General features: G+C 72.0%; 58 protein-coding genes, 1 tRNA gene and 1 riboswitch (2 of these 60 cut by a window edge). Of the genes, 25 read left to right on the top strand and 34 right to left on the bottom strand.

All coding sequences use genetic code 11. The annotated features are described in order from the left end of the window. Window positions 1-1013 carry the 3' portion of an amidophosphoribosyltransferase gene (gene purF, locus FHY05_RS07565; protein WP_183943768.1) on the top strand. The gene continues 445 nt to the left of window position 1, outside the view, so only the last 1013 of its 1458 coding nucleotides appear in the window; the start codon falls outside the window, past its left edge; the stop codon is at window positions 1011-1013. Window positions 1014-1018: 5 nt separating this feature from the next. After that, a complete protein-coding gene (locus tag FHY05_RS07560; protein WP_183943767.1) occupies window positions 1019-1726 on the top strand; it encodes an SDR family NAD(P)-dependent oxidoreductase in 708 nt (235 codons plus the stop codon). A gap of 147 nt (window positions 1727-1873) precedes the next feature. On the opposite strand, the gene FHY05_RS07555 is transcribed toward FHY05_RS07560, so the two are convergent. Both FHY05_RS07555 and FHY05_RS07550 read right to left on the bottom strand, forming a co-directional pair. Further along, window positions 1874-3085, bottom strand: a complete 1212-nt coding sequence (locus FHY05_RS07555; protein ID WP_183943766.1) for a cyclopropane-fatty-acyl-phospholipid synthase family protein — start codon at window positions 3083-3085, stop codon at window positions 1874-1876. A 10-nt stretch (window positions 3086-3095) separates the two neighbouring features. Continuing rightward, complete coding sequence (locus FHY05_RS07550) at window positions 3096-4436, bottom strand: deoxyribodipyrimidine photo-lyase (protein WP_183943765.1); 1341 nt, start codon at window positions 4434-4436, stop codon at window positions 3096-3098. Between the two features lie 447 nt (window positions 4437-4883). On the opposite strand from FHY05_RS07550, the gene hisI reads away from it, so the two are divergent. From hisI to FHY05_RS07530, 4 genes are read left to right on the top strand one after another with little or no spacing between them, the layout of a single operon-like run. Beyond that, on the top strand, window positions 4884-5264 hold the full coding sequence (hisI, locus tag FHY05_RS07545) for a phosphoribosyl-AMP cyclohydrolase (protein ID WP_183943764.1): 381 nt from the start codon (window positions 4884-4886) through the stop codon (window positions 5262-5264). Then, window positions 5261-5764, top strand: coding sequence for a hypothetical protein (locus FHY05_RS07540; RefSeq protein ID WP_183943763.1), 504 nt, complete (start codon window positions 5261-5263; stop codon window positions 5762-5764). Before hisI ends, FHY05_RS07540 begins: the two co-directional genes overlap by 4 nt. Window positions 5765-5814: 50 nt before the next feature. Further along, the gene (locus tag FHY05_RS07535) at window positions 5815-6246 is read left to right on the top strand and encodes a MerR family DNA-binding transcriptional regulator (protein WP_183943762.1); all 432 of its coding nucleotides are present in this window, start codon (window positions 5815-5817) and stop codon (window positions 6244-6246) included. 4 nt (window positions 6247-6250) lie between these two features. Further along, window positions 6251-8053 (top strand): acyl-CoA dehydrogenase C-terminal domain-containing protein, encoded by a 1803-nt coding sequence (locus tag FHY05_RS07530; protein WP_183943761.1) that lies wholly within the window; start codon window positions 6251-6253, stop codon window positions 8051-8053. Window positions 8054-8472: 419 nt separating this feature from the next. On the opposite strand, the gene FHY05_RS07525 is transcribed toward FHY05_RS07530, so the two are convergent. The 3 genes from FHY05_RS07525 to FHY05_RS07515 all read right to left on the bottom strand — a co-directional run bounded on the left by FHY05_RS07525 (window position 8473) and on the right by FHY05_RS07515 (window position 12105). Further along, window positions 8473-9747, bottom strand: coding sequence for a cell wall hydrolase (locus FHY05_RS07525; protein WP_311732404.1), 1275 nt, complete (start codon window positions 9745-9747; stop codon window positions 8473-8475). A gap of 73 nt (window positions 9748-9820) precedes the next feature. Beyond that, window positions 9821-10741 carry a cysteine synthase A gene (gene cysK / locus FHY05_RS07520; RefSeq protein ID WP_183943760.1) on the bottom strand — a complete coding sequence of 307 codons (921 nt, stop codon included), beginning with the start codon at window positions 10739-10741 and terminating at the stop codon, window positions 9821-9823. Further along, a complete protein-coding gene (locus FHY05_RS07515; protein ID WP_183943759.1) occupies window positions 10738-12105 on the bottom strand; it encodes an MFS transporter in 1368 nt (455 codons plus the stop codon). The genes cysK and FHY05_RS07515 overlap by 4 nt, the downstream gene beginning before the upstream one ends. 114 nt (window positions 12106-12219) lie before the next feature. On the opposite strand from FHY05_RS07515, the gene pdhA reads away from it, so the two are divergent. Both pdhA and FHY05_RS07505 read left to right on the top strand, forming a co-directional pair. After that, window positions 12220-13290, top strand: a complete 1071-nt coding sequence (gene pdhA, locus FHY05_RS07510) for a pyruvate dehydrogenase (acetyl-transferring) E1 component subunit alpha (protein WP_183943758.1) — start codon at window positions 12220-12222, stop codon at window positions 13288-13290. A 1-nt stretch (window position 13291) separates the two neighbouring features. After that, on the top strand, window positions 13292-14734 hold the full coding sequence (locus tag FHY05_RS07505) for a pyruvate dehydrogenase complex E1 component subunit beta (RefSeq protein WP_183943757.1): 1443 nt from the start codon (window positions 13292-13294) through the stop codon (window positions 14732-14734). A 187-nt stretch (window positions 14735-14921) separates the two neighbouring features. Here the strand turns inward: FHY05_RS07505 and FHY05_RS07500 are convergent, their stop codons facing one another. Genes FHY05_RS07500 through FHY05_RS07490 form a run of 3 tightly spaced genes read right to left on the bottom strand, consistent with a single transcriptional unit; the run spans window position 14922 to window position 18060 of the window. After that, a complete protein-coding gene (locus FHY05_RS07500; RefSeq protein WP_311732403.1) occupies window positions 14922-15575 on the bottom strand; it encodes a TadE/TadG family type IV pilus assembly protein in 654 nt (217 codons plus the stop codon). Further along, entirely contained in the window at window positions 15572-16150 is a 579-nt protein-coding gene (locus FHY05_RS07495) for a TadE/TadG family type IV pilus assembly protein (protein ID WP_183943756.1), read from the bottom strand. The genes FHY05_RS07500 and FHY05_RS07495 overlap by 4 nt, the downstream gene beginning before the upstream one ends. Beyond that, window positions 16147-18060, bottom strand: a complete 1914-nt coding sequence (locus FHY05_RS07490; protein ID WP_183943755.1) for a pilus assembly protein TadG-related protein — start codon at window positions 18058-18060, stop codon at window positions 16147-16149. Before FHY05_RS07490 ends, FHY05_RS07495 begins: the two co-directional genes overlap by 4 nt. Window positions 18061-18112: 52 nt before the next feature. On the opposite strand from FHY05_RS07490, the gene FHY05_RS07485 reads away from it, so the two are divergent. Together FHY05_RS07485 and FHY05_RS07480 are read left to right on the top strand one after the other, a co-directional pair. Next, window positions 18113-18793, top strand: a complete 681-nt coding sequence (locus tag FHY05_RS07485; protein ID WP_311732402.1) for a squalene/phytoene synthase family protein — start codon at window positions 18113-18115, stop codon at window positions 18791-18793. Between the two features lie 66 nt (window positions 18794-18859). Beyond that, complete coding sequence (locus FHY05_RS07480; RefSeq protein ID WP_183943754.1) at window positions 18860-19321, top strand: EF-hand domain-containing protein; 462 nt, start codon at window positions 18860-18862, stop codon at window positions 19319-19321. 45 nt (window positions 19322-19366) lie between these two features. Here the strand turns inward: FHY05_RS07480 and trmFO are convergent, their stop codons facing one another. After that, the gene (gene trmFO, locus FHY05_RS07475) at window positions 19367-20677 is read right to left on the bottom strand and encodes a methylenetetrahydrofolate--tRNA-(uracil(54)-C(5))-methyltransferase (FADH(2)-oxidizing) TrmFO (protein WP_183943753.1); all 1311 of its coding nucleotides are present in this window, start codon (window positions 20675-20677) and stop codon (window positions 19367-19369) included. A gap of 59 nt (window positions 20678-20736) precedes the next feature. Between trmFO and FHY05_RS07470 the strand changes: the two genes are divergently transcribed. Then, the gene (locus tag FHY05_RS07470; RefSeq protein ID WP_183943752.1) at window positions 20737-21168 is read left to right on the top strand and encodes a DUF488 family protein; all 432 of its coding nucleotides are present in this window, start codon (window positions 20737-20739) and stop codon (window positions 21166-21168) included. Window positions 21169-21505: 337 nt separating this feature from the next. On the opposite strand, the gene FHY05_RS07465 is transcribed toward FHY05_RS07470, so the two are convergent. The 4 genes from FHY05_RS07465 to FHY05_RS07450 form a co-directional block, all read right to left on the bottom strand. After that, on the bottom strand, window positions 21506-21862 hold the full coding sequence (locus FHY05_RS07465) for a DUF952 domain-containing protein (RefSeq protein WP_183943751.1): 357 nt from the start codon (window positions 21860-21862) through the stop codon (window positions 21506-21508). Further along, window positions 21862-24678, bottom strand: coding sequence for a DNA gyrase subunit A (gyrA, locus tag FHY05_RS07460; RefSeq protein WP_183943750.1), 2817 nt, complete (start codon window positions 24676-24678; stop codon window positions 21862-21864). Before gyrA ends, FHY05_RS07465 begins: the two co-directional genes overlap by 1 nt. Window positions 24679-24820: 142 nt before the next feature. Then, complete coding sequence (locus FHY05_RS07455; protein WP_183943749.1) at window positions 24821-25480, bottom strand: SDR family oxidoreductase; 660 nt, start codon at window positions 25478-25480, stop codon at window positions 24821-24823. Further along, on the bottom strand, window positions 25477-26223 hold the full coding sequence (locus FHY05_RS07450) for a YaaA family protein (protein WP_183943748.1): 747 nt from the start codon (window positions 26221-26223) through the stop codon (window positions 25477-25479). The genes FHY05_RS07455 and FHY05_RS07450 overlap by 4 nt, the downstream gene beginning before the upstream one ends. 161 nt (window positions 26224-26384) lie before the next feature. On the opposite strand from FHY05_RS07450, the gene FHY05_RS07445 reads away from it, so the two are divergent. Beyond that, on the top strand, window positions 26385-27659 hold the full coding sequence (locus tag FHY05_RS07445; RefSeq protein ID WP_183943747.1) for a hypothetical protein: 1275 nt from the start codon (window positions 26385-26387) through the stop codon (window positions 27657-27659). A gap of 190 nt (window positions 27660-27849) precedes the next feature. On the opposite strand, the gene FHY05_RS07440 is transcribed toward FHY05_RS07445, so the two are convergent. Beyond that, window positions 27850-28311 carry an Lrp/AsnC family transcriptional regulator gene (locus tag FHY05_RS07440; protein WP_183943746.1) on the bottom strand — a complete coding sequence of 154 codons (462 nt, stop codon included), beginning with the start codon at window positions 28309-28311 and terminating at the stop codon, window positions 27850-27852. A 210-nt stretch (window positions 28312-28521) separates the two neighbouring features. On the opposite strand from FHY05_RS07440, the gene FHY05_RS07435 reads away from it, so the two are divergent. The 7 genes from FHY05_RS07435 to cyoD all read left to right on the top strand — a co-directional run bounded on the left by FHY05_RS07435 (window position 28522) and on the right by cyoD (window position 34434). Continuing rightward, on the top strand, window positions 28522-30177 hold the full coding sequence (locus FHY05_RS07435; RefSeq protein ID WP_311732401.1) for a histidine kinase dimerization/phospho-acceptor domain-containing protein: 1656 nt from the start codon (window positions 28522-28524) through the stop codon (window positions 30175-30177). A gap of 53 nt (window positions 30178-30230) precedes the next feature. Then, window positions 30231-30306: transfer RNA gene (locus FHY05_RS07430), tRNA-Ile, on the top strand. A 67-nt stretch (window positions 30307-30373) separates the two neighbouring features. After that, a complete protein-coding gene (locus FHY05_RS07425) occupies window positions 30374-30589 on the top strand; it encodes a DUF5818 domain-containing protein (RefSeq protein WP_260181377.1) in 216 nt (71 codons plus the stop codon). Then, window positions 30586-31467 (top strand): ubiquinol oxidase subunit II, encoded by an 882-nt coding sequence (gene cyoA / locus FHY05_RS07420; RefSeq protein WP_183943745.1) that lies wholly within the window; start codon window positions 30586-30588, stop codon window positions 31465-31467. The genes FHY05_RS07425 and cyoA overlap by 4 nt, the downstream gene beginning before the upstream one ends. Next, window positions 31464-33419, top strand: coding sequence for a cytochrome o ubiquinol oxidase subunit I (cyoB, locus tag FHY05_RS07415; RefSeq protein ID WP_311732400.1), 1956 nt, complete (start codon window positions 31464-31466; stop codon window positions 33417-33419). Before cyoA ends, cyoB begins: the two co-directional genes overlap by 4 nt. Next, on the top strand, window positions 33416-34063 hold the full coding sequence (gene cyoC, locus FHY05_RS07410; RefSeq protein WP_183943744.1) for a cytochrome o ubiquinol oxidase subunit III: 648 nt from the start codon (window positions 33416-33418) through the stop codon (window positions 34061-34063). Before cyoB ends, cyoC begins: the two co-directional genes overlap by 4 nt. Continuing rightward, window positions 34060-34434, top strand: a complete 375-nt coding sequence (cyoD, locus tag FHY05_RS07405) for a cytochrome o ubiquinol oxidase subunit IV (protein ID WP_183943743.1) — start codon at window positions 34060-34062, stop codon at window positions 34432-34434. Before cyoC ends, cyoD begins: the two co-directional genes overlap by 4 nt. Window positions 34435-34492: 58 nt before the next feature. On the opposite strand, the gene FHY05_RS07400 is transcribed toward cyoD, so the two are convergent. Genes FHY05_RS07400 through FHY05_RS07390 form a run of 3 tightly spaced genes read right to left on the bottom strand, consistent with a single transcriptional unit; the run spans window position 34493 to window position 36119 of the window. Further along, window positions 34493-34954, bottom strand: coding sequence for a cytidine deaminase (locus tag FHY05_RS07400; RefSeq protein ID WP_183943742.1), 462 nt, complete (start codon window positions 34952-34954; stop codon window positions 34493-34495). Next, window positions 34951-35604: a glycoside hydrolase family 25 protein gene (locus FHY05_RS07395; protein ID WP_183943741.1), complete on the bottom strand. Its 654-nt coding sequence runs from the start codon at window positions 35602-35604 to the stop codon at window positions 34951-34953. The genes FHY05_RS07400 and FHY05_RS07395 overlap by 4 nt, the downstream gene beginning before the upstream one ends. A 32-nt stretch (window positions 35605-35636) precedes the next feature. Then, window positions 35637-36119, bottom strand: coding sequence for a UPF0262 family protein (locus FHY05_RS07390; protein WP_183943740.1), 483 nt, complete (start codon window positions 36117-36119; stop codon window positions 35637-35639). A 106-nt stretch (window positions 36120-36225) separates the two neighbouring features. On the opposite strand from FHY05_RS07390, the gene FHY05_RS07385 reads away from it, so the two are divergent. Next, on the top strand, window positions 36226-37713 hold the full coding sequence (locus FHY05_RS07385; protein ID WP_183943739.1) for a replicative DNA helicase: 1488 nt from the start codon (window positions 36226-36228) through the stop codon (window positions 37711-37713). A 262-nt stretch (window positions 37714-37975) separates the two neighbouring features. Here FHY05_RS07385 and cobU read toward each other — a convergent pair whose 3' ends face one another. Then, the gene (gene cobU / locus FHY05_RS07380) at window positions 37976-38491 is read right to left on the bottom strand and encodes a bifunctional adenosylcobinamide kinase/adenosylcobinamide-phosphate guanylyltransferase (protein WP_183943738.1); all 516 of its coding nucleotides are present in this window, start codon (window positions 38489-38491) and stop codon (window positions 37976-37978) included. Between the two features lie 34 nt (window positions 38492-38525). Here cobU and FHY05_RS07375 point away from each other — a divergent pair, with 34 nt between their 5' ends. From FHY05_RS07375 to FHY05_RS07365, 3 genes are read left to right on the top strand one after another with little or no spacing between them, the layout of a single operon-like run. After that, window positions 38526-39566: an aminotransferase class I/II-fold pyridoxal phosphate-dependent enzyme gene (locus tag FHY05_RS07375; protein WP_311732399.1), complete on the top strand. Its 1041-nt coding sequence runs from the start codon at window positions 38526-38528 to the stop codon at window positions 39564-39566. Next, the gene (locus FHY05_RS07370; protein WP_409321667.1) at window positions 39559-40665 is read left to right on the top strand and encodes a cobalamin biosynthesis protein; all 1107 of its coding nucleotides are present in this window, start codon (window positions 39559-39561) and stop codon (window positions 40663-40665) included. Before FHY05_RS07375 ends, FHY05_RS07370 begins: the two co-directional genes overlap by 8 nt. Continuing rightward, window positions 40653-42116, top strand: coding sequence for a cobyric acid synthase (locus tag FHY05_RS07365; RefSeq protein WP_183943737.1), 1464 nt, complete (start codon window positions 40653-40655; stop codon window positions 42114-42116). Before FHY05_RS07370 ends, FHY05_RS07365 begins: the two co-directional genes overlap by 13 nt. Window positions 42117-42146: 30 nt before the next feature. Here FHY05_RS07365 and cobS read toward each other — a convergent pair whose 3' ends face one another. The 7 genes from cobS to FHY05_RS07330 are packed head-to-tail and all read right to left on the bottom strand — an operon-like array spanning window position 42147 to window position 46392. Next, the gene (cobS, locus tag FHY05_RS07360; protein ID WP_183944021.1) at window positions 42147-42854 is read right to left on the bottom strand and encodes an adenosylcobinamide-GDP ribazoletransferase; all 708 of its coding nucleotides are present in this window, start codon (window positions 42852-42854) and stop codon (window positions 42147-42149) included. Then, on the bottom strand, window positions 42854-43420 hold the full coding sequence (locus tag FHY05_RS07355) for a histidine phosphatase family protein (RefSeq protein WP_311732397.1): 567 nt from the start codon (window positions 43418-43420) through the stop codon (window positions 42854-42856). The genes cobS and FHY05_RS07355 overlap by 1 nt, the downstream gene beginning before the upstream one ends. Continuing rightward, a complete protein-coding gene (gene cobT, locus FHY05_RS07350) occupies window positions 43417-44430 on the bottom strand; it encodes a nicotinate-nucleotide--dimethylbenzimidazole phosphoribosyltransferase (protein ID WP_183943736.1) in 1014 nt (337 codons plus the stop codon). Before cobT ends, FHY05_RS07355 begins: the two co-directional genes overlap by 4 nt. Further along, a complete protein-coding gene (locus tag FHY05_RS07345) occupies window positions 44427-44840 on the bottom strand; it encodes a DUF1636 domain-containing protein (RefSeq protein ID WP_183943735.1) in 414 nt (137 codons plus the stop codon). Before FHY05_RS07345 ends, cobT begins: the two co-directional genes overlap by 4 nt. Beyond that, the gene (gene cobO / locus FHY05_RS07340) at window positions 44840-45442 is read right to left on the bottom strand and encodes a cob(I)yrinic acid a,c-diamide adenosyltransferase (RefSeq protein ID WP_183943734.1); all 603 of its coding nucleotides are present in this window, start codon (window positions 45440-45442) and stop codon (window positions 44840-44842) included. Before cobO ends, FHY05_RS07345 begins: the two co-directional genes overlap by 1 nt. Further along, complete coding sequence (locus FHY05_RS07335; protein WP_260181375.1) at window positions 45439-46149, bottom strand: CbtA family protein; 711 nt, start codon at window positions 46147-46149, stop codon at window positions 45439-45441. Before FHY05_RS07335 ends, cobO begins: the two co-directional genes overlap by 4 nt. A gap of 15 nt (window positions 46150-46164) precedes the next feature. Next, complete coding sequence (locus FHY05_RS07330) at window positions 46165-46392, bottom strand: CbtB-domain containing protein (RefSeq protein ID WP_183943733.1); 228 nt, start codon at window positions 46390-46392, stop codon at window positions 46165-46167. A gap of 58 nt (window positions 46393-46450) precedes the next feature. After that, window positions 46451-46522: riboswitch (cobalamin riboswitch) on the bottom strand. Between the two features lie 67 nt (window positions 46523-46589). Here FHY05_RS07330 and FHY05_RS07325 point away from each other — a divergent pair. Next, window positions 46590-47165: a histidine phosphatase family protein gene (locus tag FHY05_RS07325; RefSeq protein ID WP_183943732.1), complete on the top strand. Its 576-nt coding sequence runs from the start codon at window positions 46590-46592 to the stop codon at window positions 47163-47165. Here the strand turns inward: FHY05_RS07325 and cobF are convergent. Genes cobF through cbiE form a run of 5 tightly spaced genes read right to left on the bottom strand, consistent with a single transcriptional unit; the run spans window position 47107 to window position 51503 of the window. Then, window positions 47107-47883, bottom strand: a complete 777-nt coding sequence (gene cobF / locus FHY05_RS07320; RefSeq protein WP_183943731.1) for a precorrin-6A synthase (deacetylating) — start codon at window positions 47881-47883, stop codon at window positions 47107-47109. The genes FHY05_RS07325 and cobF overlap by 59 nt on opposite strands. Beyond that, window positions 47880-49169, bottom strand: coding sequence for a cobyrinate a,c-diamide synthase (locus FHY05_RS07315; protein WP_183943730.1), 1290 nt, complete (start codon window positions 49167-49169; stop codon window positions 47880-47882). The genes cobF and FHY05_RS07315 overlap by 4 nt, the downstream gene beginning before the upstream one ends. 11 nt (window positions 49170-49180) lie before the next feature. Beyond that, the gene (cobM, locus tag FHY05_RS07310) at window positions 49181-49948 is read right to left on the bottom strand and encodes a precorrin-4 C(11)-methyltransferase (protein WP_183943729.1); all 768 of its coding nucleotides are present in this window, start codon (window positions 49946-49948) and stop codon (window positions 49181-49183) included. Next, entirely contained in the window at window positions 49945-50319 is a 375-nt protein-coding gene (locus tag FHY05_RS07305; protein WP_311732396.1) for a cobalamin biosynthesis protein, read from the bottom strand. Before FHY05_RS07305 ends, cobM begins: the two co-directional genes overlap by 4 nt. Then, window positions 50301-51503 carry a precorrin-6y C5,15-methyltransferase (decarboxylating) subunit CbiE gene (gene cbiE / locus FHY05_RS07300; RefSeq protein ID WP_183943728.1) on the bottom strand — a complete coding sequence of 401 codons (1203 nt, stop codon included), beginning with the start codon at window positions 51501-51503 and terminating at the stop codon, window positions 50301-50303. Before cbiE ends, FHY05_RS07305 begins: the two co-directional genes overlap by 19 nt. Here cbiE and FHY05_RS07295 point away from each other — a divergent pair. Further along, a complete protein-coding gene (locus FHY05_RS07295) occupies window positions 51502-52251 on the top strand; it encodes a cobalt-precorrin-6A reductase (RefSeq protein ID WP_183943727.1) in 750 nt (249 codons plus the stop codon). The two genes, cbiE and FHY05_RS07295, sit on opposite strands and share 2 nt — an antisense overlap. On the opposite strand, the gene cobJ is transcribed toward FHY05_RS07295, so the two are convergent. The 4 genes in view from cobJ to FHY05_RS22435 are tightly spaced (at most 20 nt apart) and all read right to left on the bottom strand, a layout consistent with a single transcriptional unit that may run on beyond the window. Further along, complete coding sequence (gene cobJ, locus FHY05_RS07290) at window positions 52227-52979, bottom strand: precorrin-3B C(17)-methyltransferase (RefSeq protein ID WP_183944018.1); 753 nt, start codon at window positions 52977-52979, stop codon at window positions 52227-52229. The two genes, FHY05_RS07295 and cobJ, sit on opposite strands and share 25 nt — an antisense overlap. 20 nt (window positions 52980-52999) lie before the next feature. Next, window positions 53000-53725 (bottom strand): precorrin-2 C(20)-methyltransferase, encoded by a 726-nt coding sequence (gene cobI / locus FHY05_RS07285; protein ID WP_183943726.1) that lies wholly within the window; start codon window positions 53723-53725, stop codon window positions 53000-53002. Continuing rightward, window positions 53722-54351, bottom strand: a complete 630-nt coding sequence (locus tag FHY05_RS07280; protein ID WP_183943725.1) for a precorrin-8X methylmutase — start codon at window positions 54349-54351, stop codon at window positions 53722-53724. The genes cobI and FHY05_RS07280 overlap by 4 nt, the downstream gene beginning before the upstream one ends. Then, a protein-coding gene (locus FHY05_RS22435) for a cobalamin biosynthesis protein CobG (RefSeq protein ID WP_260181374.1) crosses the window boundary here: on the bottom strand, window positions 54352-54519 show its 3' end. It continues 1182 nt past the right edge of the window; only the last 168 of its 1350 coding nucleotides appear in the window; its start codon lies off the right edge, out of view; it ends in the stop codon at window positions 54352-54354.

Genomic DNA, 54519 nt, shown 5'->3' with positions numbered 1-54519 from the left:
TCGTCGCGACCAGCCAGTATCGCACGCTGCTCGACAAGTTCATCGACGCGCTCAAGCAGATCGAGGGCGCCTATTCGCTGATCGTGATGACGCCCGAGGGCATGATCGCGTGCCGCGACCCGCTCGGCATCCGCCCGCTCGTGATGGGGCGCCTCGGCGACGCCGTGATCTTCGCCTCGGAGACGGTCGCGCTCGACGTGGTCGGCGCCGAGTTCGAGCGCTCGGTCGAGCCGGGCGAGCTGGTGATCGTGCAGAACGGGCAGGTTCGCTCGATCCGTCCCTTCGCCAAGCTGGCGGCGCGGCCGTGCATCTTCGAGTGGGTGTATTTCTCGCGCCCTGACTCGATCGTCGACGACCACTCGATCTACTCGGTGCGCAAGGAGATCGGGGCGCAGCTCGCGATCGAATCGCCGGTGGAGGCGGATCTCGTCATCCCCGTGCCCGATTCGGGTGTGCCCGCCGCGATCGGCTATGCGCAGCAGTCGGGTATCCCGTTCGAGCTCGGCATCATCCGCTCGCACTATGTCGGGCGCACCTTCATCCAGCCGGGCGACAAGGTCCGCCACCTCGGCGTCAAGCTGAAGCACAACGCCAATCGCGCGCTGATCCAGGGCAAGAAGGTGGTGCTGATCGACGATTCGATCGTGCGCGGCACCACCAGCCTCAAGATCGTGCAGATGATGCGCGAGGCCGGCGCGGCGGAGGTGCACATGCGCATCGCCTCGCCGCCGACGCGGCACAGCTGCTTCTACGGCGTCGACACGCCCGAGCGCGCCAAATTGCTCGCGGCCAAGCACGACCTCGGCGGGATGACCGACTTCATCCACGCCGACAGCCTGGCCTTCGTCTCGATCGACGGGCTCTACAAGGCGCTGGGCGAGAGCCACCGCGCCGACATCCGCCCGAAATATTGCGACGCCTGCTTCACCGGCGACTATCCCACCACGCTGACCGACCATGACGAGAGCAGCGCGGTCGACCAGTTCGCGATGCTGGCCGAGCGGGTGAACTGAGCATCGTGAGCAAGCCACTGACGGACAAGCTCGCGCTGGTCACCGGCGCGAGCCGCGGCATCGGCGCCGCCACCGCGATCGCGCTCGCCGCGGAGGGGGCGCACGTCGTCCTCACCGCGCGCACTGCGGCGGGGCTGGAGGAAGTCGAGCAGGCGATCTTCGACGCCGGCGGTTCGGCGACGATCGCGCCGCTCGATCTCGCGCAGAGCGACTCGATCGCGCGGCTCGCCACCGCGATCGGCGAGCGCTGGGAGGCGCTCGACGTGCTGGTGCTCAACGCCGCGATGCTGGGTTCGCTCGCCGCGGTGCCCGCGATCGACGCCAAGGAACTGGCGCAGGTGCTGACGCTCAACGTCTCGGCGCAGGTGGCGATGATTCAGGCGTTCGACCCGATGCTGCGGCGCTCGGCGGGGGCGCGGGTCATCGGGGTGACCTCGTCGGTGGCGCGCACGCCGCGCGCCTATTGGGGCGCGTATGGCGCGTCCAAGGCGGCGTTCGAGACGCTGCTCGAGGCCTATGGCGACGAGATGGCCGAGGTGAGTAAGGTGCGCGTCGCGGTGCTCGACCCGGGCGCGACGCGGACCAAGATGCGCGCGCGGGCGTACCCGGGCGAGGACCCGGCGTCGGTCAAGCCGCCCGAGGCGGTCGCGGCGCGGATCGCGGCGCTGGCGAGCGACGGGTTCGAGCCGAATCACCGCGAGCGGGTGGGCTAGTCGGCGGCGCTTCGCGGGACCGTCATCCGGGACTTGATCAAGGACTCGATCCCCCGGGCGAGTAGCGTTCGCAGGACCAGCTGAGCCATGGCTGCCAGATCAAGTTCGGGATGACGGTTGAGTGCGGAGCGGCCGCGTCACCGCCTGTTACTCTTTGATCAGCGTGACCTGCAGCACGTCGATGCCTCCGCCGCGGAACCCGCCCTCGCAGTACATCAGATAGTAACGCCACAGCCGCTGGAACCGCTCGTCAAATCGGGCCGGCAGCCGCCCCTCGGCGGCGACGCGGTCGAAGCGGCGGCGCCACTCCAGCAGCGTCTCGGCATAGTCGAGGCCGAACCGCTCCTCGTCGTGCCACGCCAGCCCGTGCGCCGCGGCGATCGCCTTGAAGCGGCTGACCGACACCAGCGACCCGCCCGGAAAGATGTAGCGCTGGATGAAGTCGACGCCGCCGGCATAGGCATCCCACACGTCGTCCGCGATCGCGATGAGCTGGAGCGCGGCGCGGCCGCCGGGGCGCAGCACGCGCGCGAGTGTCGCGCAATAGGCCGGCCAATAGTCCGGGCCGACCGCCTCGACCATCTCGATCGAGGCGACCCCGTCGTACACGCCGGTGACGTCGCGATAGTCGCACAGCGCCACGCTGACGCCGGGCAGCGCGCCTGCGGCCACGTGGTCGCGCTGCTCGGTCGAGAGCGTCAGCGCGTGGACGCCGACTCCCGCCGCCGCCGCGGTCGCCGCGAACGAGCCCCAGCCGCAGCCGATCTCGAGCACGCGCTGGCCCGCGCTCGCCCCCGTGCGCGCGAGGATCGCCGCCAGCTTGCGCCGCTGCGCGGCGGCGAGCGGCTGGTCCGGCGCGTCGTAGCGCGCACTCGAGTAGGTCAGCGTCTCGTCGAGCCACTCGCGATAGAAGTCGTTACCGAGGTCGTAGTGAGCCGCCACGTTGCGGCGCGCGCCGCCGCGATCGTTGCGGCGCAGGCGATGGACGAGTCGCGCCGCCAGCTTCGCGCCGCGTTTGGCGCGCGCGACGTCGCCCAGGGCGGCGCGATTGCGCATGAACAGGTCGAACACGGGCACCAGATCGGGGCTGGTCCAGTCGCCCGCTTCCCAGCCCTCGTACCAGCCGATCGAGCCCGCGCTGACCAGACGCCACAGGGCGCGCCAGCGCACCACGCGCACCGCCGCGAAGGGGCCGGGCTCCTGCCCGCCGAGCAGGCGCCGCGTGCCGTCGGGCAGCTCGGCCTCGATCGCGCCCGTCACCAGGCCGCGGTCGACGCGGTCGAGGATGCGGTGGAACAGCGGCGCCACGATCCGGCTGCCGAGATCGGCGGGGGGAGGGCGGGTCGTCGCGGCATCCATGCCGCGCCGCCTATCGTACCTTCTTACCCGCCGCCAGCGCGCGTTCGCGTGCCTCGCGATGGCCGATCAGCATCGCGGGATAATCGTCGGGGCGGCGGCCCGCCGCCTCGGGATCGTGGATCGCGGCGTCGGGCAGATGCTTCAGCTCGGGCACCCAGCGGCGGATATAGTCGCCCGCGGCGAACTTCTCGGACTGGCCGATCGGCGCCATGATCCGGCTGAACATATTGGCGTCCACCCCAGTCCCGGCGATCCACTGCCAATTGACCGAGTTGTTGCCGTAATCGGCGTCGACGAGGCAGTCCCAGAACCAGCGCTCGCCCTCGCGCCAGTCGATCAGCAGGTGCTTCACCAGGAACGAGGCGGTGATCATGCGCACGCGATTGTGCATCCAGCCGCTCTGCCACAGCTGGCGCATGCCGGCGTCGACGATCGGATAGCCGGTGCGCCCGCGCTGCCACGCGCGCAGGTCGGCCCGCGCCGTCTTGCCCTCGCGCCACGGCAGCTTGTCGTAGCGATCGCGCCCGTTGGCGTCGGCATAGGCGGGCAGTGCGAGCACGACGCCGTCGGTGAAGTCGCGCCACGCCAACTCTTTGCGGAAGGTGATGTCGTCCGCTGCGGTGGCGTGCCAGACGGTGCGCGGCGATATCTCGCCGAAGTGCAGGTGCGGTGAGAGCCGCGACGTGCCCGGGTCGCTCGGGAGGTTGCGGCGCTCGTCATAGCCTTCGAGCGCGAGGTGCTCGACCTTCCTGAGCGCCTCCTCCTCGCCGGGCGTCCAGTCGAACCCGCCCGTCCAGTCGGGCGCGGTTGGCAGCAAGTGCCAGTCGCGAAGCGAGTCGCTCTTGGGCCAGGTCCCGGGCGCGGGGATATCACGCGGTGCGGCGAGCGGCTCCGCCGGCGGCAGGTGCGGCTGGAGCCCTTTCCAGAAAGACGAATAGATGCGGTAGGGCGCGCCACCGCCGGTGGTGACGTCCTCGATCCGCGCCAGATGATTCCCGTCATAGAGGCAGAGCCGCTCGCCCAGCACCCGCTCCGCGTCGCGCCACCACGGCTCGTAGTGGCGGATCGCGTGGACCCGCTCGGCCCCCGTCTCGTCGAGCAGCGCGGCGAGCACCTCGGCCGCTCTGCCGCGGCGAAGGATCAGCCGGCTCTGCTTTCTCTCCAGCGCCTTGCTGAGGGAGGCGAGGCTGTGGTGCAGCCACCAGCGCTGCGCCTTGCCGATCTTCCACGCGCCGGGCGCCTCGTCGTCGAGCACATAGACCGGGATCACCGCGCCGGCGTGCGCGGCGGCGACCAGTGCCGGCTGGTCGTGGAGGCGGAGGTCCTGGCGCAGCCACAGCAGGTCGGTCATGGCTGGGTTACGTTCCAGCACTCACGCTGGTTCCTGATCCAGATCGAGCGAGCCTCCGTCACGCTGTGCTCCCAGCGTCGTACCCCAGCGACGGCCGTGGCGCAGGTGGGTGGCTCCGGTGCGCGAGGGGACGCGCGCCATCACCTCTGGCAGGTTGCCTCGGCGAGACGAAATCGTCCTCCCGCGCCGGTGGGAGCCGAGGAGTGCCGCGCGCCGCGAGCCGCTGCTCCGCCCAGCCCTGGGTCCCGCGCTCGCGGGCAACCAGCGGCAGGACGAGTGGGAACGAAGCCGGCGAACGCGACCTGGCAGCAGGAGCTGGCCGGACCGCTCAAGTATGCTCGACCACGTCGGGTTCTGCCTAACGCCCGGGCGTGCGGAGCTGAGCGTCGGCGGCGCGATCCATATCCTGGCTTCAAACCGGCAGCGTCTCCATCTACGCGATCCCACATGACCGACGCGCGCGAGACTGGCACCGACTTCCTCCCCAAGTTCGACTCGGCCGGGCTGGTCACCGCGGTGGTGACCGATCGCACGACCGGCGAACTGCTGATGGTGGCGCACATGGACGCGGCCGCGATCGACGCCACCCGCGCCACCGGCGAGGCGACCTTCTTCTCGCGCAGCCGCGGGCGATTGTGGAAGAAGGGAGAGACCTCGGGCAACGTGCTGCGCGTCGCCGAGATGCGCGTCGACTGCGATCAGGACGCGCTGTGGCTGATCGTCGATCCCGCCGGCCCGGCCTGCCACACCGGCGCGCGCAGTTGCTTCTACCGGCAGGTCGCGCTCGGCGCGGCGCACGACGAGGGCGCGCTGAGTCCGCTCGCGTGACTCGGCGCGCGCTCGGGCTCGCGGCGCTCCTGCTCGCCGGCTGTGAGCGGGCAGTACCGGCTCCGTCCGCCAATGCTTCTGACGGCGTCGCCCTGGAACGGGCGGCGAGCGCGGCAGGGCTGATCGCGGCGCCGGCGCGCGAGCGGCCGGTCGGCGTCTTCGCCGCGGAGACGGCGCGGCTCTGCCTCGTACCACGGCGGGACGGTGCGCTGCGCGCGGGCGCCAGCCTCGACTACGGCGCCGGTCAGCGCTGCGTCGCGCGCGGTGACGCGCGCGCGGACTCGGCGCTGACGGTGGACTGGGGCGGCGGCTGCACGGTCGTGCTCCGCTATGACCGCGACGCGCTGGTCTTCCCGACGACGCTGCCCGCGGCCTGCGACTCGCGGTGCACCGGTCGCGCCTCCATGGCCGGGCTGCGGCTCGAGCGGCTGAGCGAGTCGGTCGCCGAGGCGAGCCGCACCCGCGGCGCTGACGGGCGACTGCTGTGCGGCGACGGGTGAGACGAGCCAGCTAGTTGACGTTCACGTAAAGGGAAGCTACCCCGCGGTTCATGAGCGACCTTCTCGACGCGTCTGCCGCTTATGCCGTCGTGCCGCCGCGCGCGGATCGCGATCATTTCACCATCACCGATCTCTCTGCCGAGTTCGGTGTCACGCCGCGTGCTCTGCGCTTCTACGAGGACGAGGGGCTGATCGCGCCCGAGCGGCGCGGGATGGTGCGGATCTACTCGCACCGCGATCGGGCGCGGCTGGCGTGGATCCTGCGCGGCAAGCGCGTCGGCTTCAGTCTCGCCGACATTCGCGAGATGATCGACCTCTACGACGTCGGCGACGGCCGGCAGAAGCAGCGCGCGGTCGCGATCGAGCGCTGCCGCGAGCGCATCGCCGCGCTCCAGCAACAGAAGCACGATATCGACGCCGCGATCACCGAGCTGGCCGAGTTCCTGACGGTGGTCGAGGGTGGCAAAGCCAAGGAAAGCTGAGACGATGCCGCAGTATATTCCCCCCGTCCGCGACACCCGCTTCGTGCTGGAGCAGGTGATCGGGCTCGACCGCTACGCCAACGTTCCCGGCTTCGCCGCCGCCACGCCCGACACGGTCGAGGCGGTGCTGGAGGAGGGCGGCCGCTTCGTCGCCGAGGTGTTGTTCCCGCTCAACCAGTCGGGCGACCAGGAGGGCTGCACGCGCCACCCCGATGGCAGCGTCACCACGCCGAAGGGGTTCAAGGAGGCGTACCAGCAGTTCGTCGCGTCGGGCTGGGGCACGCTGAGCGCGCCCGACGCGTTCGGCGGGCAGGGGATGCCGCACGTCGTCTCCACCGCCTTCCAGGAATATATGATCTCGGCGAACATGGCGTTCGCGATGTACCCCGGCCTCGCGCACGGTGCGATCGCGGCGCTGGTGGTGAAGGGCAGCCCCGAGCAGCAGCGGAAGTACCTGCCCAAGATGGTGTCGGGCGAGTGGGGCGGCACGATGAACCTCACCGAGCCGCAGTGCGGCACCGACCTCGGGCTGATCCGCACGCGCGCCGAGCCGCAGGCGGACGGCAGCTACAAGATCACCGGCACCAAGATCTTCATCTCGGCGGGCGAGCACGACCTGACCGACAACATCATCCACCTCGTGCTGGCGAAGACGCCGGGCGCGCCCGACAGCTCCAAGGGCATCTCGCTGTTCGTGGTGCCCAAGGTGCTGGTCGAGGACGACGGCTCGCTCGGCGCGCGCAACGCGGTGACGTGCGGCTCGATCGAGCACAAGATGGGCATCCACGCCAACTCGACCTGCGTGATGAACTATGACGGCGCCACCGGCTGGCTCGTCGGCGAGGAGATGAAGGGGCTCGCCGCGATGTTCATCATGATGAACGCCGCGCGGCTCGGCGTCGGACTCCAGGGGCTCGGTGTCGCCGAGACCGCGTACCAGAACGCGGTCCAGTACGCGAAGGACCGCCGCCAGGGGCGCGCGCTGACCGGGCCAGCCGAGCCGGGCGAGAAGGCCGACACTCTCTTCGTCCACCCCGACGTGCGCCGCATGCTGATGGAGGGGAAGGCCTGGACCGAGGGGCTGCGCGCGCTGTGCCTCTGGGGCGCGCTCCAGGCCGATCTCGAGCATCACGCCCCCGACGAGGCGGAGCGCCAGCTCGCCGGCGACCTGCTCGGGCTGCTCACGCCGGTGATCAAGGGTGTCGGTACCGATCGCGGCTATGAGATCGCGACCAACGCGCAGCAGGTCTATGGCGGGCACGGCTATATCGCCGAGTGGGGCATGGAGCAGTATGTCCGCGATGCACGCATCGCGATGATCTACGAGGGCACGAACGGCGTCCAGGCGATGGACCTGGTCGGGCGCAAGCTCGCGCTCAACGGCGGCCGCGCGGTGCAGGCGTTCGGCAAGCTGGTGCTGGAGGAGATCGCGGCGGGCAAGGCCGAGCCGGTCACCGCCGATCTCGCCGCGCGGCTGGAGAAGGCCGCGGGCGAGCTCCAGGCGGCGACGATGTGGTTCCTCGCCAATGGCATGAAGGACCCCAACAACGTCGGCGCCGGCGCGGTACCGTACATGCACCTCGTCGGCGTGGTCGCGGTCGGGCTGATGTGGCTGCGCATGGCGGGCGCGGCGGCGCGACTCAAGGCGGAGGGGGCGGGCGACACCGCCTTCCTCGACGCCAAGCTGGTCACCGCCCGCTTCTTCGGCGAGCGCGTGCTGCCCGAGGCGGGCGCGCTGCGCCGCAAGATCGAGGGCGGTGCGGAGGCGATCATGGCGCTGCCGCCGGAGATGTTCGCGGCGGCGTGAGGCGGCGGTGCTGCGCATGAGCGGGAGCGGGTGATCCCGCCCCGCTGGCGGCGGGTGCGGGCTTCGCCGTGCGCCCGGGCAAGCCGAGATCGAGTGCGGGGCGCACCATCTCGCCTATGCGGGCAAGCCGTCAGCGCTGACGAAGGGGGGCTGCGCCGACGGGCCGGTGTGTTCGGAGGCGAGCTGCCTCCGCACCGCGCGGCAGGCGCGGTCCGTCTCCCCGCGGACCGCGACGATTGATGCGCATCTCTCGCTGACCCTGCGGCGGGTCGTCGCGAGGGCGCCCGAGGGGCCTGGTGTGTAGCCGTGTTCCGGCGGGAGCCGGAACCCAGAGCCAAGCAGAGCGACCCATGCTGGCGCACGTACCTCTAGGCTCCCGCACGCGCAGGAGCGCAGCAGGGTACCGCGCGGCGGCGTCTTCAGGAAAGGGGCTTCGGCGTGAGGGTGTTCGCGGCGGCGCCAGCATCAGGTCGGTCCGGCCTCGCCTGCGCGGGGCGCGACTCACCGGAGGCTCCCGAAGGAGAGAGGCCTCGCACACCCGGTCCCTCGCGCCGGCGCACGCCGTCGAGCGGTTCCGGCCCCGACGGCAGCGCCCCCGACGGCGGCGCGAGCTGCGACACCGCCTGGCGGCGCATGCACAGCCCCGGACCGGTGCGCGGGAACTCCTTGCAGTTCCACAGCATCCGCTCGATGCCCGCGTCCTTGTTGCGGAGGTAGCTGAATGACATCGCCGCGATCTGCGACGGCGTCATCGTCGCGCTCCCCGGCAGCTGCGCGCGGTCGGTCCAGCCCATGAACTTGCAGCGCGCGCGCTCGCCGCATGCCGCGCGCGCGGCGTCGACGTAGCGCTCCGGCGAGTCGCCGCCCAGCAGCACCGCGAAGGCGTCGTCGTCGCCCGCCAGCGGAGTCGCCGCCGACGCCGGGGTGCCCGCCTCGGCGAGCGAAGGGGCCACCGCGGCGGTCACGGAGTCCGCCTCGGCCAGCGCGCCGCCCAGCTGATGGGCGGGCGACACCGGCGCGAGCGCGGCGATCACCGGCTCCGCGCTCGAGACCGTGCGGCGGAAAGCGGGGGGCGTGCCCCACCATCCCGTCCAGCGGAAGAACAGATGGGTGTGGACCTCGGCGATCTTGTCGAGGCTGGAGCTCCAATAAGGCACCACCCAGTCGGTGTGATAATGGGTCGCGTAGCCGACCTTCTTCTCGACCTTGCCCGACAGCGCGTCCGCCGCGACCTTGCGCGCGCGATCCCAGGCCGGCGCGCTCGGATGCCGCGCCAGCGCCCCGTCGCAGGTGAAGGTGAACTGGCAGCCGGTGCTGCGCTCCGACCCCTGGAACACCACGCCGCACACGGTCTTGGGAAAGGCGGGATGGCGCAGCCGGTTGAGCACGACCTGCACCACCGCGCGCTGGCCGGCGGGATCGTCGCCCGCCTCGTACCAGGCGGCGGCGGCGAGACAATCGGTCGCGCGCGCCAGCGCCGCCGCGTCACCGGCGAAGCGGAACGGCTGCGCCGCGGGCTTGGACCCGCGCACGAACGGGATGCCGGCGTTGTAGGCGCGCGCCTCCTCCGCGGTAAGGTCCTGCAGCTCGACCGGCTCGACCTCGGGCAGCTCGGTGGGCGGCGCGACCCGTTGGGACGGGCGCACCTTGGCCGCGATCGCGCGCGGCACCGCGGGTGTGCGCTGGATCACCACCAGCGGGCCGGCGATCGCCAGCAGCGCGATGCCGCCGAGGATCGCGCCCGTCCGCGTACCGACGCCGCCCAGCTCAGTTCTCCGGCAGGAAGTCCGGCACCGAGAGGTAGCGCTCGCCGGTATCATAGTTGAAACCGAGCACGCGCACGTCGTCGGGCAGGTCAGGCAGCTTCTGGAGGATCGCGGCGAGCGTCGCGCCCGAGGAGATGCCGACCAGCATGCCCTCCTCGCGCGCGGCGCGGCGCGCCATGTCCTTGGCCACCGCGGCGTCGACCTCGATCACGCCGTCGAGCGCCTGGGTGTGGAGGTTGGCGGGGATGAAGCCCGCGCCGATGCCCTGGATCGGGTGCGGCCCGGCCTGGCCACCCGAGATCACCGGCGAGGCCTGGGGCTCCACCGCGAACACCTTCAGGTGGGGCCACTCCTTCTTCAGCGTCTCGGCCACGCCGGTGATGTGGCCGCCGGTGCCGACGCCCGTGATGATGACGTCGATCGGCGAGTCGCGGAAATCGTTCAGGATCTCCTGCGAGGTGGTGCGGACATGGACGTCGACGTTGGCGGGGTTCTCGAACTGCTGCGGCATCCACGCGCCCGGCGTCTGCTCGACCAGCTCGAGCGCGCGCTCGATCGCGCCCTTCATCCCCTTCTCGCGCGGGGTGAGATCGAACTGCGCGCCGTAGGCGAGCATCAGCCGGCGGCGCTCGAGGCTCATGCTCTCGGGCATGACGAGGATCAGCTTATAGCCCTTCACCGCCGCGACCATGGCGAGGCCGATCCCGGTGTTGCCGCTGGTCGGCTCGACGATCGTACCGCCGGGCTGAAGCGCGCCCGACGCCTCGGCCGCCTCGATCATCGCCAGCGCGATGCGGTCCTTGATCGAGCCGCCGGGGTTGGATCGCTCGGACTTGATCCACACCTCCGAGCCCGGGAAGAGCTTGCGGACTCGGATATGCGGCGTGTTGCCGATCGTCTCCAGGATGGTCTGGGCCTTCATGGCTGCGCTACTCCGTGCTGGGGTTCGGTCTCTAGCATCTCGGGCGGGTCAAAGGTCCGCGCGTTCTTGAGTTCCGGGAACAACCGCGACCACAGTAGCGTGATCGCGATCGCGCCGACGCCGCCGAACACCACCGCGCCGACGGGGCCGAGCAGCGACGCCATCAGCCCGCTCTCGGCCTCGCCGAGCTCGTTGGACGCCGAGATGGTGAGCTGCGACACCGCGCTGACGCGCCCGCGCATCGAATCGGGGGTGTGGAGCTGGATCAGCGAGCTGCGGACATAGACCGAGACCATGTCCGCCCCGCCGGCGACGATCAGCCCGACGAGGCTGAGCAGGAAGTCGGTCTGGAGCACCGGCAGCCCAGCGCGCAACGCGACATGGGTGATGCCGAGCGCGTCGGTCACCTGCGTCGCCACCCCGAAGGTGAGGATCCCCAGGCCGAAGACGATCACCGAGGCGAGCATCTTCACCCCGACGTTGCGTCTCATGGGCCGGAACGAGAACCAGATGGCGGTGCTCGCCGCGCCGATGCCCATGCCCGCCGCCAGCACGCCCAACCCGGAGGCGCCGACGTGGAGGACGTCGCGCGCGAAGATCGGCAGCAGCGCGGTCGCACCCGCCAGCAGCACCGCGAACAGGTCGAGCGTGATCGCCGCGAGCACCAGCCTGTTGCGGCGGACGTAGGCGAAGCCGTCGAGGATGCGCTGGAGCGGGCGGCGGTCCTTCTGCGCGGGCGGCTGCGGCACCTTGCCGATCAGGAACATCAGCCCGAGCGCGAGCAGCAGCAGCCCCGCGATCACGCCATAAGCGACATCGGGGTGGACCGCGTAGAGCAGTCCGCCGACGCTCGGCCCAGCGATCGTGCCGAATTGCCACGCGATCGAGGAGATCGCGATCGCGGTCGGCAGGCTCTCCTTGGGAACGAGATTCGGCGCGAGCGCGGAATAGGCCGGTCCCGAAAAGGCACGCGCGATACCGATCAGCACGGCGGACACGAAAAGATACGGGAGCCCCAGCTGCCCGGACCAGGTGAGCAGCCCCAGCGTCGCGGCGTTGAGCACCAGCAGCGCGGTGGTACCGCGCACGATCCAGCGCCGGTCGACCGTGTCCGCCACCAGCCCGACGACGGGCGTCAGCAGGAACAGGGGGATGAACTGCACCAGCCCGATCATGCCGAGGAGAAAGGCGGCGTCGCGTATGTCCATCGTCTGGCGCGCGAGGCCGTAGACCTGCCAGCCGATGATGATCGCTTGCGCGCTGATCGCGATCGTGCCCGCGAAGCGCGCCAGCCAGTAGGCACGGAAGTTGGCGATGCGCAGAGGGTGGCGCGGCGCGGCCGGCGGGTCGATCGGGGCGTGCATCGGAGCAGCGGCCTAGACCTGCGCTGAAACCCTTGCAACCCGGTGGGGTTTGCAGTCGGACGCGACCCGCGCCTATAGGCCCCCATCTCCCCAAGGAATGAGGTCCTGTCCATCGTGGCAAAAGCCCCAGCACGCAGCCCGGCACTCGCCGGCGACACGCCCCCCGCCGACCCGACGAAGACGAATCGCGAGCGCCCGTCGGACCCGCGTCCGTACGAGGCGAGCAAGGAAGAGCTGCTCAAGTTCTACGAGGACATGCTGCTGATCCGCCGCTTCGAGGAGAAGGCCGGGCAGCTCTACGGCCTCGGCCTGATCGGCGGCTTCTGCCACCTCTACATCGGCCAGGAAGCGGTCGCGGTCGGGCTCCAGTCGGCGCTGACCGACGCCGATTCGGTGATCACCGGCTATCGCGACCACGGCCATATGCTGCTGTGCGGGATCCCGCCCAAGGACGTGATGGCGGAGCTGACCGGGCGTCAGGCCGGCATCTCCAAGGGCAAGGGCGGCTCGATGCACATGTTCAGCGTCGAGCATAAGTTCTACGGCGGCCACGGCATCGTCGGCGCGCAGGTGTCGCTCGGCGCAGGGCTCGCGTTCAAGCACAAGTACAGCGAGGACGGCGGCGTCTGCCTGGCATACTTCGGCGACGGCGCGGCCAACCAGGGTCAGGTGTACGAGGCCTTCAACATGGCCGAGCTGTGGAAGCTCCCGATCATCTTCGTGATCGAGAACAACCAGTACGCCATGGGCACCAGTGTCAACCGCGCCTCGTCCGAGGACCAGCTGTACAAGCGCGGCGAGAGCTTCCGCATCCCCGGCCTGCAGATCGACGGCATGGACGTGCTGGCGGCGCGCGGCGCGGCGGAGGAAGCGCTGGCCTGGGTGCGCGCGGGCAAGGGGCCGATCATCCTCGAGATGAAGACCTATCGCTACCGCGGCCACTCGATGTCCGACCCCGCCAAATACCGCTCGCGCGACGAGGTGCAGGCGGTGCGCGACAAGTCCGACCCGATCGAGGCGGTCAAGCGCGTCCTGAGCGAGACGCACGGCGCCAAGGAAGACGAGTTCAAGGCGATCGAGCAGCGCATCCGCAAGCAGGTCAACGAGGCGGCGGATTTCGCCGAGAGCACCCCCGAGCCGGATCCGGCCGAACTGTATACCGACGTCCTGGTGGAGAAGTATTGAGATGGCGATCGACATCAAGATGCCGGCGCTGTCCCCGACGATGGAGGAGGGCACGCTCGCCAAGTGGCTCGTCAAGGAAGGCGACTCGGTGAAGTCCGGCGACATCATGGCCGAGATCGAGACAGACAAGGCGACGATGGAGTTTGAGGCGGTGGACGAGGGTACCGTCGCCAAGATCCTGGTGGCGGAGGGCACCGACGGCGTGAAGGTCGGCACGGTGATCCTGCAGCTCGCCGGCGAGGGCGAGGAGGCGGGGTCGGCGGACTCGGCCGGTGCCGCCGCGACCAAGGACGATTCGCCGCGCGGCGACGCCCAGGCCGACGAGCAGAAGAAGCCCGACACGGTCGAGGATTCCGCGCACCCTGCGCAGGAGAAGGTCGACACCGGCGCGCGTCAGCTGTTCGAGGCCGCGGCGCACACGTCCGAGGTCAGCGATCCCGCGGTCCCTGAGGGCACCGAGATGGTCAAGCAGACCGTCCGCGAGGCGCTGCGCGACGCCATGGCCGAGGAGATGCGCGCCGACGCGCGCGTGTTCGTGATGGGCGAGGAGGTTGCGCAGTACCAGGGCGCCTATAAGGTGACTCAGGGCCTGCTCGACGAGTTCGGCGACAAGCGCGTGATCGACACGCCGATCACCGAATATGGCTTCGCCGGCGTCGGCACCGGCGCGGCGATGGGCGGGCTCAAGCCGATCGTCGAGTTCATGACGTTCAACTTCGCCATGCAGGCGATCGACCATATCATCAACTCGGCCGCCAAGACCAACTATATGTCGGGCGGCCAGATGCGCTGCCCGATCGTGTTCCGCGGTCCCAACGGCGCGGCGAGCCGCGTGGGCGCGCAGCATTCGCAGAACTACGGGCCGTGGTACGCCAGCGTTCCCGGCCTGATCGTGATCGCTCCCTATGACGCGGCCGACGCCAAGGGCCTGCTCAAGGCGGCGATCCGCAGCCAGGACCCGGTCGTGTTCCTCGAGAACGAGCTGCTGTACGGTCGCTCGTTCGAGGTGCCCAAGCTGGACGATTGGGTGCTGCCGATCGGCAAGGCGCGCGTGATGCGCCAGGGCAAGGACGTGACGATCGTGAGCTACTCGATCGGCGTCGGGCTCGCGCTCGAGGCCGCCGAGAAGCTGGCGAGCGAGGGCGTCGAGGCCGAGGTGATCGACCTGCGCACGCTGCGCCCGCTCGACACACAGACGGTGCTCAAGAGCCTCGCGAAGACCAACCGCCTCGTGGTGGTGGAAGAGGGCTGGCCGACCTGCTCGATCGCGTCGGAGATCGCCGCGGTGGTGATGGAGCAGGGCTTCGACGACCTCGACGCGCCGGTGCTGCGCGTCACCAACGAGGACGTGCCGCTGCCCTATGCCGCCAACCTCGAGAAGCTGGCGCTGATCTCCGCGGACAAGATCGTCGCCGCGGTGAAGAAGGTGACCTACCGGAAGTAACGGCGCCAGCCCCTCTCCTCGGCGTCCGCGGGGAGGGGCATCGCTCCCGCAGGATAGCGGACGACGCGGCGGCGCCTGGGTCTATCGCTGCCGTCCGGCACTCCATCATCCCGGACCGGGTCCGGGATGATGGGTGTTGTTGGCCGCTCCCTCCCGTTCGGCCGGGAGCGGAAAAGGGCCGGTCCCGCTACAATCCGTCCGCTGTCGTGCACTTGCTCTTCGCCGGGAACTGCGTGACGGGCGAAGGCGTCTGAAACTGCGTGCTGCGCGCGCGATAGGTCGCGGTGCGCGTGATGGCGGTGCCGAGATTGAGCCAGCCGAACGGCCGGCGGCTGATCAGCGGCTGATAGTCGTAGGTCACTTGGACGTGGAACAGGATCTCGTCGAGCGGCAGCGCGCGGCTTGCCGGCAGGTTCGCGAGCGCGCTCGTCTGCGCGCAGCCGAGCAGCGGCGTCGCCGCGACGTAATTGCCGTCGAAGCGCTGCCACAGGAAGCGTCTCTCGATCACGCCGTCGACGTCGTCGTCGGTGCCCTTGACGCTACTGATGATCACGCGGCCGTGATTGCGCAGGTCGAAGGGCTGGGCGGTGATGTCGATCGCGCTGAACAGGTCGTAGATCTGCTTCTCGCTCGCGCCGACCGAGCCGACGCCGCTCTGCGCGACCAGGTCCGCCGTCATCGAGGCGAGCCGCTGCGCGCGATTGTTCGCCATCACCCAATTGGCGAACTCAAGCCCGGTGAGCACGAACCCGAGGAACAGCGGCATCACCAGCGCGAGCTCGAGCATGGCGATGCCGCGGCGCTCGCGCGCGACACGGGCGAGGAGCGCGCGAGCGGTCACGAGGTACGGCTCACGGCTTCGTTGCGCACCACGGTGGTGGCGGAAAGATTGACCAGCGACCCCATCGCCCACTGCGTCCCGAGGAAGCCGAACAGCACCTTCTTGGGGTAGCGCACCGTGATGCTCAGCACGTCGCCGGCCCCGCCCATCGTGCCCGTGATCGGGGTAGCGGGATCCCATTTGCCGTTCCTGTTGCGATCGGTGAAGGTCTCGCCGAGGTCGTATCGGCCGTTGCCGTTGGCGTCGGCGTAGACCTCGGGATAGGCCGTGCTGAAGTCGGCGAACACGCGCGTGTCGATCGACATCTGCTGGCCGGTGGCGAGCGGGAAGCCGCTCATCGCCGCGGTGATGCTCTGGCGCATCACCGCGTCACGCGCGGCCTGGCTGTTGTCGACGCTCGCGGTCGCGATCCGCGCCGCCTCGATGACCGCGCCGTCCAGCACCATGCGCGCGACCAGCATATGGCCGAGCTCGATCGTGCCGCACACCGCACTGAGCACCGCGGGCAAGATCAGCGCGAACTCGATCACGGTCGCGCCGCGGCGGTCGCGGAGGAGGGAGATCGCGCGGATCATTGCGTGAGGTGGAGGTCGACGAGCTCGGCGGCGACGTTCTGGAACGCGGCGTTGAGCTGGGTGGCGTTGGTGGTGCGATACACGCGGCCGGGTGCACAGGCGTCGAACGCTGAGCTGATGTCGGCGCTGTTGGCCACGAGCGCGATGATATAGACCTGCGGGGCGTTATCTTCGCGCTGGATATTCGCGCACGTCTTGGCGAACCGCCGCAGCATCTGCGTCTTGACGACGTTCGGGTCGTCCGACGTCGACAGCGTCTTGTCGGACCAGCGACCATACCAGGTGAAGGTGCGATCGATATAGCCGTTCTGGTTCTGCCCGACCTCGTTGATGCCGTCGGTCATGAACACGATCGCGCGGCGCGGCTTCTCCGCGGTCAGGCCGAGCGGTCGCGGGCGCAGGAACACGTCGTCCCGCACCAGCAGCCGGTAGGCCCAGAGCAGGCCGGCGTGGTGGATCGTGCCGTTCGCCGGGTAGATCGCGGCGTTCGAATCGCGGATGTAGTTCGTGTAATCGGTCTTGGGCCGGTTGTAGAGCGGCAGCATCGCCTCTTCCGGGCACTGCCAGTTGGGGCTCTTGCCCGGCGTGGTGTTCTGCGAGCCATTGTCGGTGATGCCGCCGTTCGGGTTCACCTTCGAGGTACCCGGCGTCGACGCCCACTTGGTGTAATAGTTGGGGATCCGCTTCCAATCGACGTACCAGTTGGTCGAGGCGCGGTCGCCGGTGGTCGGGTCGTAATAGCCACCCTTGGGGTTCGCGAGCCGAATGACGTCATCGTCGCTCGTGGCGCCGCCATCGTTGAGGCCGATATAGTAATCGTACAGCCACGACCGGTAGGCAGCGCTGTTGGCCAGGTAATCGCCGCCGGCGTCGCCGTAGGATGTGGTGTCGAGCCGATAAAGATTGTTGCTCGGCTCGCTAGAGTAGATGTTGTAGAAGTCCCCCGCCTTATTGGCTTTCTGCGCGGCGGTCGCGGCGCTGGAGGCGAGCGCGGGCACGTACATCGGCGGGATGAAATAGGGCATGACGGGCTTGTTGTTGCCGCCCTCGCCCGGCAGCGTGCGCGTGACGTCCCACGCGCCGGGCTCGGACACGGTCCGGTCTGCGCTGAGGTCGCGCACCGTCGTGTCATTCATCACGCAACCCTTCCAGTAATAAGGGTTGGTCGGCCACGAACCGTAGCTGCTCGCCTCCGTGGCGGTGTTGAACCCCTGTACCTGCGCCACCGCGCCAGACCGACGCGCCAGCAGCAGGTTGCCGACGTTGACGGTGATGTCATAGGGCACGAAGCCGAGCGCGAGGTCCTTGCGCTGCGTGCCACCCTGGAAGAGGATGTCGACGAAGCTGTTGGCGGCTTCCTTGAGCGCGGTGATGCGTGTCTTGCCGTTCGACAGATAGTCTTTCATCGAGCCGGTGTTGTCCATGACCACCATGACCTCGAGCGTGCGTGGCTGCAGCTCGGCCTTGGCGACCGCGCGCATCGTCACCGAGCTGAAGCCGAACAACCGCATGAACGACATGTCGAGCGTGGCCGCGGCGTTGACGGTGGTGACGTTGACGCCGTTGACCACCGCGAAGGTCGGCGTGACGGTGACGTTGGTGGTGCCCATGTACGCGGGCGAGCGCGGAAAATTACCGTCAAAGTAGGAGTCGACCTGCTTGGTCCGGCTGTTGGGGCTGGTGTCGGTGACGCCGAAGGCGCGCGCGCCGGCCAGCGCGGCGGCGTCGACGCCGGCTTGCAGCTGCGACTTGACGATGTACATGCGCCCGGCGTCGATCGCACTGCCGAGCGAGCCGATGCCGACGATCAGCCCCGCGGCCATGATGCCGATCGTCGAGCCGCGCCGGTCACGCACCAGGGCCGCGAGGCGCGGGCGGAGCGACGGGAACAAGCGGGAATGGCTGCGCATCTGATACCTTCCGGTCCGCGGGCGGCGCGAACGAGGGGGGGCGAGCGTTAGCGTGATCAAGGTTGATAATTCGCGAACGCTGCCCGGGGCGACGACGGAGCGCGCGCTGGCGCTCAGCTACGCTCCCGCGGACGCGCGCGACGGCCTCGCCGCGCTGCTCGCGCTCGACGAGCGGCTCGGCGCGATCCTCCGCACCACGCGCGAGCCGCTGGTGGGGCAGATGCGGCTGACCTGGTGGTACGAGGCGCTGGAGGCGCTCGACCGCGCGCCGGCTCCGGCCGAGCCGGTGCTCGCCGCGCTGCGCGGCGCGGTGGTCGCGCGCGTGCCGGGCGCCGAGCTGGCGCGGCAGGTCGAGGGCTGGGAGGCCCTGCTCGAGACGCCGCTGACGAGCGCAGCGCTGGAGGCACATGCGAGCGCGCGAGGCGGCGGGCTCTTCGGCGCGGCGGCGGCTCTGCTGGGGGCGCCGACCGACGACACGATCGCGCGGGCCGGGGAGGGCTGGGCGCTCGCTGACCTGATGCGGCACCTCAGCGATCCCGTGCTCGCCGCCGCCGCGCGCGACGCCGCGCGGTCGCGATTGTCGGGCGCGCTCGACCGACGCTGGCCGCCGCGCGCGCGCGCGCTGGGGGCGCTCGCATGGCTGGCGCGACTCGATCTCACCGCGCCGACTCGGCCCGCGGGCCATCCGGCGCGCGCGGCGCGGCTGCTTTGGCACCGCCTTTCGGGGCGATAGCGGCGTACGCTTGCACACGCTCGGGGGCGGCCGATAGCCTCGCCGCACGTGGTGGGGAGATGACGCATGTGGCGGTATCTGGCGGGCGGCATGGCCGCCCTGCTGCTGGTGGCGGGTGGCTGGCTGATCGTCGGCGGTCAGGCGCATTCGGGCGCGCCGACCAGCGCTCCCCCGGCGGCGCGGCCGAGCGATACATCGGTGGCGTCCGCACCGGCACCCGATCTGCCCGAGGCGAGCGACGTCACGCGCGCGCACCGGCGCTTCGAGCGGTTCGATCGCGACCGCGACGGCAAGGTCACCCGCGCCGAATATCTCGAGCCGCGCCGTAAAGCCTTCGCCAAACTGGACCGGGACGGCGACGGCAAGCTCAGCTTCGACGAATGGGCGGCCCGCACCGTCGACCGGTTCGCCGCGGCCGATCGCGACCGATCGGGCGCGCTCGACGAGAAGGAGTTCGCGGCGACGGCGCCGAAACGCAAGCAGCGGCGCGCGAGCCCCTGCCCCGAACCGGCGCATGCCGACGATTGAGCGCGCGCTCTCGCCCGCAGTCGACCTGCGTCGCGCCGCCGCGGCTCAGGCCGCGATCCACTCCGCCAGCGCGGCGCGCGCGCGATCGGTGTACAGCTTCTTGCGATCCGCCTTCTTGGTGCGCCCGGGGATGGGCGGGAACAGGCCGAAGTTGACGTTCATCGGCTGGTAGCTCTCCGCCGCGGCGCCGCCGGTGATATGGCCGAGCAGCGCACCGAGGGCGGTCTCGACCGGCGGTGGCGCCATCACCTCACCGCGCAGCTCGGCGGCGGCGAAACGCCCTGCGAGCAACCCGATCGCGGCGCTCTCGACATAGCCCTCGCAGCCGGTGATCTGTCCGGCGAAGCGCAGGTTCGGGCGCGAGCGCAGCCGCAGCTGCGGGTCGAGCAGCTCGGGCGAGCGGATGAAGGTGTTGCGGTGCAGCCCGCCCAGTCGCGCGAACTCGGCCTTCTCCAGCCCTGGGATCGTGCGGAACAGCCGTACCTGCTCGGCATGTTTGAGCTTGGTCTGGAAGCCGACGATGTTCCACAAGGTCCCGTGGGCGTTGTCCTGGCGGAGCTGCACCGCGGCATAGGGCCACCGCCCGGTGCGCGGATCGTCGAGCCCGACGCCTTTCATCGGGCCGAAGCGCAGTGTTTCGCGCCCGCGCTCTGCCATGACCTCGATCGGCATGCAGCCCTCGAAATAGGGCACGTTCTCCCACTCGCGATACTCGCTCTTCTCGCCGGCGAGCAGGGCGTCGACGAAGGCGTGATACTGGTCCTTGTCGAGCGGGCAGTTGATGTAGTCCGTGCCGTCACCCTTGTTCCAGCGGCTCTGGAACCAGGCGGTGTCGAGGTCGATCGAGTCGCGGTGGACGATCGGCGCGATCGCGTCGAAGAAGGCCAGCGCGTCGCGGCCGGTCTCGCCCGCGATCCGCTCCGACAGCGCGGGAGCGGTGAGCGGGCCGGTGGCGACGATCGCCGGCGTATCGGGCAGCGTGTCGACGCGCTCGCGCACGATCGTCACGTTCGGGTGCGCCTCCAGGGCGGCGGTCACGCCGGCGGAGAAGCCGTCGCGGTCCATCGCCAGCGCCGAGCCGGCGGGAACGCGGTGGTGATCGCCCTCGCGAAGGATCAATGAGCCGAGCGCGCGCATCTCCTGGTGGAGCAGGCCGACCGCGTTGCTCTCGGCGTCGTCGGAGCGGAAGCTGTTCGAGCAGACCAGTTCGGCGAGCGAGTCGCCGTGGTGCGCCGGGGTGGTGTCGCCGCCGCCGCGCATCTCGGAGAGGCGGACGCGCCATCCCGCCTCGGCCAGCTGCCACGCCGCCTCCGAGCCGGCAAGTCCCCCGCCGATCACGTGAATGTCATGTTCCATGGGGTGCGCGATAGCGGCTCGCGCTTGCCTTGTCAGGTGCGCGCGCCCAGCGTGCCGCGATGACGATCTACACCATCGGCTATGAGGGGGCGACGGTCGACTCCTTCCTCGCCGCGCTGACGGCGGCGGGCGTGCGACGCGTGGTCGACGTGCGGGCGCTGCCGCTGTCGCGGCGGCCGGGCTTCTCCAAGTCGTCGCTCGCGGCGGCGCTGAAGGAGGTCGGGATCGACTATGTCCACCTCAAGCCGCTAGGCACGCCCAAGCCGGGGCGCGACGCCGCCAAGAAGGGCGACGTGGCGACGCTCACCGCGGTCTACGAGGCGCAGCTCGCGCTGCCCGAGGCGCAGGTGGCGGCGGCGCGGATGCTCGAGCTGGCCGACGAGCGGCCGAGCGCGCTGCTGTGCTTCGAGCGCGACCCGTGCCACTGCCATCGCACGCTGCTGCTGGCCGCGGTGGGCGAGGGGCGCGAGGTGGTCGACCTGTACGCGTGAGAGGCGGCGGCGCCGTGCTCCGGCGAGCGCAGGAGCCGAGGATGCACGGGTGCGACGCTGATCGCCCGGCTGCCGCGTTCGCGCGAGCACGCCTCGCGCGACCACGACCGTCACCTCGGTCCCGTCATGCCGGACTTGATCGGGATCCACCGTACCGCCTTCTCAACGGCCGGCAAGGACGCGGGATGGTAGGCCCGGGAACGAGTCCGGGGTGACGGCAGCGCGGGTGGCGACGGGAGACGACCGCATCGAGCCTCGTCACCCGTGGCGGCAGAGATGCCGGATCAAGTCCGGCATGACGGAAGGTCGTAGGCGACCACGTCGTCCTCCGCCCGCCTCACCCCGCCACGGGCAGCTTCACCGTGCCGTCGTCGCCCCGCTCCAGCGGTCCATAGGCAATCACCGTCTCGAGCAGCAGCGGCTCGTAGAGGTGCGGGAAGAGCTGACCCTCGCGGGCCGCCTCCCATCGCACACGGTCGCCATAAGCGACGAGGTCGACCGCGGCGACGTGGAGGTCGTCCTGACCGGCGAAATGCTTGTCCACCGTCGCGGTGAGCTGCGCCGCGGTCGAGAGGTGGACGTAACCGTCCGCCAGATCGACCGGCGCCCCGTCGAACCGCGCGTCACGCTCCAGCGCAGCGATCTGCTCGCCGGTGAGGACCTTATAGGCCAGCATCGGTCGCTCGTCCGCCATCACGCCGGCTCCCCATCATCGTCGTCGCTCTCGTCGACCTGCTCGCCGAGCGTGTCCGGCCCGGTGCCGTCGTCGAGCGTCAGCCGATCGCCCGCCGCGACCGGCGCCGCCTCGTCGAGCTCGGCCGCGACCGCCGCCTCGGCGGCGTCCTCGGGCTCGGGCTCCTCGTCGATCCGCGCCGCCGAGACGACATGCTCGTCCGCCGCGACGTTGAACAGGCGCACGCCGGCCGAGCCGCGCCCGATCACGCGCAGGGAGGCGAGCGGCATGCGGATCATCTTGGCCTGGTCGGTCACCAGCATCAGCTGCTCGGCCTTGCTCGCCGCGAAGCTCGCCACCACCGCGCCGTTGCGCGCGATATTGTCGATGTTGGTGATGCCCTGGCCGCCGCGCCCGGTGCGGCGATACTCGTAGGCGGAGCTCAGCTTGCCATAGCCGTTGGCGCAGACCGTCAGCACGAACTGCTCCTTGGCGCGCAGCTCCTCGAAGCGGATCTGATCCATCGCGCGCGGCGCGCGGTCCGCGTCCTCGGCCTTCCACGGCGCGTGGCGAAGGTAATCGTCGCGCTCCTCCTGGTCGCGGATGCCGGCGCGGTGCAGCACCGACAGCGAGATCACCTGATCGTCGCCCTTGAGCGCGATCCCGCGCACGCCGGTCGAGTTGCGGCTCTGGAACTCGCGCACCTCGTCGGCGGCGAAGCGGATCGCCTTGCCGCACTTGCTCGCCAGCAGCACGTCGTCGCCCTCGTCGAGCAGCGCCACGCCGATCAGCCGGTCGTCCGCGTCCTCGCCCTCGAACTTCATCGCGATCTTGCCGTTGGACGGGACGTTGGTGAAGGCGTCCATGCTGTTGCGCCGGACCGATCCCTTGGCGGTGGCGAACATCACGTGGAGCTTGCCCCATTCCGCCTCGTCCTCGGGCAGCGGCAGCACGGTGGAGATCGTCTCGCCCTGCTCGAGCGGGAGCAGGTTGATCATCGGCCGCCCGCGCGTGGCCGGGCCGCCCTCGGGCAGCTTCCACACCTTCATGCGATAGACGCGGCCGAGCGTGGAGAAGAACAGCACCGGCGTGTGCGTCGAGGTGACGAACAGCTTGGTGACCACGTCCTCGTCCTTGGTCGCCATCGCGCTGCGGCCCTTCCCGCCGCGCGCCTGGGCGCGGAAGGCGTCGAGCGGCGTGCGCTTGATATAGCCCGCCATGGTGACGGTGACGACCATCTCCTCGCGCTCGATCAGGTCCTCGTCGTCGATCCCGTCCGCCGCGGCGGCGATCTCGGTGCGCCGCGGCGTGGCGAACTGCTCGCGCACGTCGCGGAATTCCTCGCGCATCACGGCGTAGAGCTTCACGCGGTCGGACAGGATCGCGAGCAGCTCCGTGATCGAGTCGGCCAGCGTCTTGAGCTCGTCGCCGATCTCGTCGCGGCCGAGCGCGGTGAGGCGGTGGAGCCGCAGGTCGAGGATGGCGCGGACCTGCACCTCGCTGAGGCGGTAGGTGTCGCCCGCGACGTCGGTCTCGAGCGCCTCGACCAGGCGCAGATAGGGCGCGATCTCGGCGATCGGCCAGTCGCGCGCGAGCAGCGCCGCGCGCGCCTCGGCCGGGCTCGACGAGCCGCGGATGATCCGCACCACCTCGTCGAGGTTGGTCACCGCGATGACCAGGCCGAGCAAGATGTGCGCGCGCTCGCGTGCCTTGTTGAGCTCGAACTTGGCGCGCCGCGTGATCACCTGCTCGCGGAAGCTGACGAAGGCGGCGATGATGTCGCGCAGGTTGAGCAGCTCGGGCCGGCCGCCGCGGATCGCCAGCATGTTCGCCGGGAAGGAGCCCTGCGCCGGCGTGTGGCGCCACAGCTGGTTGAGCACCACCTCGGGCGTGGCGTCGCGCTTGAGATCGATGACGATCCGCACGCCCTCACGGTTCGACTCGTCGCGGATGTCGCTGACGCCCTCGACCCGCTTCTCCTTGGCGGCATCGGCGATCTTCTCGACCAGCGCGTTCTTGCCCTGCTGGAACGGGATCTCGGTCAGCACGATCGAGGTGCGATCGCCGCGCCCGGTCTCGATCGTGTGGCGCGAGCGCACGATGATCGAGCCGCGCCCGGTCTCATAGGCCGAGCGCGCGCCGGCGCGGCCGAGGATGATCGCGCCCGTTGGGAAGTCCGGGCCGGGGACGATCTCCATCAGCTCCTCGGTCGTGATCGCCCCGTTGTCGAGATACGCCAGACAGGCGTCGACCACCTCGCCGAGATTGTGCGGCGGGATGTTGGTGGCCATGCCGACCGCGATGCCGCCGGCGCCGTTGACGAGCAGGTTGGGGAAGCGCGCGGGGAGCACCTGCGGCTCGCGCTCGCTCGCGTCATAATTGGGCTGGAAGTCGACCGTGTCCTTGTCGAGGTCGTCCAGCAGGTAGTTGGCCGCCTTGGCGAGCCGCGCCTCGGTGTAGCGCATCGCCGCGGGCGGATCGGGGTCCATCGAGCCGAAATTGCCCTGGCCGTCGATCAGCGGCAGCCGCATCGACCAGTCCTGCGTCATGCGCGCCAAGGCGTCGTAGATCGCGGTGTCGCCGTGCGGGTGATATTTACCGATCACGTCGCCGACGATGCGCGCGGACTTGCGGTACGGCCGGTTGTAGAGGAAGCCGCTCTCGCTCGCGGAGAAGAGGATGCGGCGGTGGACCGGCTTGAGGCCGTCGCGCACGTCGGGCAGCGCGCGCGCGACGATCACGCTCATGGCGTAATCGAGGTAGCTGGTCTTCATCTCCTCGACGATGGAGATGGGGGCGATGTCAGACGGATCGGCGAGGACGTTGTCGTCGGCCAAGATGCTTCTTTCTTTTGCGGAATCGTTGCTGGGTGGGGTGTAGGCCGGCGCGGCCACAAAGTCACGCGTACGCGCGCGTGCGCGTGAGGGGCGTTACCCGATGCGGGGGGGTGCGTGGCCCGGCCTTCGCCGGGGCACGCACCTAAGGCGCGATCTCGACGCCGTCCCAGGCGAAGATCTTGCCGCTGTCGGCAGGGCGCAGCCCGTCGAGCACGTCGAGCAGCTGCACCGCCGCCCGCCCCGGCTGGAACAGGTCGCGCCCGCGCTGCTGGAACGGCTGGGACAGCCGCGTGTCGACCGTGCCCGGGTGCAGCGCCACCACCAGCCCGCGGTCGTTGCGGCGCTTGTCCTCGATCGCGAGCGTGCGGATCAGCTGGTTGAGCGCCGCCTTGCTGGCGCGATAGCCGTACCAGCCGCCGAGCCGGTTGTCCGAGATGCTGCCGACGCGCGCCGAGAGCGCAGCGAACACCGATCGGCCGGTGCGCGGCATGATCGGCAGGAAATGCTTGGCCACCAGCGCAGGCCCGATCGCGTTGACCGCATACTGCCGCGCCAGCCAGGCCGGGTCGAGGTCGCGCAATGCCTTCTCCGGCCCGTGCTCGGCGTCGTGGAGCAGCCCGGTGGCGACCACCACCAGCTCCGGCGTGCCCGCGCGCGTCGCCGCGGCGGCGACGCTCGCCTCGTCTGTGACGTCGAGGTCGGCGCGCGCGAGCCGGAGCACCTCGTCGCCTTCCTCCTCCAGCGCCTCCGCGAGCGCGGCGCCGATGCCGCCGCCGGCGCCGACCACCACCGCGCGGGTCATGCCGCGCGCTCGAAGGTCCAGCGCGCGTCATCGCTCCGGTCGGCGGCGAAGCGGTAGCCGGCGGTGTCGAACGCCTTCATGCCGTCCACCTCGGTGACATGATGCTCGACCAGATAGCGCGCCATCATCCCGCGCGCCTTCTTGGCGTGGAAGCTGACGAAGCGGCCATCCGCCTCGCGGAAGTCGACCGCGATCACGCCCACGTCGGCGGGCAGCCGGTCGGCGACCACCTCCCAATATTCCTGGCTGGCGAGATTGAGCACGACCCCCGACCCCTCCGCGGCGAGATCCTCCGCGAGCGCCGTCGCGACGCGATCGTCCCACCAGTCGGTCAGCTTCTTCTTCCGCGGCGCCCAGCGCGTGCCCATCTCGAGTCGATACGGGCGGATCCCGTCGAGTGGGCGCAGGATGCCGTAGAGGCCCGATAGCAGGCGGACATGGTCCTGCGCGAACCGCACTCCTGGCTCGTCGAGCGTCCACGCCTCGAACCCGGCATAGACGTCGCCCGCGAAGGTGTAGAGCGCGGGACGCTCCTCGGCCGCGTCGAAGTCGCGGAAGCGACCGGCGTTGAGCTTGGCCAGCGCGGGCGAGATCTTCATCAGCTCGGCCAGCCTCTTCTGCGTGAGGTGCGAGGCGGCATGTGCCAGCGTCGCGGCCTCTGCGGCGAAGCGCGCGGGCGTGGCGGGGAAGGGCGGCGGGGTCTCGAGGTCCAGCGTCTTGGCGGGCGACAGCACGGCGATCATGCCGCCGCCCTACGCCGGCCCCGAGGCACGTTCAATCGCGGTTCAGCGGCGACACGCAATGTCACCCACGCTTCCTTGAACCGCCGCGTGACCGGCACTAGAGCGGCGGGCGAGCGTTTCGCCTGAGCTTTTCTGGCGCGATTTTCTGGAGAGACCTGTCGATGAAGATGCTTTCGAACGCCGTCATGGCCGCGCTGCTCGCCGGGGGCGCCACGGTCGCGCTCGCGCAGCCCGCGCTCGCGCAGAAGAAAGATGAGAAGAAGGACCAGGGCTCGCAGCTGAAGCTGAGCAACGAGGTCCGCGGCCCCGCGGCGCAGGCGCAGACCGCGCTCGCCGCCAAGGACGCGGCCACCGCGACGCCGCTGGTGGCGCAGGTCGAGGCCGCGGCCAAGACCGACGACGAGAAGTATATCGCGGCGGCGCTGCGGCTGAACCTCGAGGCGATCAAGATGGACAGCGGCGGCGGTTCGACCGGCCTGACCGCGCCGCTCGACGCGCTGATCGCCAGCCCGCGCACCCCGCAGGCCGACAAGGCACGCTACGCCTATCAGCGCGGCGTGATCGCGGCCAACGCCAAGGATCCGGCCGGCGCGTCGCGCTTCTTCGAGCAGGCGCAGCAGCTCGGTTACAACGATCCGAACCTGCCGCTGCAGCTCGTCAAGCTGAAGATGGACTCGGGCGACGTCGCGGGCGGCTCGGCCGCGCTGGCCAAGATGGTCGACCAGCAGGTCGCCGCCGGCACCAAGCCGAGCGAGGACATCTACAAATACGCCATCGCCAAGAACAACCAGGCGAAGAACAACGCCGAGACGGTGGCCTGGATGCGGCGCTACCTGGCGGCGTATCCGACCAAGAAGAACTGGCGCGACATGCTGACCTTCTGGGGCATCCAGACGCAGGCGGTGGCGACGCTCGACAAGAACCAGAAGGTCGACCTGTTCCGCCTGCTGCGCACGGGCAAGGCGTTGGCCGACCAGTATGACTATGAGATCTACGCGCAGTGGACCTTCGACCAGGGCCTGCCGTGGGAGTCCAAGGCGGTGCTGACCGAGGGCAAGGCCGCGGGCAAGATCCCGGCCGACAGCGCCAACGCCAACAGCCTGCTCGCGGCGTCGAACAAGTCGATCTCGAACGAGGGCTCGATGGCCGCGGTCGAGGCACGCGCGCAGAAAGCGGCGGACGGCAAGCTCGCCGCCAGCACCGCCGACGCCTATCTGGGCACCGGCGAGTGGGCCAAGTCGGTCGCGCTGTACCGCGCCGCGCTGCAGAAGGGCGGGGTCGACGCGAACACGGTGAACACGCGCCTCGGCATCGCGCTCGCCAACTCGGGCGACACCGCGGGCGCCAAGACCGCTTTCCAGGCGGTGCAGGGCAGCCCGCGCGCGGACATCGCCGCCTGGTGGATCGAGTTCCTCGATCACCCGCCGCAGGCCTGAGGTGAGGTCACGGCCGCGCCTCCGCTGGGCGCGGCCGATCCTCCCCGCTGGCGAGCGGGGCAGCGTGCGCAGCATGGTGGAGGGGGTTTCCGCCGACGCGCGGCGCTCGATGTGGACGTCACGCGGCGACGCAGGGGCGGAGAGCCCCCGTCGGCGCTCCGTGCTGCGACCTTCCCGTGCCGGGGCGGAGTCAGCCGATCGGCACGCCGACCTGCGACTTGGAGGTTCGGATCGTCAGCGACGACTTCACGCTCGCCACGTTGGGCGCGGAGGTGAGCTTGGTCGTCAGGATGCGCTGGAAGCTCTCCAGGTCGGCGGCGACGATCTTCAGGATGAAGTCGATCTCGCCGTTGAGCATGTGGCATTCGCGCACCTCGGGGATGGCGGCGACATGGCCCTCGAAGGCGGCGAGGTCCTGCTCGGCCTGGCTGCGCAGGCTCACCATCGCGAAGACGGTGATGGGGAAACCGAGCTGCGCCGGGTCGCACTCGGCGTGGTAGCCGCGGATCACCCCCGCCTGTTCCAGCGCGCGAACGCGGCGCAGGCACGGCGGGGCGGTCAGCCCGACACGCTCGGCCAGCTCCACGTTGGTCATGCGCCCGTCCTCCTGCAGTAGCGAGAGGATTTGCCGGTCGATGCGGTCCAGGGTCATGACGCCTCTTAGCTGCTGATCGCGCAGTTTCGCGATAGCTTCGGAACGCCCCGCTACAATAAAATTACGCGGCAGCGCAATTGTGCCAAGCTGCGACATGGCCGCTTTTCGCGCCGCAATGAGCGTTAGCGACGGTCTCGGGCCGGCCCTATGTACGGCCGAGGCGAGCCGACGGCCCGCCGACCATCAGCAGCAGAGGGCTATCCACCGGTGCGGTTCGACGACAGTCTGAAGACCGTTCTCGCCGCCGACGTCTCGACGGCGTTCGGCGCGCGCGCGGCTTTCCGCCAGCTGGTCGACCTGATCGGGCGCGGGCGCGCGCCGGCCGAACCCGCCCTGGTGGCGCGGCTGCGCGACCTGCGCGTCACCGTGCCCGCCGAGGTCCGCGCGGCGGCGGCGCGGGGGCTCGCCCTGGCCGATCCGCCCGCCGCGCTCGTCGCCTTCTTCGCCGAGGACACGCCCGAGATCGCCGCGACGATGCTGCGCGTCGCGCGGCTGGCGCCGGAGGAGTGGGACCTGCTGCTGCCGCAGCTCGGCCCGCACGGCCGCAGCGTGCTGCGCCGGCGCAGCGATCTCGCGCCGTCGGTCGGCCGCGCGCTCGAGGCGTTCGGATCGACCGACTATGCGTTGCCCGAGCCCGTTGCGTCGCCCGCGACCGCGGCAGCGCCGCCCGCGGGCACGGGCGCGAGTGGTGCTGGCGAGCGGTTCGAGGTGGCCGACCTCGTCCATCGCATCGAAGCCTATCAGCGCCAGCGCGGCGCCGCGCTCGGCCTCACCGGTGCGACGCCACCGCCGGTGCACGCCTTCCGTTTCGAGACCGACGCCGCCGGCATCATTCGCTGGGTGGATACCGGCCCGCGCGGCGCGCTGATCGGGCTGTCGCTCAACCATGACGCCGCGCTGGCGCCGTCGCACCACCACGTCGATGGCGTCGCCGCTGGCGCCTTCCGCAAGCGCGCCACCTTCGCCGACGCGCGGCTTCATGTGCCGGGCGAGTCCGCCGTGGGCGGCGACTGGCGTATCTCGGGCGCGCCGATGTTCGATCTCGCCAGCGGCAGCTTCGTCGGTTTCCGCGGTCGCGCGCGGCGACCGCGGGCCGAGGAGAGCGCGGCGGCGACGCGGTCGATGGCCGGCGGCGCCGGGGCGGAAGGGCTCCGGCGTCTCGTCCACGAGCTGCGCACGCCGACCAACGCGATCGCGGGCTTCTCCGAGCTGATCGAGCAGGAACTGCTCGGTCCGGTGCCACCGCGCTACCGCGACCGCGCGGCGGCGATCCGACGCCATGTCGCCGGCCTCATCGGCGCGATCGACGACCTCGACCTCGCCGCGCGGCTCGAGGGCAACGCGCTCGACCTGCGCGACGACGTGGTCGCGGTCGCGCCGCTGCTGGCGCGCGTCGCGCAGGATCTGGCGCCGCTCGCCGCGTTGCGTGGCGGCGCGCTGGCGCTGCCCGAACCCGGCGCGGCGCGCTGGGCCGCCGACGCACACGCCGCCGAGCGACTGGTACAGCGGCTGCTCGCGACGCTGCTGGCCGCTGCGACCGGCGGTGAACTGCTCGGTCTCGCGGTCGAGAGTGCCGGCGAGGCGGTGACGCTGGTGATCGCGCTACCCGCGGCGCTGGCTGGGCGCGACGAGGCCGCGCTGCTCGCGCTCGACGATGAGGCGGTGAGCGATGACGACGGGGCGCCGCTGCTCGGCACCGGCTTCGCGCTGCGGCTGGCGCGCAACCTCGCGCTCGAGCTGGGCGGGCGGCTCGACTTCCTGCCCGAGCGGCTGCGGCTGGCGCTGCCGAGCGCGGCGACGACGGCCGCGCCGGGTGATGACGACGGCGACGCGCCGCGCGATCATGCGCGGGGCGGGAACTGAGTCGGCTTGCCAGTCGGCCCGGCGTGCCGCTACGTGGCCCCACCGACGCGGGCGGGCCTGTAGCTCAACGGTTAGAGCTGGCCGCTCATAACGGCTAGGTTGCGGGTTCGAGTCCTGCCGGGCCCACCACCGCTCGCGTCGGAGCACCTGACCTGGCGCAGCCTCGCGGCGCTTGCGTCGGCTTGAGCGAGGGCGCATGGGCGCGGTCATGGCGATGCCGGGCAGCCCCGTCGACGAGACCGGCACGTTGGTGCGCGAGGGCGGCGCCTTCATCCTCCAGCGCGATCGCGGCGGCACCTTCGTGCTCGAGCTTCAGCGCGTCCCGGTCGACCATATCGCCAAGCGCGTGCGCATCCGTGGCGTGCTGATCGATGCGGCGCGCGTCAGCGTCGACGGCGTGGCGGCGGCGTGAGCGCCCCCCGGCGCTGGCTCGCGGTGGCGCCGCTCGCGCTCGCCGGATGCAGCGCCGGCGTGCTCGACCCGCGGGGACCGGTGGCGCGCGCCGAGAAGCAGATCCTGTTCGACTCGCTCGGGGCGATGCTGCTCATCGTGGTGCCGGTGATGGTGGCGACGGTCGCCTTCGCCTGGTGGTTCCGCGCCGGCAACCGACGCGCGCGCTATCGGCCGGACTGGGATTATTCGGGCAAGCTCGAGCTGTTGATCTGGTCGGTGCCCGCGATGATCGTGCTGTTCCTCGGCGGTACCGGCTGGGTCGGGGCGCATCTGCTCGACCCGCGCCGACCGATCCCGGCCAACGTCGCGCCGATCGAGGTGCAGGTGGTCGCGCTCGATTGGAAGTGGCTGTTCCTCTACCCCGGCCAGCGCGTCGCCACGGTCAACCGCCTCGTCGTGCCGGCGGGCACGCCGATCCACTTTCGGCTCACCTCGGCGACGGTGATGAACAGCTTCTTCGTGCCGCAGCTGGGCAGCCAGATCTACGCCATGGCGGGGATGGAGGCGCAGCTCCGTCTCGCCGCCGATCACCCCGGACGCTATCCCGGCATCGCCGCGCATTATAGCGGCAAAGGCTTCTCCGACATGACCTTCACCGTCGACGCGCTGCCCGCGGCGCAGTTCACCGCTTGGGCGGCGCAGGCACGCGCGGCGCCGCCGCTGGACGAGACGCGCTACCGCCAGCTCGCGCGGCGCGGCACGCTGCCCCGGCCGCTGGTGTTCGGCACCGCGCCGCCGCGGCTGTTCGACGCCATCGTGGCGCAACGCGCGCCCGCGGCGGAGCGTCCGCGCGACGCCAGCAACCAGGGCGAGGCCGACGCCGAGGCGGGCAAGTGACGCTGCTCGGGCGGCTGAGCTGGGACGCCATCCCGCTGCACGAACCGATCGTGATGGTCACCGCCGGCGTGCTGTTCGTAGTGCTGCTGGGCACCGGGGCGACGATCCTGCTGAAGGGCTGGCTGCCGTATCTGTGGCGCGAGTGGATCACCTCGGTCGACCATAAGCGCATCGGCGTGATGTACTGTCTGCTCGCGCTGGTGATGCTGATCCGCGGCTTCGCGGACGCGCTGATGATGCGCTCGCATCAGGCCATGGCGGTTGGCGCGGGCAAGGGTTTCCTGCCGCCCGACCACTATGACCAGATCTTCAGCGCGCACGGCACGATCATGATCTTCTTCGTGGCGATGCCGTTCATGATCGGGCTGATGAACTTCGCGGTACCGCTCCAGCTGGGCGTGCGCGACGTCGCCTTTCCGACGCTCAACTCGGTGAGCTTCTGGCTCACCGCCACCGGCGTGCTGCTGATCAACACCAGTCTCATCGTCGGTGAGTTCGCGCGGACCGGCTGGCTGGTCTACCCGCCGCTGAGCGAGCGCGCCTTCTCGCCCGGGGTCGGGGTCGACTACTATCTCTGGGCGTTGCAGATCTCGGGCGCGGGGACGCTACTCGGCGGGATCAACCTGGTCACGACGATCCTGAAGATGCGCGCGCCCGGCATGCGCTACACCCGCATGCCGATCTTCTGCTGGACCGCGCTGGCGAGCAACCTGCTGATCGTGGCGGCCTTCCCCATCCTGACCGCGACGCTGATCATGCTGACGCTGGATCGCTACCTGGGCTTCCACTTCTTCACCAACGCGGCGGGCGGCAACCAGATGCTGTTCGTCAACCTGATCTGGGCCTGGGGCCATCCCGAGGTCTATATCCTGGTGCTGCCCGCCTTCGGGATCTTCAGCGAGATCATCGCGACCTTCAGCGGCAAGCCGCTGTTCGGCTATCGCTCGATGGTGCTCGCCACGCTCGCGATCTGCGTCCTCTCCTTCATGGTTTGGCTGCACCATTTCTTCACCATGGGGGCGGGGGCGGACGTCAACGGCGTGTTCGGCGTGATGACGATGATCATCGCGGTGCCGACCGGCGTGAAGGTCTTCAACTGGCTGTTCACGATGTACGGCGGGCGGCTGCGCTTCGAGGTGCCGATGCTGTGGGCGGTGGCGTTCATCCCCACCTTCGTCGTCGGCGGGATGACCGGCGTGCTGCTGGCGGTGCCCCCGGCCGATTTCGTGCTCCACAACTCGGTGTTCCTGGTGGCGCATTTCCACAACGTGATCATCGGCGGCGTGCTGTTCAGCGCCTTCGCGGGCTACAGCTACTGGTTCCCCAAGGCATTCGGCTTCCGCCTGCACGACGGCTGGGGCAAGGCCGCGGTGATGCTGTGGGTGAGCGGCTTCTATCTCGCCTTCATGCCGCTCTACGCGCTCGGGCTGATGGGCATGACGCGTCGGCTCCAGCATTACGACAACCCGGCGTGGCAGCCCTGGCTGGTCGCCGCCTGGCTCGGGGCGCTGCTGATCCTGGGGGGGATCGCGAGCCTGGCGATGCAGCTCTACGTCTCGGTGCGCGAGCGCCGCTCGCTCGCCGACGAGACCGGCGATCCGTGGGACGGGCGCACGCTGGAATGGGCGACGCGCTCGCCGCCGCCGCCGTGGAACTTCGCGCGGTTGCCCCAGGTCGAAGGGCGGGACGCGCTCGCGCTGATGAAGCGCGGCGAGGCGGAGGAGACGCCCGAGCCGCTGGAGCCGATCGAGATGCCGCGCAACAGCGCCTACGGCTTCGTCGGCGCCTTCTTCACCTATCTCACCGGCTTCGCGCTGGTGTGGCACATCTGGTGGCTGGTGGTGCTGGGCGTGCTCGCCGGCTTCGCGACGACGTTGTGGATCGCCTGGCACCAGCCCGGCGAGCAGGAGATCGGCGTCGCCGAGCTCCGCGCGCTGGAGCCGGCGGCATGAGCGGCGAGATCGCCGACCCGCGCCACGAGGGCGACAAGGGCTGGAGGAGCGATCCCCCCGGCCACGGGGAGGGCGGTCCCGCGCCCAAGCAGGTGACGGTGGCGTTCGGCTTCTGGATCTTCCTGCTCAGCGACATCATCATGTTCTCGGGGCTGTTCGCTGCCTATGCGGTGCTCGCGCCCAACACCGCCGGCGGCCCGGAAGGGAGCGAGCTGTTCGAGCTGCGGCTGGTCTTCGTCGAGACCCTGTGCCTGCTCTTCTCCAGCTTCACCTGCGGCGTGATGTCGATCATGGCGGTGAAGGAGCGTGCCGGGGCAACGTATCTGTGGGGGGCGCTCACCGCGCTGCTCGGGCTCGGCTTCCTCGCGATCGAGCTGTACGAGCTGACCCACCTGGTCCTCGAGGGCGCGGCGCCGACGCGCAGCGCCTTCCTCTCCGCGCTGTTCACCCTCGTGGGCGCGCACGGGCTGCACGTCGCCGCCGGGCTGGTGTGGCTGACGGTGATGATGGGGCAGGTGGCGACGCTCGGCTTCACCGACGCGGTGGAGCGGCGGCTGCTGTGCTTCGGCCTCTACTGGCACGCGCTCGACATCATCTGGGTCGCGCTGTTCACCGTCGTCTATCTGTACGGAGTGATGGGATGAGCGAGCAGAAGGGTGATCGTCACCTCGACCACGCCCCCGGCGGCCATCAGGAGGGGGCGGCGCGGCTCTCGACCTATCTCGCCGGATTGGGGCTGGCGCTGCTGCTGACGGTGGCGTCGTTCGCGCTGGTCGGCTCGGGCGCGGTCTGGGCGCCGGCGATCCCGATCCTGCTCGCGGTGCTGGCGGTGGCGCAGATGGGCGTGCACCTCGTCTTCTTCCTCCACATCACGAGCGGGCCGGAGAACACCAACAACACGCTGGCGCTGGCGTTCGGCGTGATGATCGTGGTGCTGACCGTGGGGGGCACGCTGTGGATCATGGCGCACCTCGACCACAACATGATGCCGATGGCGGCGATGGCAAAGCCGTGACGGGTCAGATCCTCACCGCCAGGCGGGGAGGATCTGCGTAGCGGCCGGCGCCAGCCCCTCAGCGCACCCCTAGGTCGCTCGGGCCGAAGGCATCCGGTAGAAGCTCGGACAGGCGATAGCTCGCCACCTCCTCCCCCTCGGCGCCGGCGCAGTGGACCGCGAGGTCGCGCCCGCTCAGCTGCGCCGCCTCGTTGAGCACCTGCCGGCAGCGGCCGCACGGCCGCACCGGGGCGTGGCCGGTGGCGCGCCCGGCGGGGTCCATCGCGCCGCCGATCACGCCCACCGCCACCACGCGGCGCAGCCGCCCCGAGGCGGAGACGGTCGCGATCGCCACCGTCTCGGCGCAGAGCGACAGGCCGTAGCTGGCGTTCTCGACGTTGGCGCCGGTCACCACGCTGCCGTCGTCGAGCAGCACCGCGGCGCCGACCGCGAAGCGCGAGTATGGCGCGTGCGCGTGCATCGCTGCCGCGCGCGCCGCCGCGATCAGCTGCCGCGCCTGCTCCTGATCCCGGTCGCTCATCCCAGCTCCACCACATCCCAGTTGACCGGCCCATCGACGCCGTCGACGCGGCGCAGGTCGGTCGCGCGCCACATCCGCCACACCCGCGCACCATAGCCGGGGCGGAGGAAGTTGCCGACCGCCCAGAGCGGCCGGTCGAACGCCTCGGTCAGGCGATAGTCGCGCTCGACGTCGCGCGCCACCTTGAGCACCACCGGCTTGCCCGTGTGGGTCTCGATCCGCGCGATCATGTCGGCCACCCCTGCCACCAGGGCGGCGCGCTCGGGGCGGTCGGGGCAGTCCTCGGCGTAGCGGAACGAGATCGCCACCGGCAGCGCGGCGGGGTCGCGCGGCACGACCGTGTTGAACGAGTCGGCCTGCGCGCGCGGCGGCTGGCAGAAGGAGAAGACGTGGATCGCGCCGCGGCGTAGGCCGGCGCGCGCCATCTCGTCCCAGTTGGTCTGGAAGGCGCGGTCGCGCGCGCGCGCGCCGCTCGTCGCCACCGCATAGCCGAAGTCGGCGCCCTCGCCCTTGAGGACAGGCCAGACGACGTCGCCGGTCGCCTCGGACACGTCGACACCCTGCACCGGGTAGCGCTCGACTCCCGGGCGCCAGCGTAGCGCGACCTGCCACGCGGCCACGCCCGCGAGCGCGATCGCGCTCAGAATCAAGAAGATCCTTCCCAAACCCCACATGATAAAACTTATGCCTTGATATGAAGAACGCAGATCAGCGTGAAGAGACGCCGCGCGGTGTCGAAGTCGATCGCCACCTTGCCGTCGAGCCGTTCGCGCAGCAGGTCGGCGGCCTCATTGTGGATGGCGCGCCGTGCCATGTCCACCGTCTCGATCTGCTGCGGCGTCGATTGGCGGATTGCCTGATAGTAACTGTCGCAGATCGCGAAATAATCTCTGATCGGTCGGCGGAAGCGCGCGAGCCCGAGCACCAGGGTCTCGAGCGGCGTGTCGTCGGCGCGACGGATCGCCAGTGCGAGCCGGCCCTCCTCGACCGACAGCCGCACCTTGTAGGGGCCGGCATAACCGTCGGGCTGCGCGCGCTGCGGGGCGAAATGATTGTCCTCGATCAGGTCGAAGATCGCGATCCGGCGCTCCTGCTCGATGTCGGCCGAGCGCCACAGGATGGTGCGCTCGTCCAGCTCGATGTCGATGATCCGCGGATCGGCCATGCGCCCGCTCGATAGAGGCGATGCGGCGTCGTCACAATCGAGTCATCCACAGGTTCCGCCGCCCGTGCCGTTCCGCTCGCCGCGTCGGACGCGTATAGGCCGGCGGATGGCCACCTTAGCATTCGCCCCGCCGGCATCGCCCGAGCCCGTCCACCTGCCGCGCAACGTCGAGGCCGAGGCGGCGATGCTGGGCGCGATGATGATCGACAATCGCCTCGCTGACGACATCGTCGACCGGCTCGAGCCGCAGCATTTCTACGAGCCGGTCCACGGCCGCGTCTTCGCCGCGATCAAGTCGCTGCGCGCCACCGACATGCTCGCCACGCCGGTGACGCTGCGCCCGATGTTCGAGGCGGACGAGGGGATGAAGGAGCTCGGCGGGGTCGGCTATCTCGCCGGTCTGACCGGCTCGGGCGCCGGATTGATCGGCGCGCGCCAGTTCGCGCAGCAGATCTACGACCTCGCGCTGCTGCGCGCGCTCGTCTCGGTCGGGCACACGATGGTCGATCGCGCGATGGACACCAGCGAGGAGGTCAACCCGCGCGCCCAGATCGAGGCCGCCGAGGAGGAGCTGTTCCGCGTCGCGGCGGACGGCGGCACCGAGAATGCGGTGAAGAGCTTCGCCCAGGCGAGCACCGCGGCGGTGAAGATGGCGGAGCGCGCGCTCAACTGGGGCGGCAACCTGTCGGGCGTGACCACCGGGCTCGACTCGGTCAACGCCAAGATCGGCGGCATGCATCACTCGGATCTCATGATCCTCGCCGGCCGCCCCGGCATGGGCAAGACCTCGCTCGCCACCAACATCGCGTTCAACGCGGCGCAGCGCTGGATGCGCGACATGCGCGACGGCATCCCGCCGGCCAAGTCCGTCGGCGCCAAGGTGGCCTTCTTCAGCCTCGAGATGAGCGCGGACCAGCTCGCCACGCGTATCCTCGCCGAGCAGTCGCGGATCAGCTCGGAGGCGCTGCGCATGGGCAAGATCAGCAAGACCGAGTTCGAGCAGCTCGCCGCCGCCGCGGCCGAGCTGGAGAATCTGCCCTTCTTCATCGACGACACCGGCGGCCTCTCGATCGGCGCGCTCCACACCCGCGTGCGCCGGCTGCAGCGGCGCCACAACAACGAGATCGGGCTGGTGGTGGTGGATTACCTCCAGCTGCTCTCGGGCTCGGGCAAGGGTGACGGCAACCGCGTGCAGGAGATCTCCGAGATCAGCCGCGGGCTGAAGACGCTGGCCAAGGACATGAACGTGCCGGTGCTGGCGCTCTCCCAGCTGAGCCGCGCGGTGGAGCAGCGCGAGGACAAGCGCCCGATGCTGTCGGACCTGCGCGAGTCGGGCTCGATCGAGCAGGACGCCGACATGGTGTGGTTCGTCTATCGCGAGGATTATTACACCGCGCAGCGCGAGCCCAAGCGGCCGATGGAGGGCGACTCCGCCAACGTCTTCGAGGATCACGCGCGCTGGGCCGCGGACATGGAACGGGTCTACGGCCTCGCCGAGCTGATCGTCGCCAAGCAGCGTCACGGCGCGACCGGCAAGGTGGTGCTCAAGTTCGACCCGACGATCACGCGCTTCTCGGATTACGCGGGCTATTGATCGCGCGGGCGCTTCTTCGGTAGCAGGAGCGCAAGGTCATGACGTGCGAGGCGTGCGGCTCTGGGCTCCTGCGTGCGCAGGAGCACGTCGGGTGGCGCGGAAGTAGCGCCGCCTCCCGTCATGACGGGCTTGACCCGGCAATCATGGTGCCGCGTGCGACACGCCCCGGGGTGGACGCGGCACCATGATTGGCGGCTTAAGCGCGGGACGACATTGAGGCGAGCTTTGGCCGAGGTCGAGCGAGGGGGCGGGCCACCCTCCGTTACTTGAGCACCAGCGGCAGCCCGGCGGCGACGAACACCACGCGGTCCGCGCACGTGGCAGCGCGCTGATTGATCGTTCCCGCCAGGTCGCGGAAGCGTCGCGCCAGCGCGTTGTCGGGGACGATGCCGAGCCCGACCTCGTTCGCCACCAGCACGACCCGCGCCGCGGTGTCGCGCAGCGCCGCTTCGAGCGCCTCCAGCGCCGCCGCCGTATCCTGCTCGCCGAGCAGCAGATTCGACGCCCAGAGCGTGAGGCAGTCGACCAGCAGCACCGACCCCCGCTGCCCCTCCGCCACGATCGTCTCGGCCAGCGCGAGCGGTGCCTCCACCGTGCGCCACCGCGAGTCACGGTCGGCGCGGTGTTGCGCCACGCGCGCGCGCATCTCGTCGTCGAGCGCCTGCGCCGTCGCGACGAAGACGAGCGCGCCGCCGGCCGCCTCTGCGAGCGCCTGGGCGTGGCGGCTCTTGCCCGAGCGTGCCCCGCCCAGCACCAGTGTCACGCGCGGTCCGGTCATCGTCACTCCCGCCTTGTGTTCGTTCGCCCGACTGGTGAAAGACGGGCCGCCGATGCTGCTGACCGACCCTTTCCCCGAGCCCGCCGCCGCGCTGACCTATCACGGCGGGCGCCCCGACGCTGCCGCACGCCTCTATCCCGACGCGCCCACGCCATGGCTCGATCTCTCCACCGGGATCAACCCCGTCGCCTGGGAGGGGGCGGAGGTGCCGCTCGCCGCGCTGCGCGCGCTGCCCACCCCGACCGAGCTGAGCGCGCTCCACCATGCCGCGGCCGCAGCGTTCGGTGCGCGCGACGCGGCGATCACCGCACTCCCCGGCAGCGAGGTCGGGCTCCGCCTGCTCGCCGCGCTCGCGCTGCCGCGCCCGTGGCATGTCGTGGCACCGAGCTATCGTACCCATGCCGCGGCACTTCCCGGCGCGGCGACGATCGACGCCGAGGCGGTCGATGCGGTCGCGCGCGGCGGCGGCACGCTGCTGCTCACCAACCCCAACAATCCCGACGGTCGCTGCTGGCCCGCGGCGCGGCTGCACGCGCTGGCGCAGGCGCTCGCCGATCGGGGCGGGGTGCTGGTGGTGGACGAGGCGTTCGCCGACGCGGTGCCCGGTGCGAGCGTGCTGCCGCTGCTGGCGCGCGACGATCGCGTGCTGGTGTTCCGTTCCTTCGGCAAGTTCTTCGGGCTCGCCGGCGTGCGACTCGGCTTCGCCGCGGGCGGGGCCGCGCTGGTCGGCGCGGTGGCGGCGCGGCTCGGCAGCTGGCCGGTCTCGACCGCGGCATTGCGGATCGGCACGGCGGCCTATCGCGACACCGCGTGGATCGCGGCGACGCGCGAGCGGCTCGCGACGACGGTGGCGGAGCTGGACGCCGTTCTGACCGCGCACGATCTCACGCCCGTCGGCGCCTGCCCTCTGTTCCGCCAGATCGAGCGCGACGACGCCCCGTTGCTGTTCGAGCGGCTCGCACGTGCGGGCATCCTCGTGCGCCCCTTCAACGAGGCGCCCGCGCGGCTGCGTATCGGCCTGCCGGGCGGCGCGGCGGCGCTCGCCCGGCTCGACGCGGCGCTCGGCGATCGCTGAGCCGGTCGCTCTGGTGGCGCTCGCGCTCGACGCCGCGCTGGGCTGGCCGCCGTGGCTCTACGCGCGCGTGGGGCACCCGGTCGGCGCGATCGCGCGCGTGATCGCGGCGGGCGAGCGGCGATGGAACGCGGCGGTGGTCGCTCCTGTCGCGGAGCGGGCGAGGGGGACAGTCTCCCGACTGAGCCCCGGCCCCGGCGGGGGCGACGCGGGGAGGGCGGGCGGTGATCACACGACGCCAGTCGTCGACCGCGGAACCGAAGCAGCATCGCGCGCTGCCGACGACGAGCCCGACCATCTTACCCCTGCGCGGCGACGCCTGCGTCGCCTGCTCGGCGCCGTCACCCTCTGCGCCGCCATCGTCGTCGCGGCCGGCACCGCCTGGCTGGCGGAGCGGGGTCTGCGCGCGACGCTCGGCGCGCCGGCGTGGCTCGCCGTCGCGCTGCTCGCCTGGCCTGGGCTCGCCCAGCGCAGTCTCGACGATCACGTCCGGCCGGTCGCCGCCGCGCTCGAACACGCTGACATCGCGGCCGCGCGCGTCGCGGTCGGGCGCATCGTCGGGCGCGACACCGCCGCGCTCGACCAGGCCGGCGTGGCGCGCGCGGCGGTCGAGAGCCTCGCCGAGAGCTTCTGCGACGCCGTCGCAGCGCCGCTGTTCTGGCTGCTGCTGCTCGGCCCCGCCGGCCTGTGGGGCTACAAGGCGATCAACACCGCGGACAGCCTGATCGGCCATCGCGAGCCGCGCTGGCGCGCCTTCGGCTGGGCGGCCGCGCGCACCGACGATCTCGCCAACTGGCTGCCCGCGCGGCTGGGCGGCGCGCTGCTCTGCGTCGCGGGCGGGGGAGGCTGGCGCGTGCTGTGGCGCGACTCGCGCCGCCACGCTTCGCCCAACGCGGGCTGGACGGAGGCGGCGATGGCGGGCGCGCTCGGCGTGCGGCTAGCCGGACCCGTCGCCTATGACGGCGCGGTCGCGCCCAAGCCGTGGATCGGCGACGGCCACGCCGATCTCGACGCGCGCGACATCCGCCGCGGGCTGGTCGTCTACCGCCGCGGCTGCCTGCTGCTGTGGTGCCTGGCGGGGGCGGTCGCGTGGGCGCGCTGATGCTCCAGGGCACCGGGTCGGACGTCGGCAAGTCGGTGCTCGTCGCGGGACTGTGCCGCGCGTTCGCCAACCGCGGGCTGTCGGTACGTCCGTTCAAGCCGCAGAACATGTCCACCAACGCCGCGGTGACCGCGGACGGCGGCGAGATCGGGCGCGCGCAGGCGACGCAGGCGCTCGCCGCGCGCGTGACGCCCCACAGCGACATGAACCCGGTGCTGCTCAAGCCGCAGGGCGACCGCACGTCGCAGTTGGTGGTCAACGGGCGCGTCCGCGGCGTGCTGCGCGCGAGCGAGTGGCGGCGGGGCCGCGAGGGACTGCTCGACCGAGTGCTGGCGAGCTACCGCCGGCTCGCGCGCGCGGCCGACCTCGTCGTGGTCGAGGGCGCCGGCTCGCCCGCGGAGATCAACCTGCGCGCGGGGGACATCGCCAACATGGGCTTCGCGCGCGCCGCCGACGTACCGGTGGTGCTCGTCGGCGACATCGACCGCGGCGGCGTGATCGCCTCGCTGGTCGGCACCCGCGCGGTGATCGATCCCGCCGACGCCGCGATGGTGCGCGGCTTCCTCGTCAACAAGTTCCGCGGCGATCCGGCGCTGTTCGAGGACGGCTATCGCGCGATCGAGCAGCGCAGCGGCTGGCGCGGCTACGGCGTCGTGCCCTGGCTGGCCGAGGCTGGGCGGCTGCCGAGCGAGGACGCGGTGGTGCTCCAGCGCGCGCGTGCCGCGGAGGGCGGCCGGATGGTGGTGGCATGCCCGATCACCCCGCATCTCGCGAATTTCGACGATCTCGACCCGCTCCGGCTGGAGCCCGACGTCGAGCTGGTGATGGTGCCGCCGGGTACGCCGATCCCCGCGGAGGCGGCGCTGATCGTGCTCGCCGGCTCCAAGGCGACGATCGCCGACCTGCGCGCGCTGCGGCGCGAGGGCTGGGACATCGACGTGCGCGCGCATGTCCGCCGCGGCAGGCCGGTGCTAGGGCTGTGCGGCGGCTATCAGATGCTCGGCCGCAGCGTGGCCGATCCCGACGGCGTCGAGGGGCCGGCGGAGACGGTCGAGGGACTCGGGCTGCTCGACGTCACCACGGTGCTGGGGGGTGACAAGCGGCTGGTCGCGGTCGCGGGCGCGGCACGCGGTGCTCGCTTCGAGGGCTATGAGATGCACCTCGGTCTCACCGCGGGCGCCGATGCGGCGCGCGCGCCGGTGCGCTTCGACGACGGGCGCGAGGACGGTGCCGCGTCCGCCGATGGGCTCGTGGCAGGCACCTATGTCCACGGGCTGTTCGCGCTCGCCGAGCAGCGCCGCGCCTGGCTCGCGCCGCTCGGCGTCGCGGGCGGCGGGGTGGACCACCGTGCCGACATCGACGCCGCCCTCGACTCGATCGCGGCGACGCTGGAGCGGCACCTCGACCTGGACGCGCTGCTGGCCCTGGCGAGCGAGGCGGGCGCCGCGTGAGGTGGGATGCTCCCGCGCGAGCAGCGGCGCTCAGCCCAGCGCGACGACGATCACGAGCAGCCCGGTCTCGACCAGTTCCACGCCAGCGCCGTGCGCGTCGCCGTTGATGCCGCCTAGCCGCCGCTTCAACCACCAGCCGTAGAGCCCGATGAGCGGCAGCGCGGCGAGCAGCGCCGGCTGGAGCGCCCCCGCGCCGAGCAGCAGCGCACTCCAGCCGGCGAGGTCACGCGCCCGCACCGCGCCCGCCAGCGTCGCACCGAGGCCTGGCTTGAGCGGCGGCAGCCAGCGCGCCCAGGCGAGCGGCCCCGCGCGCGCCGCCGCGGCGACCAGCGGCAGCGTCCACCAGCCTCCGGGCGGCAGCGCGTGGAGCAGCACCAGCTTGGTGAGCAGCTGGAGCGTGATCGCGACCACGCCGAAGCTTCCCACCTGCGGTTCGGCGAGGACGCGCAGCAGCCGCGCGCGGTCGCCGTGCGCCGCCCCGAGCGCGTCGGCGAGGTCGCTCAGCCCGTCGAGGTGGAGCGCGCCCGTGATCGCGGCCCAGCTCACCAGGGCAGCCAGCGCGCCGAGCCACGGGTCGCGCGAGCCCGCGAGCGCGCCCGCCGCGGCGACGATCGCGCCGAGGATCAGGCCGGCGAGCGGGTAGCAGCGGATCGAGGCCGCCCAGTCGTGCTCGCTCACCTCCACCCGCGGCAGCGGCAGCCGCGTGAGGAAGCCGAGCGCGACGATGAGCGCGCGGATCATCGCAGCGCGGTGATCTGGCTCACCGGCGCCGCGCCCGGCCAGCGGCGCAGCGTCACCGTCGCGGCATAGGGCAGGTCGAACATCCACACCTGGCGCGAGTCGAGCCCGCACGCGACCGCCAGCGCGGCGCGGATCGCACCGGCATGGGTGACGACGAGCGTGTCTCCGGCGAGCGACTCCAGCGCCGCTCCCGCGCGCGCTCTCAGCGTAGACCAGCGCTCACCGCCGGGCGGCGCGGCGCCGTCCGGATCGGCCCAGAAGGCGGCGAGCCGCTCGGGGGCGAGCGAGTCGGGGTGGCGGCCGTCCCAGTCGCCGAAGTCGAGCTCGCGCCAGCGCGCGTCCGTGCTGACGGGTACCTCGGCCATCCGCGCGATCGCGGCGGCGCAGTCGCGCGCGCGTGCCAGATCCGAACTCACCACGCGCTCGAAGCGGAGCGGCGCCGCCGCGGCGACGCAGCTCGCCATGCCGGCGGTCGTGACGGGCACGTCGCTGCGACCGTTGAGATGTCCGGCGCGAAGGGTGGCGCCGTGGCGCATCAGGTGGAGCGTGACCGGTGCGGTCACCCCGCGCTCACCCCCGCGTCGGCGAAGGTCGCCATGCGCTCGTGCGCGGCGAGCGCGGTGCGGACCAGTACGGCCGCGACCGCGCCGCCGCTCGCCTCGCCCAGCCGCAGGTCGAGCGCGAGCAGCGGGGTGAGACCGAGCCCGGCGAGCAGCCGCGCGTGCCCCGGCTCGGCCGAGCGATGGCCGGCGAGACAATGGTCGGTGATCGTCGGCGCCGCGACCGCCAGCGGTGCGAGCGGGGCGGTGGCGATGAAGCCGTCGAGCAGCACCGGCACGCGCGCGTGGCGCGCCGCGATCACCGCGCCCGCGATCGCGGCGAGCTCGCGCCCGCCGAGCCGGCGCAGCGCCTCGAACGGCGTGTTGGCGCGGGCGCGGTGGCGAGTCAGCGCGCGCGCGACCGCCTCGCGCTTGGCCGTCGCCGCCGCACCGCTCACCCCGCTGCCCGGCCCGACCCAGTCCGCCGCGTCGCCGCCCAGTGCTGCGGCGCAGAGCGCGGCGGCGACGGTGGAGTTGGCGATACCCATCTCGCCGGGAACGAGCAGGTCGAGCCCCGGCTCGACTGCGGCGGCGCCCGCCATCAGCGCCTCGCCGCACTCGGCCTCGCCCATCGCCTCGGTCTCGGCGATATCGCCGGTGGGGCGGTCGAGCTCGAGCGCGGTGACGGTCAGCTCCAGCCCGGCGACGTCGGCGAGCGCGTTGATCGCGGCCCCGCCCGCGGCGAAGTTCGCCACCATCTGCGCGGTGACCTCAGGCGGGAAAGCGCTCACACCGCGCGCCGCGACGCCGTGATTGCCCGCGAAGATCGCGACCCGGCCGTGCGCCAGCTTCGGGATGGCGCGGCCCTGCCAGCTCGCCATGAACAGCGCGACCTCCTCGAGCCGGCCGAGCGAGCCGCGCGGCTTGGTCAGCGCCGCCTGCCGCGCCGCCGCGGCCGCGCGCGCGCCGGCGTCGGCGGCGGGAAGGGTGCGCAGCGCGGCGTCGAGCGCGGCGGGGGTGTCGAGCCGGATCATGCGACCACGAAACCTTCCGGCGGCGTGCGGGTGAGGAAATGCCCCTTCACGCCGGCGGGCCACTCCTTGAACGGTACCTGGCCGGTCTCGCTCGCGGCATAGCGCGCGGCATAGTCGAGGATGGCGCGCGCGGCGTCATCACCGGGTGCGAACCGGCCGAGGACATAGCCGACCTTGCCCGGGGCGCGCAGGTGGACGGTGCAGAAATCGCCGCACGCGAACAGGCACGGCATCTCCTCGACCGACACCGCGGCATAGGCCGGGTCGCTCGCCTGCAGCGCGCGCAGCGCGGCGGCGAGCCGCGCACCGCCGCGCGCACCGTCGCCGTCCTCGCGCGCCTCGGCGCTGTGGCGGCAGGTGTTGCACGCCACCACCGACGTGCCGGGCGCGGCGGCGCGAAGCGTGACCATCAGAACTCCACTCCCGGCTGCGCCTTCACCCCGCCGCGGAACGGGTGTTTGACCTGGGTCATCTCGGTGACGAGGTCCGCGGCCTCGATCAGCGCGGCCGGGGCGTTGCGGCCGGTGACGACGAGATGCGTCATCGCCGGCCGGGCGGCGGCGACCGCGAGCACGTCGGCGACCGGCAGATAATCGTAGCGCAGGACGATGTTGAGCTCGTCCGCGATCACCATCGCGTACGACGGGTCGGCGACCATTCGCGCCACCTCGTCCCACGCGGCGCGCGCGACCGCCACGTCGCGGGCGCGGTCCTGCGTGTCCCAGGTGAAGCCCTCGCCCATCGCGCGGAAGGTGACGAGATCGGGGAAGGCGTCGAACACCGCGCGCTCGCCGGTGGTCATCGCGCCCTTGACGAACTGGACGATGCCCACGCGCATGCCGTGGCCGATCGTGCGGACCGCCATGCCGAAGGCGGCGGTGGTCTTGCCCTTGCCCGCGCCGGTATGGACGATCAGCAGGCCTTTCTCCTGCGTCTTGGTCGCCATCATCGCGCGCCGGCTCGCCTGCACCCGGCGCATCTTCTCGGCGTGGCGCTGCTCCGTCCCGGTCATCGTGCCACCCGTGGCGCGAGCAGCGGCTGGGCGAGCCGGCCGAACAGCTCGGCGGTGACGAGCCAGAAGATCACCTGCCCCGCGATCGCGGCGACGCGATACTGCCACAGCAGCGACGCGGGGAAGTCGGCGGGTACCTCGTCGACGGCCGGCAGCACCGCGGCGACCAGCGCGACGACGGCAAGATAGACGAGCCCGCCCGCGAGCCAGCGATCGAGCCGCGTCAACACCGCGCCGAGCCGCTGCGCCGTCCACGCGCCGGCGAGCGCGGCGAGGAGCGAACCCGCCAGCATCGCGAGGAAGGCACCGGTGCGCAGCCGTACCGTCTCGTGCAGCCCCACCGCGGGGGGCGTCGGCGGGTATTTGAGCGCGGGCGCGAGCACCAGCACGACGCAGGCGAGCGCGGCGAGCAGCAGCGCCAGCGCGCGCGGCGGGACCGCGCCGACGCGGCCGTGGCACGCCGCCACCACGATGGCGAGCAGCCCGCCCAGCGCGGTGCCGTAGAGCATCATCGCGGTGTACAGCCCCAGCGTCCTCTGGGTGGCCCGCGACACCAGCTCGACCCCGCCCGCGTGCGCGGCGTGGCGCGCCTCGAAGGCGATCGCGGCGTCGACGTGCGGTTCGGCGACGATCAGCGCGAACGTGGCGGCGACGAACGCGCCGGCGAGCCCGGCGAGCATCCCCCGCCAGAGCAGCAGCCCTGTCATGCTGTGACCGTCCGCTTAGTGGCAGGGGAAGCCGAGCAGGTGCCGCCCGTCATGGACGAACTCGTGGACGTACATGCCCTTGAACAGCGCGAAGGCGCCCTGCTCGGTGCTGACGAAGTAGAGCAGGATCAGCGCCACGATCGCGGCGAAGATCGCCCAGGGTGCGATCTCGGCGAGCGGGATCGCACCAGCGGGAGCAGGTGCGGGGGCGGCGAGCGGGCGCGCGGCGACGCGGCTGGTCATCGATTCGGCTCCAGTCCGGGGAAGCGCGCCCGGAATAGCGGGTTGACGCGCCGGGCGGGGTCTGACTCTCGACAGCCGCGGGGCCGTCGATCACAGTGGCGCGACCGCGCCGGAGTCTCACCGGCTTCCCGCCCGGTGCTGAGGAACGCAGCTGTGGCGGCTGCGCGGCACCGCGTCAACCGAGCAGGAGCCCCACCGTGACCGTTCGCCTGCTGCTGCTCTGCGTCGGCGCCACCGAGGCGACTCGGGCCGCGCGCTTCGCCGCACCCGACGACGCGCTCGATCCCGCGGGTCTCGCCAAAGCACGGGCGCTGCGGCTCGGCGCGGCGGCGTCGTGGCGCGGCGTCGTCGCGCCGGAGCGATCGGCCCGTGAGACCGCCGCGGCGCTCGGTCTGGCCGCGGCGGGCGAGGCGGCGCTCGCCGACCAGGACGCCGGCGCCTGGCGTGGCCGAGCATTGGAAACGCTGCCCGCGGCAGCGGTCGCGGCCTGGATCGCGGCCCCGGAGCGCGGCACGCCGGGCGGCGAGTCGCTCGAGGCGGTGCGCGCGCGCGTCGGCACGTGGCTCGACGCGCTCGCCGCGACGGACGGGGGGCGCTGGCTGGCCGTGACCCACGCGGCGGTGATCCGCGCCGCGCTGGCGCACGCGCTCGCGCTGCCGGTCGCGGCGACGCTGGCGATCGACGTCGCGCCGCTCGCCACGGTGGCGCTGTCCTTCACCGATCGCTGGCGCCTGCGCGAGCTGCGTCGCGGCGGAGGAGATAGCAGTCCATGATCCAGCCGTGCCGCGCGCGCAGCAAGGTGCGCTCGTCGCGGATCGCGGGCGCCGTCGCGGCGAGCGGACCCGCGAGCAGCGACTGCTGCGCCATGCCGAGATAGGCGCCCCACCAGATCGTCGTGCCCGCCGGGTCCATCCGCTCGAACGCGCAGCCCGAGTCGAGCATCACCGCCACCATCTCGATCCCGGCAGGCCAGCCCTCGGTACTGAGCCGGCGCCCGGTGGTGACGAGCAGGGGAGCGGCCAGAGCGGTGAGCGGGACGGCATGCGCGGCGGCGAGCGCCTGGAGGCTGGTGATGCCCGGCACCACCTCCACCGTCACGGGCATCGCGCCGGCGCCGAGCCGCGCGGCGATGCGCAGGCTGCTGTCGTAGAGCGAGGGGTCGCCCCAGACGAGCAACGCCACGCGGCCGCCGTCCGGCAGGTGGCGCGCGATCGCCGCGCGCCACGCCGCCGCGATGGCATCGTGCCAGGCGTCGACCCCGTCGAGATAGGGCAGCGCCGGGTCGCGGTGGGGCACGTCGAAGGTCGCTGTCGGCGCGCCGTCGCCGACCACCGCGGCGCAGATCGCCGCGCGCAGGTCGAGCAGCTCGGCGGTCTCGGCGCGCTTGCGCGGCAGCAGGATCAGGTCGGCCGAGCGCATCGCCGCCTCGGCCGCGCGGGTGAGATGGTCGGGGTTGCCCGTGCCGATCCCGATGAGGCTCAGCGCGATCATCGCGCCGCCGCGATCAGGTGGAAGAAACTGCCGCTCACGTGCCCGCGCGCCGAGCCGGTCTCCGCCACCGCGACGCCGTCGGCGTCGGTCACCGCGGCGAGCGGCGCGTCGGGCTGAGCGAGGATCGAGGAATAGTGGAACTCGTGCCCGAACAGCGTCGTGTCGGGCGCGAGGGCGCCGAGCCGTCGCGCCAGCGTCGCGCGACGATAGCCGAGGTGCAGCCGCCGCGCCGCGTAGCTCGTCACCAGCCCGAGCAGCCCCGCCATGCGGTGGTGCGCGCCGTCCGCGTCGACCAGCGCCTCGCCCAGCACCATGTAGCCGCCGCACTCGCCGTGGACGGGGCGCGTCTCGGCGTGTGCGCGCAGCCCCGCGAGGAAGCGCTCATTGGCGGCGATCCGGCCTGCGTGAAGCTCGGGATAGCCGCCGGGCAGCCAAACGAGGTCGGCGTCGGCGGCGGGCAACTCGTCGGCGAGCGGCGAGAAGGGGAGCAGCGTCGCTCCCGCCGCGCGCCAGCCGCTCAGCAGGTGCGGGTAGGAGAAGGAGAAGGCAGCGTCCTGCGCGAGCGCGATCCGCTGCGCCGGCGGGTCGATCCGAGACGTGGTCGCAGCGCTCAGCCCGCCCGCGGCGAGGGCACGCAGCGCGCGCAGATCAAGGTGCGCGCGGACGAAGGCGGCGTGCGCGGCGAGCCGCTCCTCCAGGTCGCCGTGCTCGTCCGCCTGGACGAGGCCGAGGTGGCGCTCGGGCAGGCGCAGCGCGGGCGCGCGCGGCAGGGCGCCGAGCACCGCGATCCCCGTCGCCGTCATGCCCGCGCGCGCGAGCCGCTCGTGCCGCGCGCTCGCCACGCGGTTGAGGATTACGCCGGCGATCCGTACCTCGGGGTCGAGCGTCGCGAAGCCGAGCGCGGTCGCGGCGGCGGACTGCGCCTGACCGCCCACGTCGAGCACCAGCACGACCGGCCAGCCGAACCGCCGCGCGATCTCCGCCCCCGCGCCGGTGCCGCTCTGCCCCGGTGACGCCACGCCGTCGAACAGCCCCATCGAGGCCTCGGCCAGCGCCAGCTCGGCGTCGGCCGCGCGCGCGGCGAGCGAGTCGAGCAGCGCGCCGGGCATCGCCCAGCCGTCGAGATTGTACGAGTCGCGCCCGCACGCGGCGCGGTGGAAGGCGGGATCGATATAGTCGGGGCCGCTCTTGTACGGTTGAACGGCCACGCCGTCCTCCGCGAACGCGCGGAGCAACCCGAGCATCACGGTGGTCTTGCCGCTGCCCGAGGCGGGCGCGGCGATCATCAGGCCCGGCGTCACGCCGCCGGCCCGGCGGCGGGGCGGAAGCGGCGGTCATAGTCGGGCGCGTAGAGCCGGCTCTCGTCGAAGCGCGCGGCGCCGAGCACGCGACCGACGAGGATCAGCGCCGTGCGCTCGGGCCCGCCCGCGGCGGAGTCGACGAGCGTCGCCAGCGTCGCGCGCACCACGCGTTCGTCGGGCCAGCTCGCGCGCCACACGATCGCCGCGGGGCAGTCGCCGGCGTGCGTCGGCAGCAACGTCTCCACGACCTCGGCGAGGCGATGGATCGAGAGATGGATCGCCAACGTCGCGCCGGTCGCGGCGAAGGCGGCGAGCGTCTCCGACGGCGGCATGGCGCTGGCGCGGCCGGACGTGCGCGTGAGCACGACGGATTGCGCGATGCCGGGCAGCGTCAGCTCGCTCTCCAGCGCGGCGGCCGCGGCCGCGAAGGCGGGGACGCCGGGTGTCACCGTGACGGGGATCCCGAGCGCGCGTAGCCGGCGCAGCTGCTCGGCCATCGCCGACCAGACCGACAGGTCGCCCGAGTGGAGCCGCGCCACGTCCTGCCCCGCGGCGTGCGCCGCGCCGATCTCCGCGACGATCTGGTCGAGCGACAGCGGGGCGGTGTCGATGATCCGCGCGCCTGGGGGGCAGTGGCGCAAGATCGCGGCGGGGACGAGCGAGCCGGCGTAGAGGCACACCGGCGCGGCGGCGATCAGGTCACGGCCGCGTAGCGTCAGCAGGTCGGGTGCGCCCGGGCCGGCGCCGATGAAATGGACGGTCATGGGGTTCCTTGCGCGAGCGCGCAGGTGGCGCGTCGATCGGGGGAGACGTGTCGCGTCGTGAGCAGGCGGCCGCCCGCTCCGGCCGCGTGGAGCGCGGCCGCCTCGGCGACGCTGCCGGTACCGCGCGCCGCGAGGCTGGCGGGTGAGCGCGTCGGGGTGCGCACCGCGCGGAGGGCGTCGTCCGCGACGGCGATGACTTGAAGGCCAAGCGCGCGTGCGAGCGGCGTCAGCAGCGCGACGCGGTCGGCCGGGGCGGCGAGCCGATCGACCGCTCTCCCCTCCGCCGCGGCGGCGAGCGCGGCGGCGAGCGACTCCACGGTGGCGCCGGCGCGGCAGCCGAAGCCGGCGACGATCACAGCGTCACGCTCCACTGCACGATCGGGAAACTCGCGCGCCAGCCGCGCCGCGTGCCGAGCGCCGCCGCCTGGGCCAGCTCCACCCGCAGCAGGGTGCCCCCCTGTGCCGCGTGACGCGCGGCGAGCAGCGCCTCGGACTCGAGCGTCACGGCGTGCGCCACCAGGCGGGTGCCGGTAGGCAGCGACTCGAACAACCAGTCGAGCAGCGCGTCGCAGAGGCCGCCGCCGACGAACACCGCGTCGGGCGGGGGCAAGTCGGCCAGCGCCGCGGGCGCCGCGCCCTCAATCAGCCGCAGTCGATCGACACCGAGCGAGTCGGCGTTGGCGCGGGCGCGGGCGGCGCGGACCGGGTCGCGCTCGATCGCCACCGCGGCGGTGCGCGGATGCGCGAGCAGCCACTCGATCGCGATCGAGCCCGATCCGGCGCCGATGTCCCACAGCAGCTCGCCCGCGCGCGGCGCGAGCGCGGAGAGCGCCAGCGCGCGCTGCGGGCGTCTGGTGAGCTGGCCGTCGTGCGCGAACCAGTCGTCGGGGAGGCCGCTCGCGCGGGGCACGACGCGGCCGTCGCCCGCCACCGCGATGGCGAGCGCGACCGGGTGCGCGACGTCGTCGAGGTCCCATGTCGCGGCGACGGTCGTGCGTACCCGCTCGCGCGCGCCGCCGAGGGCTTCCAGCACCGTCACCACGCTGGCGCCGAAGCCCTGCGCGACGAGATAGCGTGCCGTCTCCGCCGCGGCGTCACCGTCGCGCACCAGGACCATCGCGCGCTCGCCCGGCGCGAGCAGCGGGCGCAGCCGGCCGAGCGGCGCGGCGTGCAGCCCAAGGCAGGCGGTCTCCTCGAGCCGCCAGCCGAGCCGCGCCGCCGCCAGCGCGAAGGTCGAGCGCGCGGGGTGAGCCACCCACTCGTCGCGCGCGAGCAGCGCGGTGACCGTGCCGCCCGCGCCGAACCAGAAGGGGTCGCCGGACGCGAGCATCACCGTCGGCCGGCCGCGCCGTGCCAGCAGCCGCTCGACGCCGTCGGCGAAGGGGACCGGCCACGGCTCCCTGGACGCCGTCAGGCCAGGCAGCAACGCGAGCTGGCGCGGCGCCCCGATCACGTGCCCGGCGGCGTCGAGCGCGACGCGGCTTGCGGCACACAGTCCAGCCGGTCCATCCTCGCCGATCCCGACGATCGTCAGCCACGGACCCCGATCAGCCATGCCGCACCTCCTCATCCTCGGCGGCACCACCGAGGCGAGTGCGCTCGCCGCCGCGGTCGCGGGAAGAGGCATGCGCGCCACGCTGAGCTACGCGGGCCGCACCGCGCACCCGCGCGCGCAACCGGTGCCGGTACGAGTCGGCGGGTTCGGCGGCGCCGAGGGGCTCGTCGCCTGGCTGTGCGCCGAGCAGGTGAGTTGTGTCGTGGACGCGACACACCCGTTCGCGGCGCAGATGAGCGCCAACGCGGTCGCGGCCGCCGAGCGGGCGGGGGTGCCGCTCGTCGCGCTCACCCGGCCGCCGTGGCGCGCGGGCGCGGGCGATCGCTGGACACCCGTCGCCGACCTCGAGGCCGCGGTGGCCGCGCTCGACGGACCGCCGCGCCGGGTGATGCTCGCGCTCGGGCGGCTGCACGTCGAGCGTTTCGCGGCCCGGCCGCAGCACGACTATCTGCTCCGTTTCGTCGACGCGCCCGAGCGGGCGCCCTCGCTCCCGCAGCATCGTCTGGTGATCGACCGCGGTCCGTTCACGGTGGCCGGCGACCGGCGGCTGCTCGAGGCGCATCGCACCGAGCTGATCATCTGCAAGAACGCCGGCGGCGAGGGCGCCGCGGCCAAGCTCGCCGCGGCGCGCGCGCTCGGCGTGCCCGTGCTGATGATCGATCGTCCCGCGCTGCCAGAGCGGCGCACGTGCGACAGCGTCGCGGCGGTGCTCCACTGGCTCGATCACGCGACCGACCGCGGCGTGTAGAGCCAGGGCGCGCCGGCGCGCTCGATCAGCCGCGTCCGGCTCGAGCCGACGATCACCAGCGTCCGCATGTCCGCCATAGCGCCGCGTGCCTCCGGCAGCGGGACGACAAGCAGCGACTCAGCGGGCGTCGTCACCGCGCGCGCGAACAGCACCGGGCGCGAGTCGGCGCAGGCGGCGCGCAGCACGTCGAGCGCGCGGTCGAGCCCGTCCGGCCGCGCGGCCGAGCGCGGGTTGTAGAGCGCGATCGCGAAGTCGGCCTCCGCCGCCAGCCGCAGGCGACGCTCGATCAGCGCGGCGGGCTTGAGATTGTCCGACAGGTTGATCGCGCAGAAGTCATGACCGAGCGGTGCGCCGGCGCGCGCGCTGGCAGCGAGCATCGCGGTGATGCCGGGCAGCACGCGCACGTCGAGCGCGCGCCAGCTCGGCTGGCCGACTTCGACGGCCTCGAACACCGCCGCCGCCATCGCGAACACGCCGGGATCGCCCGACGACACCACGACGACCCGCGCGCCGGCCGCGGCGAGCGACAGCGCATGGCGCGCGCGGTCCAGCTCGACGCGGTTGTCCGACTCATGGCGGGTCAGTCCCGGGCGCTCCGCGACGCGGCGGACGTAGGGAATGTAGCCGACGACGTCGGTCGCGGCCGCGAGCGCCGCGCTCACCTCGGGGGTGACGAGCGCCTCGTCGCCCGGGCCGAGCCCCACGACGGCGAGCCAGCCAGCGCTCACCGGCACGGTCAAGGGCGCGCTCACGGCCGCCGCCCCCGACCATGGACGAGCACGATCGCGAAATAGGGCGCGCTCTCACCCGCCTCGGCGAGCGGCACGACCCGCTGCTCGGGCATCGCGGCATGCTCGACCAGCCAGGCGGCGTCCTCGCGTCCCGCGGCGGCGAGCGCGCGGCGCAGCTTGGGCAGGTGGCGGCCGATCTTCATCACCACCAGCGCGTCGGTGTCGCGCACGCGGCGGGTCAGCTCGGCCTCGGGCAGCGTCGCGGTGGCGACGGTGAGCACGTCGTCGCCCCAGGTGATCGGCGCGCCGCTGGCGGTCCAGGCGCCCGACATGCCGGTCACGCCCGGCACCACCGCCACCGGCACCGCGCCGGCGAGCCGCGCGTGCAGGTGCATGAACGAGCCGTAGAAGAACGGGTCGCCCTCGCACAGCACCACCACCTCCTCGCCGGCCACGGCGAGCGCGGCGAGGTGCGCGGCGCTCTCGGCGTAGAAGGCGGCGAGCTGCGCGTTATAGGCCGGATCGCTCACCGCCAGCTCGGTCGTGACCGGATATTCCATCGCATATTCGACGACGTCGGCGCGCAGCATGCCCTCCACCAGCCGGCGCGCGTGGCCGGGCCGCCCGCGCTTGCGGAAGAAGGCGAGGTGACGCGCGCCGCGTACCAGCCGGTCGGCGCGGACGCTCATCAGGTCCGCCGCGCCCGGTCCGAGCCCGACGCCGTGGATCGTGCCCGCGCTCACTCGGCCGCGCTCGCGAGCGCGTTGACCGCCGCGACCGTGATCGCGCTGCCGCCGAGCCGGCCCGTCACGATCGCGCAGGGCACGGGCGCCTCCGACCACAAGGCTTCCTTCGACTCGGCCGCGCCGACGAACCCGACCGGGCAGCCGATGATCGCGGCGGGGCGCGGGCAGGCGGGGTCGTCGAGCATCGCGAGGAGGTGGAACAGCGCGGTGGGCGCGTTGCCGATCGCGACCAGCGCGCCGCCGAGGTGCGGGCGCCACAGTTCCAGCGCCGCGGCGGAGCGCGTGGTCTGCAGCGCCGCGGCCACTCGCGGCACGGTGGCGTCGTGGAGCGTGCAGATCACCGCATTGTCGGCGGGCAGCCGCGCGCGCGTGACTCCCTCGCTCACCATGCGCGCGTCGCACAGGATCGGTGCGCCCGCGGCGAGCGCTGTCCGCGCGGCGGCGGCGAAGCCGGGCGAGAAGCGGATGGCGCCGGCGAGGGCGACGAGCCCCGCGGCGTGGATCATCCGCACCGCGACGGGCTCCTCCTCGACGGAGAAACGCGCGAGCTCGGCCTCGGCGCGGATGATCGCGAACGACTGGCGGTAGATCGTCGCGCCGTCGGTCTCGTGGGCAGGTCGCATTCAATCGGCTCCGAGATGGGCGAGCAGCGCCGCGGCCGTCAGGTCACGGCGGACGGGGGGCGAGTCGGCCCGTCCGTCGCGGACGAGGTCGTAGCGACCGCCGCGTCCCACGATCGTGAGCGCCGCGGGCGCACTCCGGGCGCAGCCCTTGGCGCAGCCGGAGACGTG

Source organism: Sphingomonas sp. BK580, assembly GCF_014194975.1.
Taxonomy (GTDB): domain Bacteria; phylum Pseudomonadota; class Alphaproteobacteria; order Sphingomonadales; family Sphingomonadaceae; genus Sphingomonas.
Note: the sequence above shows the minus strand (reverse complement) of the source record. Positions and strands in the feature narration are given on the sequence as shown.

What these genes read in the sequence shown, in the direction of transcription:
- cobO (WP_183943734.1), bottom strand. Translation starts at nt 45,442, where the DNA reads ATGACCGGGACGGAGCAGCGCCACGCCGAGAAGATGCGCCGGGTGCAG.
- FHY05_RS07455 (WP_183943749.1), bottom strand. Translation starts at nt 25,480, where the DNA reads ATGACCCGCGCGGTGGTGGTCGGCGCCGGCGGCGGCATCGGCGCCGCG.
- cobT (WP_183943736.1), bottom strand. Translation starts at nt 44,430, where the DNA reads ATGATCCGGCTCGACACCCCCGCCGCGCTCGACGCCGCGCTGCGCACC.
- FHY05_RS07345 (WP_183943735.1), bottom strand. Translation starts at nt 44,840, where the DNA reads ATGGTCACGCTTCGCGCCGCCGCGCCCGGCACGTCGGTGGTGGCGTGC.
- FHY05_RS07390 (WP_183943740.1), bottom strand. Translation starts at nt 36,119, where the DNA reads ATGGCCGATCCGCGGATCATCGACATCGAGCTGGACGAGCGCACCATC.
- FHY05_RS07470 (WP_183943752.1), top strand. Translation starts at nt 20,737, where the DNA reads ATGACGATCTACACCATCGGCTATGAGGGGGCGACGGTCGACTCCTTC.
- cobF (WP_183943731.1), bottom strand. Translation starts at nt 47,883, where the DNA reads ATGATCGCGCTGAGCCTCATCGGGATCGGCACGGGCAACCCCGACCAT.
- cobU (WP_183943738.1), bottom strand. Translation starts at nt 38,491, where the DNA reads ATGACCGGACCGCGCGTGACACTGGTGCTGGGCGGGGCACGCTCGGGC.
- FHY05_RS07450 (WP_183943748.1), bottom strand. Translation starts at nt 26,223, where the DNA reads ATGATCGCCGTGCTGTCGCCCGCCAAGACGCTGGACCTCGAGACCCCG.
- FHY05_RS07515 (WP_183943759.1), bottom strand. Translation starts at nt 12,105, where the DNA reads ATGCACGCCCCGATCGACCCGCCGGCCGCGCCGCGCCACCCTCTGCGC.
- cobM (WP_183943729.1), bottom strand. Translation starts at nt 49,948, where the DNA reads ATGACCGTCCATTTCATCGGCGCCGGCCCGGGCGCACCCGACCTGCTG.
- cyoD (WP_183943743.1), top strand. Translation starts at nt 34,060, where the DNA reads ATGAGCGAGCAGAAGGGTGATCGTCACCTCGACCACGCCCCCGGCGGC.
- FHY05_RS07385 (WP_183943739.1), top strand. Translation starts at nt 36,226, where the DNA reads ATGGCCACCTTAGCATTCGCCCCGCCGGCATCGCCCGAGCCCGTCCAC.
- FHY05_RS07505 (WP_183943757.1), top strand. Translation starts at nt 13,292, where the DNA reads ATGGCGATCGACATCAAGATGCCGGCGCTGTCCCCGACGATGGAGGAG.
- FHY05_RS07530 (WP_183943761.1), top strand. Translation starts at nt 6,251, where the DNA reads ATGCCGCAGTATATTCCCCCCGTCCGCGACACCCGCTTCGTGCTGGAG.
- FHY05_RS07295 (WP_183943727.1), top strand. Translation starts at nt 51,502, where the DNA reads ATGCCGCACCTCCTCATCCTCGGCGGCACCACCGAGGCGAGTGCGCTC.
- FHY05_RS07440 (WP_183943746.1), bottom strand. Translation starts at nt 28,311, where the DNA reads ATGACCCTGGACCGCATCGACCGGCAAATCCTCTCGCTACTGCAGGAG.
- FHY05_RS07495 (WP_183943756.1), bottom strand. Translation starts at nt 16,150, where the DNA reads ATGATCCGCGCGATCTCCCTCCTCCGCGACCGCCGCGGCGCGACCGTG.
- FHY05_RS07490 (WP_183943755.1), bottom strand. Translation starts at nt 18,060, where the DNA reads ATGCGCAGCCATTCCCGCTTGTTCCCGTCGCTCCGCCCGCGCCTCGCG.
- FHY05_RS07335 (WP_260181375.1), bottom strand. Translation starts at nt 46,149, where the DNA reads ATGACAGGGCTGCTGCTCTGGCGGGGGATGCTCGCCGGGCTCGCCGGC.
- FHY05_RS07555 (WP_183943766.1), bottom strand. Translation starts at nt 3,085, where the DNA reads ATGGATGCCGCGACGACCCGCCCTCCCCCCGCCGATCTCGGCAGCCGG.
- FHY05_RS07280 (WP_183943725.1), bottom strand. Translation starts at nt 54,351, where the DNA reads ATGCGACCTGCCCACGAGACCGACGGCGCGACGATCTACCGCCAGTCG.
- FHY05_RS07425 (WP_260181377.1), top strand. Translation starts at nt 30,374, where the DNA reads ATGGGCGCGGTCATGGCGATGCCGGGCAGCCCCGTCGACGAGACCGGC.
- FHY05_RS07445 (WP_183943747.1), top strand. Translation starts at nt 26,385, where the DNA reads ATGAAGATGCTTTCGAACGCCGTCATGGCCGCGCTGCTCGCCGGGGGC.
- FHY05_RS07465 (WP_183943751.1), bottom strand. Translation starts at nt 21,862, where the DNA reads ATGGCGGACGAGCGACCGATGCTGGCCTATAAGGTCCTCACCGGCGAG.
- FHY05_RS07550 (WP_183943765.1), bottom strand. Translation starts at nt 4,436, where the DNA reads ATGACCGACCTGCTGTGGCTGCGCCAGGACCTCCGCCTCCACGACCAG.
- FHY05_RS07330 (WP_183943733.1), bottom strand. Translation starts at nt 46,392, where the DNA reads ATGACCAGCCGCGTCGCCGCGCGCCCGCTCGCCGCCCCCGCACCTGCT.
- cysK (WP_183943760.1), bottom strand. Translation starts at nt 10,741, where the DNA reads ATGAAGGCCCAGACCATCCTGGAGACGATCGGCAACACGCCGCATATC.
- trmFO (WP_183943753.1), bottom strand. Translation starts at nt 20,677, where the DNA reads ATGGAACATGACATTCACGTGATCGGCGGGGGACTTGCCGGCTCGGAG.
- cyoC (WP_183943744.1), top strand. Translation starts at nt 33,416, where the DNA reads ATGAGCGGCGAGATCGCCGACCCGCGCCACGAGGGCGACAAGGGCTGG.
- FHY05_RS07315 (WP_183943730.1), bottom strand. Translation starts at nt 49,169, where the DNA reads ATGATCGCCGCGCCCGCCTCGGGCAGCGGCAAGACCACCGTGATGCTC.
- FHY05_RS07535 (WP_183943762.1), top strand. Translation starts at nt 5,815, where the DNA reads ATGAGCGACCTTCTCGACGCGTCTGCCGCTTATGCCGTCGTGCCGCCG.
- hisI (WP_183943764.1), top strand. Translation starts at nt 4,884, where the DNA reads ATGACCGACGCGCGCGAGACTGGCACCGACTTCCTCCCCAAGTTCGAC.
- FHY05_RS07400 (WP_183943742.1), bottom strand. Translation starts at nt 34,954, where the DNA reads ATGAGCGACCGGGATCAGGAGCAGGCGCGGCAGCTGATCGCGGCGGCG.
- cbiE (WP_183943728.1), bottom strand. Translation starts at nt 51,503, where the DNA reads ATGGCTGATCGGGGTCCGTGGCTGACGATCGTCGGGATCGGCGAGGAT.
- FHY05_RS07480 (WP_183943754.1), top strand. Translation starts at nt 18,860, where the DNA reads ATGTGGCGGTATCTGGCGGGCGGCATGGCCGCCCTGCTGCTGGTGGCG.